The 55,804-nt window shown below is 43.1% G+C and carries 68 protein-coding genes and 1 pseudogene (2 of these 69 only partly in view); 11 read left to right on the top strand and 58 right to left on the bottom strand.

What is annotated here, in order from left to right:
- From ACPEGP_RS12220 to ACPEGP_RS12190, 7 genes are all read right to left on the bottom strand, one after another.
- Positions 1–332 carry the start of a hypothetical protein gene (locus tag ACPEGP_RS12220; protein ID WP_423813551.1) on the bottom strand. 835 nt of this gene lie to the left of the window's left edge, so the window shows 332 of its 1,167 coding nt (coding positions 1–332); its start codon is at positions 330–332; its stop codon lies beyond the left edge, outside the window.
- Positions 333–396: 64 nt separating this feature from the next.
- Entirely contained in the window at positions 397–897 is a 501-nt protein-coding gene (locus tag ACPEGP_RS12215) for a GyrI-like domain-containing protein (RefSeq protein WP_423813550.1), read from the bottom strand.
- Between the two features lie 66 nt (positions 898–963).
- Complete coding sequence (iscX, locus tag ACPEGP_RS12210) at positions 964–1,173, bottom strand: Fe-S cluster assembly protein IscX (RefSeq protein WP_144297698.1); 210 nt, start codon at positions 1,171–1,173, stop codon at positions 964–966.
- A gap of 182 nt (positions 1,174–1,355) precedes the next feature.
- Complete coding sequence (locus ACPEGP_RS12205) at positions 1,356–1,892, bottom strand: acyl-CoA thioesterase (protein ID WP_191692385.1); 537 nt, start codon at positions 1,890–1,892, stop codon at positions 1,356–1,358.
- Positions 1,893–2,026: 134 nt separating this feature from the next.
- Positions 2,027–3,427, bottom strand: coding sequence for an NAD(P)(+) transhydrogenase (Re/Si-specific) subunit beta (locus ACPEGP_RS12200; RefSeq protein WP_144297700.1), 1,401 nt, complete (start codon positions 3,425–3,427; stop codon positions 2,027–2,029).
- Positions 3,424–3,771 carry a proton-translocating transhydrogenase family protein gene (locus tag ACPEGP_RS12195; RefSeq protein ID WP_144297754.1) on the bottom strand — a complete coding sequence of 116 codons (348 nt, stop codon included), beginning with the start codon at positions 3,769–3,771 and terminating at the stop codon, positions 3,424–3,426. Before ACPEGP_RS12195 ends, ACPEGP_RS12200 begins: the two co-directional genes overlap by 4 nt.
- Before the next feature lie 114 nt (positions 3,772–3,885).
- Positions 3,886–5,043, bottom strand: coding sequence for a Re/Si-specific NAD(P)(+) transhydrogenase subunit alpha (locus ACPEGP_RS12190; RefSeq protein WP_423813549.1), 1,158 nt, complete (start codon positions 5,041–5,043; stop codon positions 3,886–3,888).
- Between the two features lie 501 nt (positions 5,044–5,544).
- Here ACPEGP_RS12190 and yaaA point away from each other — a divergent pair.
- Positions 5,545–6,345, top strand: a complete 801-nt coding sequence (gene yaaA / locus ACPEGP_RS12185) for a peroxide stress protein YaaA (protein WP_423813548.1) — start codon at positions 5,545–5,547, stop codon at positions 6,343–6,345.
- Positions 6,346–6,550: 205 nt separating this feature from the next.
- Here the strand turns inward: yaaA and groL are convergent, their stop codons facing one another.
- A complete protein-coding gene (groL, locus tag ACPEGP_RS12180) occupies positions 6,551–8,200 on the bottom strand; it encodes a chaperonin GroEL (RefSeq protein ID WP_191692388.1) in 1,650 nt (549 codons plus the stop codon).
- A gap of 141 nt (positions 8,201–8,341) precedes the next feature.
- On the bottom strand, positions 8,342–8,632 hold the full coding sequence (locus ACPEGP_RS12175; protein ID WP_144297704.1) for a co-chaperone GroES: 291 nt from the start codon (positions 8,630–8,632) through the stop codon (positions 8,342–8,344).
- Positions 8,633–9,233: 601 nt separating this feature from the next.
- Between ACPEGP_RS12175 and ACPEGP_RS12170 the strand changes: the two genes are divergently transcribed.
- Complete coding sequence (locus tag ACPEGP_RS12170) at positions 9,234–10,004, top strand: DUF3108 domain-containing protein (RefSeq protein ID WP_423813547.1); 771 nt, start codon at positions 9,234–9,236, stop codon at positions 10,002–10,004.
- A gap of 94 nt (positions 10,005–10,098) precedes the next feature.
- Here ACPEGP_RS12170 and ACPEGP_RS12165 read toward each other — a convergent pair whose 3' ends face one another.
- The gene (locus ACPEGP_RS12165) at positions 10,099–10,587 is read right to left on the bottom strand and encodes a hypothetical protein (protein ID WP_193031661.1); all 489 of its coding nucleotides are present in this window, start codon (positions 10,585–10,587) and stop codon (positions 10,099–10,101) included.
- 54 nt (positions 10,588–10,641) lie between these two features.
- Positions 10,642–11,259, bottom strand: coding sequence for an NAD(P)H:quinone oxidoreductase (wrbA, locus tag ACPEGP_RS12160; protein ID WP_423813546.1), 618 nt, complete (start codon positions 11,257–11,259; stop codon positions 10,642–10,644).
- Between the two features lie 282 nt (positions 11,260–11,541).
- On the opposite strand from wrbA, the gene ACPEGP_RS12155 reads away from it, so the two are divergent.
- From ACPEGP_RS12155 to ACPEGP_RS12145, 3 genes are all read left to right on the top strand, one after another.
- Complete coding sequence (locus ACPEGP_RS12155; RefSeq protein ID WP_306495482.1) at positions 11,542–13,095, top strand: YihY family inner membrane protein; 1,554 nt, start codon at positions 11,542–11,544, stop codon at positions 13,093–13,095.
- Between the two features lie 263 nt (positions 13,096–13,358).
- A complete protein-coding gene (locus tag ACPEGP_RS12150) occupies positions 13,359–14,951 on the top strand; it encodes a DUF2254 domain-containing protein (RefSeq protein WP_423814286.1) in 1,593 nt (530 codons plus the stop codon).
- A 144-nt stretch (positions 14,952–15,095) separates the two neighbouring features.
- A complete protein-coding gene (locus ACPEGP_RS12145) occupies positions 15,096–16,370 on the top strand; it encodes a cation:proton antiporter (RefSeq protein WP_423813545.1) in 1,275 nt (424 codons plus the stop codon).
- A 117-nt stretch (positions 16,371–16,487) separates the two neighbouring features.
- Here the strand turns inward: ACPEGP_RS12145 and ACPEGP_RS12140 are convergent, their stop codons facing one another.
- The 3 genes from ACPEGP_RS12140 to ACPEGP_RS12130 are packed head-to-tail and all read right to left on the bottom strand — an operon-like array spanning position 16,488 to position 19,383.
- On the bottom strand, positions 16,488–17,045 hold the full coding sequence (locus tag ACPEGP_RS12140; protein ID WP_102076797.1) for a DUF2127 domain-containing protein: 558 nt from the start codon (positions 17,043–17,045) through the stop codon (positions 16,488–16,490).
- The gene (locus tag ACPEGP_RS12135) at positions 17,038–18,249 is read right to left on the bottom strand and encodes a dihydroorotase (protein ID WP_423813544.1); all 1,212 of its coding nucleotides are present in this window, start codon (positions 18,247–18,249) and stop codon (positions 17,038–17,040) included. The genes ACPEGP_RS12140 and ACPEGP_RS12135 overlap by 8 nt, the downstream gene beginning before the upstream one ends.
- A 60-nt stretch (positions 18,250–18,309) precedes the next feature.
- Complete coding sequence (locus tag ACPEGP_RS12130; protein WP_068406823.1) at positions 18,310–19,383, bottom strand: aspartate carbamoyltransferase catalytic subunit; 1,074 nt, start codon at positions 19,381–19,383, stop codon at positions 18,310–18,312.
- 421 nt (positions 19,384–19,804) lie between these two features.
- On the opposite strand from ACPEGP_RS12130, the gene ACPEGP_RS12125 reads away from it, so the two are divergent.
- Together ACPEGP_RS12125 and ACPEGP_RS12120 are read left to right on the top strand one after the other, a co-directional pair.
- Positions 19,805–20,788, top strand: coding sequence for a class 1 fructose-bisphosphatase (locus tag ACPEGP_RS12125; protein ID WP_423813543.1), 984 nt, complete (start codon positions 19,805–19,807; stop codon positions 20,786–20,788).
- A gap of 98 nt (positions 20,789–20,886) precedes the next feature.
- Entirely contained in the window at positions 20,887–21,681 is a 795-nt protein-coding gene (locus tag ACPEGP_RS12120) for a TrmH family RNA methyltransferase (protein ID WP_423813542.1), read from the top strand.
- Positions 21,682–21,762: 81 nt separating this feature from the next.
- On the opposite strand, the gene ACPEGP_RS12115 is transcribed toward ACPEGP_RS12120, so the two are convergent.
- The 8 genes from ACPEGP_RS12115 to ACPEGP_RS12080 form a co-directional block, all read right to left on the bottom strand.
- Positions 21,763–22,695 (bottom strand): electron transfer flavoprotein subunit alpha/FixB family protein, encoded by a 933-nt coding sequence (locus ACPEGP_RS12115; protein WP_191691519.1) that lies wholly within the window; start codon positions 22,693–22,695, stop codon positions 21,763–21,765.
- Positions 22,696–22,843: 148 nt separating this feature from the next.
- A complete protein-coding gene (locus ACPEGP_RS12110) occupies positions 22,844–23,593 on the bottom strand; it encodes an electron transfer flavoprotein subunit beta/FixA family protein (protein WP_198328480.1) in 750 nt (249 codons plus the stop codon).
- Positions 23,594–24,100: 507 nt separating this feature from the next.
- The gene (locus tag ACPEGP_RS12105) at positions 24,101–24,676 is read right to left on the bottom strand and encodes a DUF421 domain-containing protein (RefSeq protein ID WP_423813541.1); all 576 of its coding nucleotides are present in this window, start codon (positions 24,674–24,676) and stop codon (positions 24,101–24,103) included.
- 293 nt (positions 24,677–24,969) lie between these two features.
- Complete coding sequence (locus ACPEGP_RS12100) at positions 24,970–25,182, bottom strand: cold-shock protein (protein ID WP_068408416.1); 213 nt, start codon at positions 25,180–25,182, stop codon at positions 24,970–24,972.
- A gap of 367 nt (positions 25,183–25,549) precedes the next feature.
- Complete coding sequence (locus ACPEGP_RS12095; RefSeq protein WP_068408418.1) at positions 25,550–25,975, bottom strand: hypothetical protein; 426 nt, start codon at positions 25,973–25,975, stop codon at positions 25,550–25,552.
- Between the two features lie 297 nt (positions 25,976–26,272).
- Positions 26,273–27,289 (bottom strand): ketol-acid reductoisomerase, encoded by a 1,017-nt coding sequence (gene ilvC / locus ACPEGP_RS12090; protein WP_068408420.1) that lies wholly within the window; start codon positions 27,287–27,289, stop codon positions 26,273–26,275.
- Positions 27,290–27,423: 134 nt separating this feature from the next.
- A complete protein-coding gene (ilvN, locus tag ACPEGP_RS12085) occupies positions 27,424–27,921 on the bottom strand; it encodes an acetolactate synthase small subunit (protein WP_068408422.1) in 498 nt (165 codons plus the stop codon).
- Entirely contained in the window at positions 27,921–29,753 is a 1,833-nt protein-coding gene (locus ACPEGP_RS12080; protein WP_423813540.1) for an acetolactate synthase 3 large subunit, read from the bottom strand. The genes ilvN and ACPEGP_RS12080 overlap by 1 nt, the downstream gene beginning before the upstream one ends.
- Before the next feature lie 841 nt (positions 29,754–30,594).
- On the opposite strand from ACPEGP_RS12080, the gene ACPEGP_RS12075 reads away from it, so the two are divergent.
- Positions 30,595–31,104: a DUF4124 domain-containing protein gene (locus tag ACPEGP_RS12075; protein ID WP_223808605.1), complete on the top strand. Its 510-nt coding sequence runs from the start codon at positions 30,595–30,597 to the stop codon at positions 31,102–31,104.
- A gap of 78 nt (positions 31,105–31,182) precedes the next feature.
- Here ACPEGP_RS12075 and ACPEGP_RS12070 read toward each other — a convergent pair whose 3' ends face one another.
- Entirely contained in the window at positions 31,183–32,964 is a 1,782-nt protein-coding gene (locus ACPEGP_RS12070; protein ID WP_423813539.1) for an NAD(P)H-hydrate dehydratase, read from the bottom strand.
- 194 nt (positions 32,965–33,158) lie between these two features.
- Here ACPEGP_RS12070 and queG point away from each other — a divergent pair, with 194 nt between their 5' ends.
- Positions 33,159–34,415, top strand: a complete 1,257-nt coding sequence (queG, locus tag ACPEGP_RS12065; RefSeq protein WP_369957946.1) for a tRNA epoxyqueuosine(34) reductase QueG — start codon at positions 33,159–33,161, stop codon at positions 34,413–34,415.
- A gap of 147 nt (positions 34,416–34,562) precedes the next feature.
- Here queG and lysM read toward each other — a convergent pair whose 3' ends face one another.
- The 6 genes from lysM to ACPEGP_RS12035 all read right to left on the bottom strand — a co-directional run bounded on the left by lysM (position 34,563) and on the right by ACPEGP_RS12035 (position 39,198).
- Positions 34,563–35,072, bottom strand: a complete 510-nt coding sequence (lysM, locus tag ACPEGP_RS12060) for a peptidoglycan-binding protein LysM (RefSeq protein WP_144297874.1) — start codon at positions 35,070–35,072, stop codon at positions 34,563–34,565.
- 402 nt (positions 35,073–35,474) lie between these two features.
- Positions 35,475–35,711 (bottom strand): acyl carrier protein, encoded by a 237-nt coding sequence (gene acpP, locus ACPEGP_RS12055; protein ID WP_068034635.1) that lies wholly within the window; start codon positions 35,709–35,711, stop codon positions 35,475–35,477.
- A gap of 307 nt (positions 35,712–36,018) precedes the next feature.
- On the bottom strand, positions 36,019–36,753 hold the full coding sequence (fabG, locus tag ACPEGP_RS12050) for a 3-oxoacyl-ACP reductase FabG (protein ID WP_223808606.1): 735 nt from the start codon (positions 36,751–36,753) through the stop codon (positions 36,019–36,021).
- Positions 36,744–37,712 (bottom strand): ACP S-malonyltransferase, encoded by a 969-nt coding sequence (gene fabD, locus ACPEGP_RS12045; protein ID WP_423813538.1) that lies wholly within the window; start codon positions 37,710–37,712, stop codon positions 36,744–36,746. Before fabD ends, fabG begins: the two co-directional genes overlap by 10 nt.
- A gap of 381 nt (positions 37,713–38,093) precedes the next feature.
- Positions 38,094–38,276 carry a 50S ribosomal protein L32 gene (rpmF, locus tag ACPEGP_RS12040; RefSeq protein WP_068408434.1) on the bottom strand — a complete coding sequence of 61 codons (183 nt, stop codon included), beginning with the start codon at positions 38,274–38,276 and terminating at the stop codon, positions 38,094–38,096.
- Between the two features lie 328 nt (positions 38,277–38,604).
- The gene (locus ACPEGP_RS12035) at positions 38,605–39,198 is read right to left on the bottom strand and encodes a YceD family protein (RefSeq protein ID WP_306495470.1); all 594 of its coding nucleotides are present in this window, start codon (positions 39,196–39,198) and stop codon (positions 38,605–38,607) included.
- Positions 39,199–39,378: 180 nt separating this feature from the next.
- Between ACPEGP_RS12035 and ACPEGP_RS12030 the strand changes: the two genes are divergently transcribed.
- Both ACPEGP_RS12030 and ACPEGP_RS12025 read left to right on the top strand, forming a co-directional pair.
- Positions 39,379–40,089, top strand: coding sequence for an elongation factor P hydroxylase (locus tag ACPEGP_RS12030; RefSeq protein ID WP_423814285.1), 711 nt, complete (start codon positions 39,379–39,381; stop codon positions 40,087–40,089).
- A 242-nt stretch (positions 40,090–40,331) separates the two neighbouring features.
- Positions 40,332–40,952, top strand: coding sequence for an L-threonylcarbamoyladenylate synthase (locus ACPEGP_RS12025; protein WP_093069565.1), 621 nt, complete (start codon positions 40,332–40,334; stop codon positions 40,950–40,952).
- A 78-nt stretch (positions 40,953–41,030) separates the two neighbouring features.
- Here the strand turns inward: ACPEGP_RS12025 and rplQ are convergent, their stop codons facing one another.
- The 29 genes and pseudogenes from rplQ to ACPEGP_RS11880 form a co-directional block, all read right to left on the bottom strand.
- A complete protein-coding gene (rplQ, locus tag ACPEGP_RS12020) occupies positions 41,031–41,390 on the bottom strand; it encodes a 50S ribosomal protein L17 (RefSeq protein WP_068408443.1) in 360 nt (119 codons plus the stop codon).
- Positions 41,391–41,409: 19 nt separating this feature from the next.
- Positions 41,410–42,417 carry a DNA-directed RNA polymerase subunit alpha gene (locus ACPEGP_RS12015; RefSeq protein WP_068408445.1) on the bottom strand — a complete coding sequence of 336 codons (1,008 nt, stop codon included), beginning with the start codon at positions 42,415–42,417 and terminating at the stop codon, positions 41,410–41,412.
- 81 nt (positions 42,418–42,498) lie between these two features.
- Positions 42,499–43,140: a 30S ribosomal protein S4 gene (gene rpsD / locus ACPEGP_RS12010; protein WP_068408447.1), complete on the bottom strand. Its 642-nt coding sequence runs from the start codon at positions 43,138–43,140 to the stop codon at positions 42,499–42,501.
- A 48-nt stretch (positions 43,141–43,188) separates the two neighbouring features.
- The gene (rpsK, locus tag ACPEGP_RS12005; RefSeq protein WP_058368279.1) at positions 43,189–43,578 is read right to left on the bottom strand and encodes a 30S ribosomal protein S11; all 390 of its coding nucleotides are present in this window, start codon (positions 43,576–43,578) and stop codon (positions 43,189–43,191) included.
- A 20-nt stretch (positions 43,579–43,598) separates the two neighbouring features.
- Entirely contained in the window at positions 43,599–43,955 is a 357-nt protein-coding gene (gene rpsM / locus ACPEGP_RS12000) for a 30S ribosomal protein S13 (RefSeq protein WP_058025564.1), read from the bottom strand.
- 254 nt (positions 43,956–44,209) lie between these two features.
- Positions 44,210–44,326, bottom strand: coding sequence for a 50S ribosomal protein L36 (rpmJ, locus tag ACPEGP_RS11995; protein WP_011279805.1), 117 nt, complete (start codon positions 44,324–44,326; stop codon positions 44,210–44,212).
- 32 nt (positions 44,327–44,358) lie between these two features.
- Entirely contained in the window at positions 44,359–45,690 is a 1,332-nt protein-coding gene (gene secY, locus ACPEGP_RS11990) for a preprotein translocase subunit SecY (RefSeq protein ID WP_180952577.1), read from the bottom strand.
- Between the two features lie 19 nt (positions 45,691–45,709).
- Positions 45,710–46,150 (bottom strand): 50S ribosomal protein L15, encoded by a 441-nt coding sequence (gene rplO / locus ACPEGP_RS11985; protein WP_068408451.1) that lies wholly within the window; start codon positions 46,148–46,150, stop codon positions 45,710–45,712.
- On the bottom strand, positions 46,150–46,329 hold the full coding sequence (rpmD, locus tag ACPEGP_RS11980) for a 50S ribosomal protein L30 (RefSeq protein ID WP_068408453.1): 180 nt from the start codon (positions 46,327–46,329) through the stop codon (positions 46,150–46,152). The genes rplO and rpmD overlap by 1 nt, the downstream gene beginning before the upstream one ends.
- Positions 46,330–46,351: 22 nt before the next feature.
- Positions 46,352–46,867, bottom strand: a complete 516-nt coding sequence (gene rpsE, locus ACPEGP_RS11975) for a 30S ribosomal protein S5 (RefSeq protein WP_068408455.1) — start codon at positions 46,865–46,867, stop codon at positions 46,352–46,354.
- A gap of 2 nt (positions 46,868–46,869) precedes the next feature.
- The gene (rplR, locus tag ACPEGP_RS11970) at positions 46,870–47,220 is read right to left on the bottom strand and encodes a 50S ribosomal protein L18 (protein WP_068408457.1); all 351 of its coding nucleotides are present in this window, start codon (positions 47,218–47,220) and stop codon (positions 46,870–46,872) included.
- Between the two features lie 11 nt (positions 47,221–47,231).
- Positions 47,232–47,765, bottom strand: a complete 534-nt coding sequence (rplF, locus tag ACPEGP_RS11965; protein ID WP_068408459.1) for a 50S ribosomal protein L6 — start codon at positions 47,763–47,765, stop codon at positions 47,232–47,234.
- 194 nt (positions 47,766–47,959) lie between these two features.
- Positions 47,960–48,358 (bottom strand): 30S ribosomal protein S8, encoded by a 399-nt coding sequence (gene rpsH, locus ACPEGP_RS11960; protein WP_068408460.1) that lies wholly within the window; start codon positions 48,356–48,358, stop codon positions 47,960–47,962.
- A gap of 11 nt (positions 48,359–48,369) precedes the next feature.
- Positions 48,370–48,675 carry a 30S ribosomal protein S14 gene (gene rpsN, locus ACPEGP_RS11955; protein ID WP_068408462.1) on the bottom strand — a complete coding sequence of 102 codons (306 nt, stop codon included), beginning with the start codon at positions 48,673–48,675 and terminating at the stop codon, positions 48,370–48,372.
- Positions 48,676–48,687: 12 nt separating this feature from the next.
- Positions 48,688–49,224: a 50S ribosomal protein L5 gene (rplE, locus tag ACPEGP_RS11950; RefSeq protein WP_068408463.1), complete on the bottom strand. Its 537-nt coding sequence runs from the start codon at positions 49,222–49,224 to the stop codon at positions 48,688–48,690.
- 21 nt (positions 49,225–49,245) lie between these two features.
- Positions 49,246–49,563 (bottom strand): 50S ribosomal protein L24, encoded by a 318-nt coding sequence (gene rplX / locus ACPEGP_RS11945; protein ID WP_068408465.1) that lies wholly within the window; start codon positions 49,561–49,563, stop codon positions 49,246–49,248.
- Between the two features lie 8 nt (positions 49,564–49,571).
- Complete coding sequence (rplN, locus tag ACPEGP_RS11940) at positions 49,572–49,940, bottom strand: 50S ribosomal protein L14 (RefSeq protein WP_010196702.1); 369 nt, start codon at positions 49,938–49,940, stop codon at positions 49,572–49,574.
- A 181-nt stretch (positions 49,941–50,121) separates the two neighbouring features.
- Complete coding sequence (rpsQ, locus tag ACPEGP_RS11935; protein ID WP_068408467.1) at positions 50,122–50,394, bottom strand: 30S ribosomal protein S17; 273 nt, start codon at positions 50,392–50,394, stop codon at positions 50,122–50,124.
- Positions 50,391–50,588 (bottom strand): 50S ribosomal protein L29, encoded by a 198-nt coding sequence (gene rpmC, locus ACPEGP_RS11930; RefSeq protein ID WP_068408469.1) that lies wholly within the window; start codon positions 50,586–50,588, stop codon positions 50,391–50,393. Before rpmC ends, rpsQ begins: the two co-directional genes overlap by 4 nt.
- Positions 50,588–51,001, bottom strand: a complete 414-nt coding sequence (gene rplP, locus ACPEGP_RS11925; protein WP_068034608.1) for a 50S ribosomal protein L16 — start codon at positions 50,999–51,001, stop codon at positions 50,588–50,590. Before rplP ends, rpmC begins: the two co-directional genes overlap by 1 nt.
- Positions 50,899–51,733: pseudogene (gene rpsC / locus ACPEGP_RS11920) on the bottom strand (30S ribosomal protein S3). The gene rplP and the pseudogene rpsC overlap by 103 nt, the downstream one beginning before the upstream one ends.
- Positions 51,734–51,736: 3 nt before the next feature.
- Entirely contained in the window at positions 51,737–52,066 is a 330-nt protein-coding gene (rplV, locus tag ACPEGP_RS11915; RefSeq protein ID WP_068408473.1) for a 50S ribosomal protein L22, read from the bottom strand.
- Positions 52,067–52,076: 10 nt separating this feature from the next.
- Positions 52,077–52,352, bottom strand: a complete 276-nt coding sequence (gene rpsS, locus ACPEGP_RS11910) for a 30S ribosomal protein S19 (protein ID WP_010196682.1) — start codon at positions 52,350–52,352, stop codon at positions 52,077–52,079.
- 12 nt (positions 52,353–52,364) lie between these two features.
- Positions 52,365–53,192, bottom strand: coding sequence for a 50S ribosomal protein L2 (gene rplB / locus ACPEGP_RS11905; protein WP_068408475.1), 828 nt, complete (start codon positions 53,190–53,192; stop codon positions 52,365–52,367).
- An 11-nt stretch (positions 53,193–53,203) separates the two neighbouring features.
- Positions 53,204–53,554, bottom strand: coding sequence for a 50S ribosomal protein L23 (gene rplW / locus ACPEGP_RS11900; RefSeq protein ID WP_068408477.1), 351 nt, complete (start codon positions 53,552–53,554; stop codon positions 53,204–53,206).
- Positions 53,551–54,153, bottom strand: a complete 603-nt coding sequence (rplD, locus tag ACPEGP_RS11895; protein WP_068408479.1) for a 50S ribosomal protein L4 — start codon at positions 54,151–54,153, stop codon at positions 53,551–53,553. The genes rplW and rplD overlap by 4 nt, the downstream gene beginning before the upstream one ends.
- 14 nt (positions 54,154–54,167) lie before the next feature.
- Positions 54,168–54,806: a 50S ribosomal protein L3 gene (gene rplC, locus ACPEGP_RS11890; protein WP_068408481.1), complete on the bottom strand. Its 639-nt coding sequence runs from the start codon at positions 54,804–54,806 to the stop codon at positions 54,168–54,170.
- A gap of 47 nt (positions 54,807–54,853) precedes the next feature.
- Positions 54,854–55,165, bottom strand: a complete 312-nt coding sequence (gene rpsJ, locus ACPEGP_RS11885; RefSeq protein WP_010196670.1) for a 30S ribosomal protein S10 — start codon at positions 55,163–55,165, stop codon at positions 54,854–54,856.
- 428 nt (positions 55,166–55,593) lie between these two features.
- Positions 55,594–55,804, bottom strand: the 3' portion of a protein-coding gene (locus ACPEGP_RS11880; protein ID WP_423813537.1) for an Rne/Rng family ribonuclease. It continues 1,382 nt past the right edge of the window; only the last 211 of its 1,593 coding nucleotides appear in the window; its start codon lies beyond the right edge, outside the window; it ends in the stop codon at positions 55,594–55,596.

The raw sequence follows: 55,804 nt of genomic DNA, 5'->3' as shown, positions 1-55,804 counted from the left end.
AAAGTCAATCCACCCCACAAAAATGTCGCATCCCAGTTGGGCCAAATTGACTCTTGTTTAATAAGCCCTCTAAACTGCGTTGGCGCTTGCCCAGTAAACTCCATTTGATGAGTTATAAATTCAACACCAATAATATTTAAGTTTAATTTACTCAATGAACCATATAATGCACCAAAAGTATCAATTTTAATTTGACACACTTGTCCATTAGTAGTCAGAGGCCACAATCTAACCCGATCAGTCTGGATTTCACTTGTGGCTAAGATACCACCAGCTATATGTACAAATCTGCTACAAGCTGGCCAATCTTCTTTTATGGGCCTTCCAACCATTTAAGAACCTTAAGAGTATTTAATAGAAAGTCAGGCAATATGCTTTTTCAAAATATATTATATGCTACTCAATCCCTATATAAACATCCACTTGCCCATACTCTAAATTACCATCAATATAGTGCTCAAAATCGACATTATAACTACGAGTATACTCACAGCTTGGGTCGTTGAAGTACTCCCAAGCCTTCTCCCACGCATTCATGACGGTATTAGGCATATTACCTGTTTCAGAAAATACCAAATATTTCCCTGCAGGAATGGCTATTGTTACAAGGCTACTTGTATTGGCGACCGCAGCATGATCCGGCTGCGCCTGCTCATTGTCCACTTCCCAACCAGCGACGACATCAAACGCCCCTACTAAATCAGCACTTTCATAATTGTGGTAGATACCATAAATATCCTGACCTTCAGGCAAGTCTCCCATATAGTTTTGATAAAACTTTTGCCATAAGCGGCCTAATTTTGCCGTTTCGTGGCTGATTTCAGCGTGATTGGTGGTACGTACGCTGATACCCTTACAAGCTATTGCTTCGGGTAGCTCTTTAATTTGTGACGTCATGATGCTGCCTGCCCTGTTGTGCTGTGTGATTTTTATTTGATGTGCGATTAAATGAGCAAAACTGCCTTAATCCGCTTCATCAATCCAATTCATTTGAATGGCTTCTAAGATACCCTCGTTTGATTTTTGCGGGTCATCATCAAAACCTTCTAGCTCCGTCACCCAGCGGTGTAAATCAGTAAAGCGAATATACTGCGGATCGGTCTCAGGGAATTTTTCATAAAGCTCAATAGCGATATCTAAGCTGTCTGTCCATTTTAGTTTTTGCGGGCTCATGGTAGCTCCTTAACTGTTATTTATTTTATAGCTTGTATCGAACTGCTGGTCAGTTTGACTGGTTACGCGTCTAACCATTTACTTGCTCACTTACTAACCCCCTATCCTATCAAAATTCGCCAACTGATTATAGACAAGTTCGTTATACCGCCTTTGTTGCTTTAACTTTTTGCTTTATCTTTTTATTTTGTTTCTGCAGATTTAATCGCTACTTGATGCTGATTCCAAGAAACAATGACTTCATTTGTCTGCTCACCTGTCATATCCAATATCTCTGGTGCGCATTTGCCTTTTTTATCGTTTAAGACAAACTTAGTCATACCAACACCCATGAGCTGATTTTTTACCAAAAAGCGCGTTTCAAAATAGACGTATTTTTTATCCCAGCCGACAAGCGTACTATTTACCGTCATTTTATTCAGGAATTTAATTTCTTTGAGATAGACCATTTCTTGCATGGCAATAATCCAGCCAAGATTTTTAATCCCCTTTTGATGACAGCAGGCCATCAGCCATTTAGTGATGTTTAACTCGATAAAAGACAAGTAGCGATAATTGGGCAGATGGTCGCGAAAACCCATGTCGTGTGGCAATACGCGATAGTGGCGCACAATTGGTTTGGTTAATGTCTCGACACTTAGGTGTTCATTAGCCGTTTGCTGTTTAAGCTGCTGCTTTAATAAGCTGACCATAATAAAAAAACGTATCAACATGTTCATAAAGGAAATCTCTGCACGGTTATTCTGTATTAATTATGAGTAAATATAGCTTTGATAAATGCTGCCTACCTTAACGCAAAAAAAGCCACCTCAGTGACTTTTTCGTAAAAATATTATTAGTAGATGATGAGCAATTAATGACCGCCGCCATTGATACTACGTACCATCTCTTCAACCATTTTCTTGGCATCACCAAAGATCATCATGGTTTTGTCCATATAGAACAAGCTGTTATCAAGACCTGCATAGCCTGTGCTCATTGAACGTTTAATAACCATGACCGTCTGCGCTTTATTGACTTCTAAAATTGGCATACCAAAGATTGGGGATGATGGATCATCTTTTGCCGACGGATTGACGACGTCGTTGGCACCAATCACTAAGACCACATCGGTACTGGCAAAGTCGGAGTTAATCTCATCCATCTCAAGAATGTCATCATAGGGCACGTCAGCTTCCGCCAATAGCACGTTCATATGGCCTGGCATACGACCAGCGACTGGATGAATCGCAAAGCGCACATTGACGCCTTCCTCTTTTAATAGCTCATACAATTCTTTGACCGCGTTTTGAGCACGGCCCTGCGCCATACCGTAGCCCGGTACAATCACCACACTGCTGGCATTAGACATGAGGAAACCTGCGTCTTCTGCCGAACCTGCTTTGTAGTTTTTAGGTGCGCCATCATCTGCGCCTGTAGCGGCAGCTGCCGTACCCATACCACCAAATAAAACGTTTAGTAATGAGCGGTTCATGGCTTTACACATGATGTAAGATAAAATCGCGCCTGACGAACCAACGAGCGAACCTGCGATAATCAGCATCGAGTTGCCAAGGGTAAAACCGATACCCGCTGCTGCCCAACCTGAAAATGAGTTCAATAGCGACACAACCACGGGCATATCACCGCCACCGATTGGCGCAATCCACATCCAACCAAATATTACGGCTAATACTGCCATCGCATAGAAAGCTGGCAATGAATCGGTCATAAAGTAGACGATACCAAAACCAATCATAGCAATAAATAGAATCGCTTGTACCGGTTTTACCCAGCCGCCTACTAGGGTTTTTGCCCAACTTTTTGCGGCTAATTTACCAAAGGCAAAAACAGACGCTGAGAAAGTAATCGCACCAATAAAACAACCAATAAACAGTTCAGCACGGGCGACTGCGCCATGCTGTTGCTCAGTATGCAGTACGGTCGCTAAGGCAATCGCCACTGCTGCCAAGCCTACGAATGAATGCATCAAAGCAACGGTTTCTGGCATCTGGGTCATAGCAACCGTTTTTGCTTTCCACATGCCGACGACTGCACCCAATACCATGGCACCGATGATTAACCACAGCACAGGGCCTTCGGCTAAGAAAAAGGTCGTTGCAACTGCAATTGCCATCGCTACCATACCAAAGCGGTTGCCACGAATGGCGGTTTTTGGACTAGAAAGACCACGCAACGTTAAGACAAAAAGGATAGCACCGATTAAGTAAAACCAATCCGCATTTGCTGCAATCATATTTGTTAAATCGCTCATGCATCGCCTCCGCTTTCAGTCGTCGCAGTTTCAAGCGCTGGCGCTTTTTTTGCTTTTGGTTTAAACATTGCCAGCATACGCTCAGTCACCGCAAAACCACCAAAGATATTGATACTGGCTAAAAATACGGCAAAAGCACCGAGCAAGCTGGTTGGGGTAAACATCGCGCCGTCAATGGTGACGGTTTGTAGCATCGCGCCGACGATAACGATACTTGATAAGGCATTTGTTACTGCCATTAGTGGCGTGTGCAGTGCTGGCGTGACGCCCCAAACGACGTAATATCCGACGAAAATAGCGAGCACGAATACCGTGAAAATCGCTACAAACGGTGTGCTACTCATGGCCGCACCCGCTGGCGCTGCCGCTAAAATAGTGGCAATCATCTAATCCTCCTAAAAATTTGTTCGTGTCTGGCAAATGTAAGGTAATGAAATTCGAGACTGGATATTTAAGGCTTAGCGTTTAGCAAGACGTACTTGGTTGTCATGCGTCACCGCTAACGCCCCTTGAATCTCATCATTCATGTCTAAATTCAGTGCCAGTGTTTTCGCTGAAGCGTCGTCTTTAGCTGCAGGAGCCATCAAAGTAGTGATAAAATTAACAAGGTTATTGGCATATAAATCTGAAGACTGCGCCGCCAGTTGTGATGGAATATTGGCTGCCCCGACGATACGCACACCGTTTGGCGTAGTAATGGTTTCATCAGGTACACTGCCTTCGACGTTGCCACCTGTACCAGCGGCCATATCAATCAGTACTGAACCAGCTTTCATTTTGGCAAGCGTTGCCCCGTGCACCAAGCGCGGCGCCTTACGTCCAGGAATCTGCGCGGTGGTAATGACGATATCTGCGTTGCTCAAGGCTTTATCTACGACAGCAGCCTGATCTTTGATATATTGCTCAGAGGGCGTCCATGCATAACCGCCCGTGGCTTTGGCTTTTTGCGCTTCGTCTTCGCTCATTGGCACGTCAAGCCATTTACCACCAAGCGATTCCACTTGTTCTTTAGCAGCAGGGCGCAAATCACTGGCTTCAACGACAGCACCTAAACGCTTCGCCGTCGCAATCGCCTGCAAACCTGCAACCCCGACACCTAAGATGACCACTTTGGCAGGTTTCACCGTACCCGCTGAGGTCATAAACATCGGAAATGGACGCGAGTATTCATTAGCAGCAAGCAAGACCGCTTTATAACCGGCAAGGTTGGCTTGTGACGATAAGACGTCCATATTTTGCGCACGTGACAAAGTACGTGGCAATAACTCCATGGCAAAGACGGTTGCACCTTTGGCCGCATAAGTATCTAGCTGGCTATTGCGATATGGGTCAAGCATACCAATGACCACTTGACCGGCTGTTAAATGCTCAGTCACCGCTGCTGGCAAATCATTGACGGTAGTAATAATTTGCGCTTGGTTGACGACCTCGGTACTACTATTGGCAATATCAGCACCCGCTGCCTGATACAACTCATCAGCGTAATATGCCGCTTGACCTGCACCTGACTGAATGACGACTTCAAACCCTAGTTTACGTAATTTTTTTACCGCGTCTGGGGTTAGCGCTACCCGTTTTTCACTCGCGCTATCTGCACTAATAACACCAATCTTCATACCGTCTCCTTACTTACGTCAAATGACTATACTCACGTTTAATGACTATCTTTTAACACCCGCAACGCATCTTTAAAAAGCACAGGGGACAAAAAAATCTTTGGTCACGGTTGGTTAAGAACTTAAGACCAAAGATTATCAATTTAATAAATGATAGCTCCTTTGCCATCATGCCTTTTTATTATAGAGATAACATCTGCAAACTTTCATTGTCTAATGATGACCCACAAGTAAAATAAAAAGTTAGGCATTTACACCATCATCATAACTTTTATTGTTATATTAAAAACTTTTATTTTTTCCAAAAGCGCGCAAAGCCTGTAAGCTATTAGCTCACGACAAATATAAAAACTGGCTTAAGGTTTGACATATGTCTACGATGTCGCTTAAAAATACAAAACCGCTACGACTAAGTCAAGATAAAATACGGCCTAACGTATAATAAGAAAACTTGACAGCTCAATGGAACACCAACTCATTCACTATAAATAAGGAATAACCATGTATTTTTTACTCTCCCCTGCCAAATCGCTTAATGAGAAAGATGCCGTGCCAGTCAATCTCGGCAACTACTATAGTCAGCCTGAGCTGATTGAGCATGCGCAGGTGCTCATGAAAGACCTAAAAGCCAAAGAGCCGATTGGTTTACAAGAGCTGATGAGTATCTCTGACGATTTGGCGCAGCTTAATGCCAAACGTAATCAAGACTGGGCTTGGAGTACAAATAGTCCCTTTACAGGCGACAACGCCAAACCAGCGGGTTATTTATTTGACGGGGATGTTTATAGCGGGCTTGATATGTATCAGATGGACAAAGATACTGCTATTTACGTTAACGAACACTTGGGTATTTTGTCAGGTCTTTATGGCGTGCTTAAACCGTTAGATTTAATACAGCCGTATCGTCTAGAGATGGGCACCAAGCTAAAAAATGAGCGCGGGGATAATCTTTACGAGTTTTGGGGCGAAGAAGTGACTAAAACAATCAATGCGCGCATGGCAGATAGTGAGGACAAGGTTTTAATTAACCTTGCTTCTAATGAATATTTTAAGGTAATAAAAAAGAAAGCACTAAATGCGGTGATTATCACGCCAAGATTTGAAGACGAGAAAAATGGTCACTATAAAGTGATTAGTTTTTATGCCAAAAAAGCCCGCGGACTGATGGTGAAATACGCAGCTGACAATAAGCTGACCAATGCAGAGCAGCTAAAGCAGTTTGATTTAGCAGGCTATTATTATGTCGATGAACTGTCTGACGATAAAACGTGGACGTTTCGTCGGGATAAAGCGAGTCAGTAGTCTTTAAACAAATATCTAATTTGCATAAAAAACCCCGATAAGCTTAGCCAATCGGGGTTTTGTTTGAACTAGGTTTAACAAGTAGGTTATGACAAAGTCATACTTCTAGCGAAAAGCGATTTGTCGAGGAAGACGCGCGAAAATAGTACTTATCGTACATTGAGCGCGGCTAACAAAGAAAAATCGCTTTGTAGCAGAAGTAAAATTACATCATACCGCCCATGCCACCCATACCGCCCATTCCACCGGCAGCGCCCATGCCAGCCATAGCATCATCACCTTGCGGTAAGTCAGTAATCATGACTTCAGTTGTAAGCATGAGGCCTGCAACAGAAGCCGCATTTTCTAGTGCTGAACGTGATACTTTTGCTGGATCAAGGATACCCATCTCTAGCATATCGCCGTATTCGCCAGAAGCTGCGTTGTAACCGTAGTTACCGCTACCGCTCTTGACTTCATTAACCACCACTGACGCTTCTTCGCCTGAGTTGGTCACGATTTGACGTAAAGGTGCTTCCATCGCACGGCGTAGGATTCTAATACCCGCATTTTGGTCGTCGTTATCGCCACGTAGTTCAGACAAGGCATTCATCGCACGAACGAGGGCAACGCCGCCGCCAGGGACAACGCCTTCTTCAACCGCTGCACGAGTCGCATGTAGTGCATCATCAACGCGGTCTTTCTTCTCTTTCATTTCAGTTTCAGTTGCCGCGCCTACTTTGATAACGGCAACGCCGCCAGCAAGTTTTGCCATACGCTCTTGTAGCTTCTCTTTATCGTAGTCAGACGTTGATTCTTCAACTTGACGTTTGATAGATTCAACGCGGTTTTCGATGTCAGCGGTGTTACCCGCGCCATCAACAATCACAGTGTTTTCTTTACCGACAGTGACTTTTTTCGCCGTACCTAATTGCTCTAAAGTAGCAGTCTCTAAGCTCAGACCAATCTCTTCAGAAATCACCGTACCGCCAGTTAACGTTGCGATATCTTCTAGCATAGCTTTACGGCGATCGCCAAAACCTGGTGCTTTAACAGCACAAGTTTTTAAGCCGCCACGCATGTTGTTTACAACTAGTGTTGCCAATGCTTCGTTTTCTACGTCTTCAGCAATGATTAGCAACGGTTTGCTTTGCTGCATGACTTGCTCAAGTAATGGCACGATCTCGCGGATATTGCTAATTTTTTTATCAACAAGCAAGATGTAAGGATTTTCGAATTCAGCGGTTAAGCTGTCTTGCTTATTGGCAAAGTACGGGCTGATATAACCACGGTCAAACTGCATACCTTCAACCACTTCCAAGGTATCTTCAAAGCTTGAACCTTCTTCAACGGTGATGACGCCTTGCTTACCAACTTTTTCCATCGCTTGGGCAATCAGCTCACCAATTTTGGTATCTGAGTTGGCAGAGATAGAACCTACTTGCGCAATCGCTTTTGAATCGTCAGCTGGGGTTGATAACTCATGGATTTGCTCAACCGCAGCACGTACGGCTTTATCGATACCGCGCTTAAGATCCATTGGGTTCATGCCTGCAGCAACTGATTTCATGCCCTCAACCAAGATTGATTGTGCCAATACAGTCGCAGTCGTTGTACCATCACCAGCAACATCGTTGGTACGGCTAGCCACTTCACGTACCAGTTGTGCGCCCATGTTTTCAAATTTGTTTTCAAGCTCGATTTCTTTGGCAACCGATACACCATCTTTAGTGATGGTAGGTGCGCCAAATGATTTATCGATAACCACGTTACGACCTTTCGGGCCAAGCGTGACTTTTACCGCATTTGCTAGAACGTTTACACCGTCCATCATTTGTTTACGGGCATCAATGCCGAATTTTACGTCTTTTGCCATGTTAAATTACTCCACTAATATAAGTATGAGAATGCAATGAAAGGTTTTAATGATATTTTTTTATAAATGTTATTGGGTATAACTGTTGTTGGCTAAAAATCGTTAGCCAAAAAATGTTAGCCAAAATTTCCTTATTGGCAATTAGCCTTCTAGTACACCCAATACGTCTGCTTCTTTCATAATCAATAGCTCTTCGCCGTCAACTTTTACCGTTTGACCCGCATATTGACCGAACAAGACTTTATCGCCAACTTTTACATCTAACGCGCGAGTTTCACCGTTGTCACGAATCTGACCGTTACCGGTTGCTAGCACTTCACCTTGAGACGGTTTTTCTTGAGCTGAACCAGGAAGCAAGATACCACCAGCCGTTTTTGTTTCTTCTTCGATACGGCGGACGACAATACGGTCATGTAAAGGACGAATATTCATCGATACGACTCCAAAATTTGGTTAGTTAACATAAAGGTTTATTTGAATGAATGATCTCAATACCAAGATCTAGCAGAATGTCTGCTTAAAAACAGCATTCTTTAGATAAGCTTTGAGCTTGTATCAGAAAGTGGGGGCAAGGCAAGTTTGCTTCAAGTGTAAAGCCCAAAAATTTACAAGATTTTTGCACATCATTGCCTATGTAAGCAGTAGTGCGAGTGATAAATATTCCATTGATTAAATTGCACGCTATTAAAGGCTTTGGCATTGCTTTAAAACAACAAGCCTTCCATCAAATAATAAGAGAGAAAATGAGCGATTATAAATGAAGCTTTTAGCGGTATCAGCCAATTAACTTCCACATTTCTTACCAAGCTTACAGCAAGTTACTGCCCGTGCTCGCTTTAGCTAAACCAGCAACATCGACTACAATAGCCTAACGCTTCACTGTGCCCCTGCCCTTGAAAATGTAACAGAGTATGACAATATATAGGAGTGAGCACATAACAAGCCCTATAAATAAAAGCTAACAGTCAAACAAAAGATAATATCTATAAATAAAAGCTGATAACACAGCCTGAAACCAAATTAAGGAATATCCATGAGTTTTTTATCACAAAATAAACAATCCCTATCAATCCATTCTAATAACCCGAAACGCAGCCCTTCTAAAATTTTAAGCGCCTTAACCACTGGAGCAAGCATTGCTGCGATTGGAGCTTTAAGTATGACCGCACCTACCCTTGCCAGCGCCAAAAGCGTTGAGCCCTCAAGCGCGAACTATAGTTTCACCATTGAAGATAAATATAAAGGTACAGCTACCCGTACGTTGAATAAATCTGGTAATACCTGGAAATACAATGTCAATGCTCGCGTTGCTGGGGTCGCCACCGCCGCGCAAAATAGTACCTTTACTATTAACGGTAATAATGTGGTGCCAACTCAGGCCAGCACCACTTATAAACTATTGGGCGTTGGTCGTACGCATAAGTTGGACTTTAATCCAAGCAGTAAAAAGGTAGTAAGTAACTATCGCGGCAAATCGACGACTTTAAATATGGCACAGCAAGCCTTTGATGATTTGAGCCTTGAGGTGCAAATTCGCCAAGATTTATTAAACGGTAAATTCTCTGGCAACTATTACATGGCGAAAAAAGACAAAATTGAGAAAACGCCTTTTAAAAAATCAGGCAATACTAAAATCACCGTACCAGCAGGTACGTTTGATACCGTGCGTGTCGACCGCGTGCACGATGACAATAGCCGCTCGACCAGTTTTTGGTTGGCGCCAAGCTTAGATTATCTGCCAGTTAAAGTCAGTCAAATTAACGATGGTAAAAAGATGGATTTAGAATTAACCAAAGTCAATTAAGCCCTTATCTTTGTATAAATGGTTAACGTAAAGAAGCGGCGCTCTAAATGAAGCGCCGCTTTTTTTTATCCGTATAAAACTTTCTATGAGAATTTTAGCGAGAACGTGGCTGTTTAACGACATTGTTCATTGACGGTAGACGTTTTAACAAGATAAATAACCAGACGTTGATGGTAAGTAACAACACAAAATCAAGCAGATAGACCATTATCTCAGCCCAACTACTGCCATAAACACGGGTAAATAGCACCACCCCACTCGCGCCAAGATAAACCAAGGTAAACATACTGTCTATCAATAGCGCATAAGGCGAACGCCCGCGTAATATCGATGGCGTTAAGACCAGCGCCGGTAGCAACCATAACGCTTGCCAAGCGATACCGCCAACGATATCGGGACGACTAGGATTAAAGACGCTGATTAAAATCGGCAATGCCAATAATCTAAACGCTAGCCAAACCAACCACGTCACCATCAAACGCTGACGTATAGGCGCTATCGGCTTTTGCGCATTAACTATCTCAGGCGTTTTTGCTGCGGGCGTGTCGATATTACTGTCCTGCTTGGATTGGTTAGTGACCATGAGAGATATGTATTTCCTAATTGATAACAGCAAGCGGCAATATATAAGGGTTAATTAACGCTGCCAATTGGCTTGCGCTAAGGCAGACGCGGTAATTGCCAAACGCCGACCTTGGGCAATCGCCAGCTCGCGCTCATCTGCCGATACTGGTTGGTCATGTAACGCGCCGCTGACATGACTTGCGCCATAAGGCGAGCCGCCACGCTGCGTTCTATTTAACGCAGGCTCAGCATAAGGGACGCCCACAATCATCATGCCATGATGCAATAGCGGCATCATCATCGTCAGCAAGGTCGTTTCTTGTCCGCCGTGCATCGAACCGGTAGCCGTAAATACTGCAGCTGGCTTGTTTTGCAGATTGCCTGCCAGCCATAGGGTGACGGTATTGTCCCAAAAATACTTCATCGGTGCGGCCATATTACCAAAGTGCGTCGGACTACCAAGCGCAAGCCCGCTACAATCTTTTAAATCATCCATGGTGCAATAAAGGTCGCCTTCATCAGGAATGGCAGGCTTAGTTGCGGTGGTTTCAGGCGCGACAGTCGGCACCGTACGAATACGCGCCGTCATGCCAGCGTCTTCAACACCCTGAGCAATGGCATATGCTAATATCTTCGTCGTACCATAATTTGAATAATAAAGCACCAAAACATAAGGGGCGGTCTGACTCATTAGCAAAACATCCTTAAAAAGTCGTGAAAGTGAATGGTTAAAGGCGCGTCAACCACACTATAAATGACCCGCATGAATAATAGATGTGCATATTATGCCCGAGTCATGCATTGACAGCAAACAAAGCACATCAACCTCATTCAAAAGTGCCGTTTTGTAGATGGTGTAGACAAGCATTTAAACCAACGCTGACTTAGTGCATTTTGACACAATTCAGTGGCAGATTCTGCACGCTTACTTTTGTTACACTATTCGCACTCTTATTGCCGTTAAATGGTTGTCATGGAAAATTTACTAAAAAAAATCCCTTTTTTACACCAACGTTGGTTTCAGTTTCTACGTTTTTTGACGCGGCACTTTTTTGAAGACAACTGCCAACAAAAAGCTGCCTCGCTAACGTATACGACGCTATTATCGATTGTGCCTATCTTAACAGTACTATTGATGATTTTGTCGTCAGTGCCAGCGCTTGCGTCGGTCAGAGCGCAGATTTATGAAGTGATATATAGCAACTTGTTGCCGCAATCGAGTTTGCAAGTCAGCAAATATATCAATAACTTCGCTGAAAAGTCATCTAATCTGACCATCATCGGTTCGATGGTATTGTTTTTTACCACCATCATGACCCTGACGACCATTGAGCGCGCCTTTAACCAAATCTGGCGAGTAGAGAATCGTTCAGGCGGTATGAAAAGTATTCTGCGCTACTGGACGATTGTGACATTAGGACCGCTGATTTTAGGCACGGCATTTATCGTCTCAAGTACGGTGCAAAGCTTAAGTTTCTTAAATCGACAAATCGCCGGCTACGGTATCGACTGGTCGTTTTGGATTCAAATCGTTTCTATTGCGGTCACGGTAGCGGGCTTTATTAGTATGTACTGGTTTATACCCAAAGCGCGTGTCCCGGCAAAAAATGCGGCGATTGCTGGTGTCTTTGTGGCGATTATTTTTGAGTTAATGAAGAACCTTTTTGGTACGGTCATGGCGAATTTTACCAGCTATGAGGCCATTTATGGGGCGTTTGCCGCGCTGCCAATATTTTTATTATGGATCTATCTGTCGTGGAATTTGATTTTGCTCGGCGTTGAGATTAGTTATACCTTGACCATTTTTGAGACCGAAGAGGTTTATCCGCGCCACCCGCTCCTAAGTTTGCTCGATATGTTAAATCTCGTTTATACCCATCATTTAAAAGGCGAAGCGGTGAGCGAGCAAGCGCTGCGTAATGTCTTAGGACGTAAAGAGCTGCCAAAATGGTATACCTACATTAACTATCTGCAAGACAGTAATCTTATCACCATGACCGAAGAAGAAGATTATGTGCTGAAAAAAGATTTGAGCAAAATGACCTTGTGGGATTTTTATCGTACTCTGCCTTACCCTTTGCCTATCAAAGATGAGCTTGATGAGATGAGCATTGAGGACCAAAAACCTTGGCTGAGCTTATTGGTTGATCGCTTTGAAAATACAGAAGCTTATGCCAAACAGCAATTGGCTTTACCATTGAATATGATTTTCGCTCATAGCGAACCCCGTAAAAAATCTGAGGAAAATACAGCAAATTCAACTAAAAACACTCGCTCTAAACTCTTTAGAAAATCTAACGAGGCAACCCCTAACTACCTATCTAAAAAAGATAAAGATAGGGATAACGTCACGCCGGACTTTGATCCTATCGCTTATGATAAGGACAGCGACGTAGAATGCGATGAGAATAACAATGAAATTCTCATTCCTAAAGATATTGGCGACAATAAACCTTCTACACTTCACCACAGAATTGGGAAGAGAGACGATATTATTACAGAAGCGGATAAGCCTATAATAAAGTAAGCTTATGTTAAGTAAGCTAACTATCATTTTTTATCTTCGTTACAACATATAAATAAGCTCCTATCATAGGGGCTTTTTTTACTAAATTTTTAAACGATCCTATTTATATGGTAAGGTAATTCCTTTTAAGCCTCGTCATCTAGTGAGGCAATAGCACGGCTTTTTTCAATAAAACTTGTTTAATTTTTAGGTCATTTTTGGAGCGCATTCTATTGGACAAATACCCTAAAAATGGCTGGCTTAAGTCGCTATTGCTCACCCTTATGCACAGGTTAAAGCAATTTGCCCAGCTGTGGTCGCTACAGACGCTATTGGATCTCCCCGATCGCCTAAAAAATCTGTGGCAGCAGCTGATTGGTTCTTATTGGTTTATTCCTAGCGCTTGTGTGTTAGCGGGCATTCTCCTCGCGCCCATATTGGTCACCATTGATGAACATTTTGACCGCGAGACGGTTAGAGAGCTAAGTTTTGCTTTTACCGGCGATGATGAGGCCGCTCGCGCTATCATGACCACCATTGCTGGTGCCGTACTTGGTGTCGCGGGGACTACTTTTTCGATTACCATTGCCGTGTTATCAATGGCGTCTTCGCAATTTGGCCCCAGATTGCTGCGTAATTTTTTGACCGATACGCCCAATCAGTTTGTTTTAGGCGCGTTTATTGGCACCTTTAGCTATAGTTTATTGGTGTTAAAAGCGATTCATAAATACGATGTTGCCTTTGGTGTACCGCAATTGGCGGTGACCTTTGGCATTATCATGGCAATTATTTGCGCGTTATTATTGGTGTATTTTGTGCAGCATATGGTGCATGCGATTCAGGCATCGCATGTGATCGAAGGCGCCAGTAATGAGGCGATTAAAAATATTCACTACTGGTATAAAGACCGCTGTGATATCAATCATCAACGTAACGTTGTGCATCAGGATATCGAACAATTTCACACTTGGTCTGCAACGCCGATTTATGCGCCAAGCTCGGGGTATTTGCAGCAAATCTATCTTAAATCACTGGTAACTCTGAGCCAAGATTATGCAGGCGTGGTGCAAATCAAAGCCAATCTTGGTGATTTTGTCACTGATAGAAATATTATCGGCTATTTTTATCAGCGCCCAGCCAACCATCCAGACAATCGACAGCAGACCAACACACCAAAACTTGCTATTGTGCCGCGCCCCCCAGATAGCTTGTTTTGGCAGCGCTTTGCTGGTTGTATCCGTATTGAGCAGCGCCTAAGCCATTCTAACGATATCGCTTATAGTTTAGGACAAATGACCGAAATTGCGGTACGCGCTCTTTCTCCAGGAATTAACGATCCCAAAACTGCGGTCAATTGCGTACAGTCTTTGACCAGCTGCCTTAGCATCATGATGCGTCGTCAGCCGCCAAGCCCCTATCATTTTTATATAAAAAATCCAGACAAGTCGATGCCAGATAAAACAACATCTGATAATAGCATTATTGAAAAAGTAAGCCATAAACCACGCGACGCCATATTAGCCGTCGTGACTCATACCCCTAAAATATCCGACTTTATCGATACATCGCTTGGCGAGATACGGCGTTACGCGACCGCAGACTTGATGGTATTAAAGGCGCTTTGTCAGGCAATGGTAGACCTTAATTATGCCAAAGTTAATAATGCTCAGCAGCAAACGCTCTTACATGAGCTGACGTTGATTGAACGTGCGGGACAAGACAATCTTAGCTATCAGGCCTTGGTCGATGACTTAAGCACCATGTGTGCGCAAGCCAAGCAGTTTATTCTCAGCGACAATGACCAACACCAATATTTTGCTTATGTCGCTAAGTTCGATGCTCATATTCATCAAGCTCTACAAACACAATCAAGATAGCGTTTAAAACGATCTTTATTACTAAAAATAAGTTTGCCACTCATAACTGGTAAGCCAGCACAAAAATAACTAAAATAAAACCCCGTTAATCCTCCTAAGTCCTAAAATTGGGGCGAATTTTTATCATTACTTGAGACCCTTTTTATGGCTCCTACCAGCAGCTTGAGCGTACTAGAAATCAGCGCTATTTTTTTATCGATTACTGCCTTATTAACTTATGTCAATCATCGCTTTATCGGCTTACCAACGACTATCGGCGTGATGGTAATCTCCATTTTATTATCTATCGGCGCGATATTTTTGGGCTTTTTAGGTTTTGATCAGCTCATTGATTACGAAGTGAGCTTATTAGAACAGCTTGATTTTACCGAAGTCTTATTGGACGGCATGCTGTCTATGTTGCTCTTTGCGGGCGCGCTACACGTCAATATTGGCGATTTAAAACGTTATAAACTGCCCATTGGTATCCTTGCTTTTATTGGCACCATCGTATCGGCGTTACTCATTGCCGCTGCCCTTTATTTTATGCTGCCGCTATTTGGTTTTGGCCTGCCGTTTTTGTGGTGTTTATTATTTGGCGCTTTGATATCGCCGACCGACCCAATCGCCGTGATGGGTATTTTGGCCTCAGCTGGCGCACCAAAAAGTATTGAAACGGTCATCGCTGGTGAATCACTATTTAATGATGGTATCGGCGTGGTTATTTTCGTGCTGCTGCTCGGTATTTTATCCAGTGGCGATATCCCAACGGCCAATTATGTTGCCCATACCTTAGCCGTTGAAGCTGGTGGCGGTATAGTCTTTGGTTTAGTGCTCGGCGCAGTTTTGTACTACATGCTTAAAAGCATCGACAGCTACCAAGAAGAGGTGTTATTAACGCTGGCGGGCGTCATAGGCGGCTATGCACTCGCCAGCCATTGGCATTTATCAGGGCCACTTGCGATGGTGATGATGGGCTTAATGGTAGGTAATCGTGGACGCGCGCTAGCGATGAGTGATAAAACGCGCCATTATATTGATTTGTTTTGGGAATTAATTGATGAAATTCTTAACGCGATTTTATTTGTCTTGATTGGTTTAGAGGTGGTGATGATTGCTTATTCGGGCAATTTATTTATCGCTGCTGGTTTGACCATTGTTATTGCCCTACTTGCACGCTTTATCGTCGTCGGCATGACCACTAAAACCTTTCATCGTCAGCTTGATTTGCCAAAAGGCGCGTGGAAAGTACTGACATGGGGCGGATTGCGCGGTGGGATTTCGGTTGCTTTGGTGTTGCAGTTGCCAGCGGGTAGCGAGCGCGATATTTTATTGGCGCTGACTTACGCGGTGGTGATATTCTCTATTTTGGTACAAGGTTTGAGCGTTGGTAAAGTCGCCAAAAGCATTCGCACTGATGAGAAAGTCGCAGAGATATAAGCTTTACATAGTTTTTATTTAGCCGTTTTAATCAAAGAAAAGCCAGTATAAGAGGATAGCTTATACTGGCTTTTTTAGGTCTCTTAAACCCGTTTATTGGTTTGTATCACAGCCTAGTTATATCAAACCTTTGCGCTTCATATTGCGATAAACCACGATAACAATAATAATATTTGATATTAAGATGGCAAGCTTAAACCAGTCAAATGGGCTAGCAAACAAATAATAAATCTCAATAGGAATAAATATCCCGTAGCCTAACACCCCAAACCAATATGCCCAAGTTTTATCTTGCCACAAACCATAAGCTTCAAGAAAGCGCAAACTGGCATAAGCAAAAATGAGCAATAAAAATACTGGCCAATTTTTGCTTGCCTGCTGCGCTATGCGTACCGCACTATCAACTTGCGGTGCTAGCAGTTGCCCAAAGACTTGCTGCCAAGACGCAGTCGCTGTCGTTAGCCAATGCTCAAGGTCACTATGCCAGGACCATAAAGCCCCCGCCCCTAATAGCGCACCAACGCCTTTGACCACTTCATAGATTGCCACCGCTTTGATCGATTCGCTAGAGGTACTAGCGCCACTGCGCGGTGTATGCGGCTGACTGGTTAAATCTTGGTTATTATCCTTCGAGGATGGTAGCAGACTGTCATCCTGTCTGGGCAAATTAGGCAAAGAAAGTCTCCACCACACGACCCTGCAACTGCTCATTAAAGAACGGCGTGTTTTTCCCATTTGACAGCATGGTTTCTGTGGTTACTTGCCACTCAAGATTGGGATCGACCAACACCGCGCCGCCGATACTTTCATACTGCTCACTAATGCCCGCAATTTTTGCTGGATTAAGGCATATTTTATCGACCAACTGTTCAAGCGTTAATACCTGATCACGTACCAATTGACAGGCCAGCGCCATAAAGGTATCAAAATTTGAGATACCAGGCGTACTCTCAGCAAACGGTGCTTTTTTGGCGGTACTGTTTAGCGGCTCATGGTGACTGCAAATCGCATCAATCGTGCCGTCTTTTAGCCCGCGGCGAATGGCTTGCTGATCGGTATTACTACGCAGCGGCGGTAGTACATAGGCTTGGGCATTAAAGCCTTTTAAATTATCATCGGTTAAATACAGCTGATGCATCGCCACATCACAAGTCACCGGCAGACCTTTGTCTTTCGCCCAACGCATCAGCTCAATCGAAGACTTACAAGATAGTTGACTGAAATGTGCGGCAATACCCGTTTCTTCTACCATCAATAACTGTGTCGATAAAGCAACCGTTTCCGCAATCCAAGGAATCCCTTGCAAACCATGATACGAGGCGATATAACCTTCATGTGCCACGCCATCACCAGACAAACTTGGCTCGTCAGGATAAAAGAATACTTTCATGCCAAAAGTCGCCGCATACTCTAAAGTACGCAGTAACACCAAGTCATTACGAAAAGGTCGACGCGCATTAGAAACCGCGATACAGCCACCTTTTTTCAGACCAGCGATATTTGATGGTTGCTCGCCTTCTAAGCCTGCGGTCAACGCCCCTAAAACATGCAAATAAATACCGCCATCACTCAGCGCCCGCTCACGCAAACCTTTTAATAGCGAGCCATTTTCTAAAATGGGGTTGGTATCAGGTGGAATCACCACATGCAAAAAGCCATTGCCACGGGCCGCACGCCCTTCTGACTCTAACGTACCGTGTTGTTGTTGACCCGGTTCGCGTAAACGGGCGCATAAATCAACCAAGGGAGGCAGTAGCCACATTTCGCGCTCTGACTCAAGAGAAGCCAGCTTATCGGTTACTGTGCTTGGTAGCGCGTCTTTAAATGCTTGAGGAAGATGGTTAATTATCGGTGTATCCGTATTTAACGTAGTAGACATGAGCGTTATTACCGTATCAATAAAATGAGATAAATAAATATAAAACAGTGCAGCAGAGTATTATTGACTCGCAGCTTGATGCGCGCGCTGACCTTCCATTGCCAGTGACAATACTGCCATGCGGATCGCAATGCCATTGTTTACCTGCTTCAAAATCACAGACTGGTCACCATCGGCAACGCTTGAGGCAATCTCAACCCCGCGATTCATTGGTCCTGGATGCATCACCAACGCATCGGGTTTAGCCAGTGCTAGGCGTTCAGGCGTAATACCATAGTGTTTATAATATTCACTCGACGACGCCAGCAGCGGCGAGCCGATACGCTCATTTTGTATTCTTAATCCCATAATGACATCACAGTCGGTGACGCATTCGTTCATATCTTCATAAACTTGCACGCCAAAACGCTCAATACCTTTGGGTAATAAGGTACGCGGCGCACAGACACGAATATCTTTGACGCCTAAGGTTTGCAGCGCACTGATATCTGAGCGCGCGACCCGTGAATGCTTAATATCGCCGATGATGGCTACGGACAATTCTTCAAACGGGCGCGGTGCTTCACGGTGAATGGTGAGCATATCGAGCATACCTTGCGTCGGATGCGCATGCCAGCCATCACCGCCATTAATAATAGCAATATCAGGCGTCACTTCGGTTGCCATAAAATGCGCCGCCCCTGACGCTGAATGCCGTACCACAAAAATATCCGCTGTCATCGCTTGTAGATTCCACAGGGTATCGCGCAAGCTCTCGCCTTTTTTGGTACTAGAGCGCTCAATATCGATATTGAGCACATTGGCACCAAGACGCTTTTCGGCGACTTCAAAAGTGGTGCGCGTGCGCGTTGACGGTTCAAAAAACAAATTCATCACCGTATAGCCTTCAAGCTCAGGGCGGTTAATCAGTTGCCCATTATCATCAAAAAATGTCTCTGCTTTGGCAATAATTGCCTGCAGTTGCGCTTTACTTAAACCCTCTACCCCTAAGAAATGGCGAATACTGCCATCGTTATTGAGCTGCGGACGACTGAGCGAGGCGTTGAGCTTTTGATGAATAGTCTCAGGATCAAACTTGGCATAATCAGTCGGCGAAACGGTTGGTGTTGAGCGACTATCGATAGAATTTGACATAATGGCACATCTTTATTGTTAGGTGATATGAGGTGATTATCATTATTTAGGCGTTTTACGCTCGTTAAGCACACAGACAAGGACATTTTGGCGCTTATTTGCTACAATTTAGCGCAATGACAAACAACCTTAAAAGATAGCTTTTGGCGTCTTAGTGAGCAATGGCTCTAGACATATAGCAAACCTTATCAAAAGCCACTTATTAACACCATAAATAAATAATCATAGCGCTAGTGTAGCTGATTTTGTGGTCAGGACAAAGACGCCTTGCTGGGTATTTAAAAATTTGCCAAATTTAGGCAAATTAAAGGTGATCTAACCGTCTCTCAAACTTCTATTTAATTTTTATTCTCATTGGTCTTATTTTTAAAAGTACTTATTTTAATACTATCTATTTTAACCGTCTTTATCAGGAAACCTTATGACAACCTTAGCAAATTATCTAAACGCTGATGCCAGTAACCCGGCACTTAATGACGTAATTACCACTGTGACTAATGTTGGTAAAACCATCTCGCAGTTATTAAGAAAAGGGGCGTTAGCAGATATCTTAGGCGAAGCAGGTAATCAAAATGTCCAAGGTGAAGAGCAGAAAAAACTCGACGTCTTAGCTAACGATTTATTATTAGAGGCGTTGGCAAACAACGCGCATTGTGCAGGTGTTGCCTCAGAAGAGCTCGACGATGCTACCCCTGCCAACGCTGATGGTAGTTTATTGGTATTGTTCGATCCGCTTGATGGCTCATCAAATATCGATATTAATATGGCCGTCGGTACCATCTTCTCTATCCTACCGTACCAACGCCAAGGTCAAGTCAGTGCAAATAGCGATTTTTTACAAGCGGGTAATCAACAGCTAGCCGCCGGTTATTTGCTATATGGCACCTCTACGGTACTGGCATTAACCATCGCTGATAATGTCGTGATGTTTAGCCTAGACCCTGATAGCAATGACTATGTACTGATAGAAGAGGATGTTCAGATTGATGCGGATACTAGTGAATACGCTATCAACGCTTCAAACTATCGCTACTGGCAAGCGCCTATGCAGCAATATATCGACGAGCTCATCGCTGGCAAGACTGGCGTACGCGGCCGTGACTTTAACACGCGTTGGGTGGCGGCGATGGTCGGCGATGTGCATCGAATTTTATGTCGTGGCGGTTTATTCACCTATCCATTTGACACTAAAGATGCCAATAAAGCCGGCAAGTTACGCTTGATGTATGAAGCCAATCCGATGAGCTTATTGATTGAGCGCGCAGGCGGTGCTGCTACTGACGCGGTGCAGCGTATCTTGGATATAGAACCAACGGATATTCATCAACGTGTTCCTGTGGTACTTGGTAGTAAAAACGAAGTCGCTTACGTTAAAAATTTACATTTAAAACATGCTGATAAATAAATCATTTGTACCCAATTTGATAATCATCAGCGTACAGCGATATGAAAAATCGACTTTACGCTGATGATTCAAACTCTTTATATTTTAAGCGATCCATTATGGTAGCAAATCCCACCGAGCTGATTACCTCAGATAAAAATACGACTGTTAAACTTATCAAAGGGCTATTGACGCAAGCGCGCCAGCGTAAGAAACAAGGGCAAACCGTCATTGAAGGCGTGCACCTTATCGATGCCGCTCTGCGTAGCGATTACCCATTTGTGCAGATATTACTGTCTGAATCGGCGCACCAGCATCCTGAAGTTCAGCAGCTTTTGACGCGCCTGCCGACTTATACGCCTATTTTGACTTTAGCAGATAGCCTGTACGAAGGTATTCGTAGCTTAGGGACTGGCATCGATATCATGGCGCTGATTAACATTCCAGCGCCTAGCCTTAAACCCATCAATGATGACTGCTTGATTCTTAATGATGTCCAGGACAGCGGCAATGTCGGTACGCTACTGCGTACGGCGGCGGCAGTTGGCATTAAAAACATACTTTGTACCAGTGCAACAGCGCAAGCATGGTCACCAAAGACGCTCAGAGCAGGTATGGGCGCGCAGCTTGCCCTCAGCATTTACGAGGGGTTAAGTGTGCAAGATATTTTAGATTTCGTACAAACGCCGCTATTTGCCACCAGCTCACATACCGATACGGTCATTTATCAACATGACTTAAGAAAGCCAATCGCTTGGATTATGGGGCATGAAGGCCAAGGTGTTTGCGACGAGCTAATGCAGTGTGCCACCCCTATCGCCTTGCCGCAGCCTAACGGACAAGAAAGCCTGAATGTCGCCATTGCAGGCTCATTATGCTTGTATGAGACATTGCGTCAGAGAAGTTATGCTTAGAATCATTTAGAGAAAACACGAAAAACCCGCTATAAAAATAGCGGGTTTTTTCTGCTTAATTACTTATGCAAGAGGTAACAATTAAATCTTGCTAGTCAGCTCAGGCAATGCCTCAAACAAATCGGCTTCTAAGAAGTAATCAGCAACGCTCGCGATTGGTGATTCTGGATCATTGTTGATAGCAACGATGACTTTAGAATCTTTCATACCTGCTAAATGCTGAATCGCGCCTGAGATACCCGCTGCGATATAAAGGTCTGGGGCAACGATTTTACCTGTTTGACCAACTTGCATATCGTTTGGTACATAGCCTGCATCAACAGCAGCCCGTGATGCGCCAACCGCAGCGCCAAGCTTATCCGCTAGCGGCTCGATATATTTAGTGAAGTTTTCACCATTCGCTAATGCACGACCACCAGAAACCACGATGCTTGCAGAAGTCAATTCAGGACGGTCAGATTTTGCCATCTCTTCATTGACGAAGCTTGATTTACCCAAATCTTGAACATTATCGAGTGTCTCAACAGACGCTGAACCGCCTTCGCTTGCCACAGGATCAAAAGCAGTGGTACGGACTGTTAAAACCACTTTATCTTCTGAGGTCTTAACTGTTGCCGTGGCGTTACCTGCATAGATAGGACGCTCAAAGGTGTTTGCGTCTACGACCGCAGAGATTTCTGACAACATGCTCACGTCAAGTAAAGCGGCGACACGTGGCATAAAGTTTTTGCCAGTAGTGGTAGCAGCAGCGATGATATGGCTATAATCACTAGCGATGTCAGCAATCAATAGGGCGATATTGCCTGCCAATTGATGTTCATAAGCGGCGTTATCGGCTAATAGTACTTTAGTCACGCCTTCAGCTTTAGCGGCTGCATCAGCTGCTGCCTGCGCGCCGCTACCAGCGACCAATACATGGACGTCATCGCCTATTTGCTTAGCAGCAGCGATCGTGTTCAAAGTTGCCTTTTTTAGACTGGCATTGTCATGTTCTGCATATACCAAAATTGCCATTGTTTTTATCCTTTATTTATTCGTATCATCTATTCATGCGGTTGTTTGTGTACAAAACGATTTATCAAATCAGCTTAAATATGAAACCTTTTAGATAACATCATTTTGCACAAGATATGCCGTAGCAAAATATTAAAAGACTCACGCCTTAGATAACTTTTGCTTCATTTTTTAGCTTATCGACCAACTCGTCAACTGAACCTACCTTGATACCAGCTTTACGCTCAGAAGGTGGCACGACTTTGATAATTTCTTGCTTAGAAGTCATATCGACACCGAAATCAGCAGGCGTTTTTTCATCAAGTGGTTTTTTCTTCGCTTTCATGATGTTAGGCAATTTTGCATAACGTGGCTCATTTAAGCGTAAGTCAGTGGTGATAACCGCTGGTAGCTCAAGTGCTAGGGTTTGCAGACCACCGTCGATTTCACGCGTGACGTTGACTTTGCTGCCTTCAACTTTTACTTCTGACGCAAAAGTACCCTGACCGATACCCATCAATGCTGCTAGCATCTGGCCGGTTTGGTTGTTGTCGTCATCGATGGCTTGTTTGCCCAATAAGATAATATCCGTAGACTCAGTTTCAGCGATATTCTTAAGGATTTTAGCAACTTGTAATGGATAAGGTTTTTCGTCAGATATGACCAAAATCCCACGGTCAGCACCCAAGGCTAAAGCTGCACGAATTTGCTCTTGTGATTCTTTTGGACCGATTGAGGCGACGATGACTTCATCAATCACGCCCGCTTCTTTTAGACGAACGGCTTCTTCAACAGCAATTTCATCAAAAGGGTTGATTGACATTTTAGTGTTAGATAAATCTACGCCCGAATTATCAGCTTTTACACGAACTTTTACGTTGTAATCAATGACACGCTTGACCGCTACTAATGCTTTCATACGTTCCTCGTTTATTAATGTTATGAATTAAAAGTTACCAATTAAGAACCAAAGGTTCATTTTTTTCAAACTATGCTGCAAATTGTCGTTCAAAATACTACTAAAGGTTTTTACCACATTAACATAGATTTAAACATAAATATGTATAAGCCGCCCACCCAAGATATCGCGGCATCATATTTATTATTCGCTAGTCGTGATTTATTATTGGTATTTACTTGTATAAGTATTTACCAATAACAAAAGTATACCAGTAAACGATTAAATCCTGCTAAAGCTAAGCCAACCGTTATTATCAGACCCGTCTATCTTGCGTGAGCTCAGGACTAAGGTCAAGACAACGCCGTGAATAATGCGTCATAAATTTGTCACCATTGTTGCAAAAACTGTCTATAAGAGCCTAAATAGAGAGTTAATTTGCTCGAATACGCTAACTCGACCGTCCTTTATAACAGAGGCAGCTTTGTAATTATTGCCTACTTTACTATGATTTCATCTTCCGACTTTTTATTGTCTAGGCGGGTTATCAAGTTTATTGTTAGAGTTAATTAGCAAATGGCTGTCACGAATGTCGTCGAACAGCGACCAGTCAGGCGCGGTACTATCCTGCTTAATGACACTCATATCGCCAGTCGTTTCCATAATAACAGCGAATACTTCGCTTTTTGATTTCAATCCATTCCTACGCAATACTTCTTTCACGTCACTTTTGGTCAGATTGGCTTCTTTTAAATTATCGCAAAAATACTCTCCGTGCGCCATTAAGATAATTGCTTGATTATCAATCAGTGATTTTAGAGGTTTAGACTTACGCCTGATGACAGAGATGGTACCTTGAATAAGAAACAATACCGCAACGGCGACTAAGCCTTGTGACAAAGATGGACTGTCAGATAAGATGGTTGACGCCAGTATGCTACCGATAGCAACAGTCATGGCAAAATCATAGCTTGAAAGCTTGGAAAAACTGCGTAACCCCATCAACCGCGTAAACAAAATGAGTCCCAAGTATAATCCAAGCGCCGATAGTGAAATGCCAACTATTTGCGGCCATTCAATCGCAAACCATTTTTCCCACTGCATACACTCGCCTTTTTTATTTGGTTTTAACGTCTAAAAACTTTTTTAAACTAATCCTCTATTAAGATAACAGCATTATTGTCAACAATAAATAATCACACTTTGTCCAAACTTACAGAATTTAAGTCATTTTCTTAAAAAAATATCATAAAAAAAGCAACCTGATGAATGGTTGCTTTTTTTTAACGTCTAAACAGTATTTTTATTGTTTTAACAAACAAAGGAATCAATACTTATCGATCATCTTTATGGTATCAAGCTGGCTGATAAATCAGTTTACTCAATAACCACTAAGATTAGATAGCTTCGATTTGCTCAGCTTGTGGGCCTTTCTTGCCATCACCTAAGATGAAAGACACTTTTTGGCCTTCGGCTAGAGTTTTGAAACCGTTACCTTGGATAGCGCTGTAGTGAGCGAATACGTCTTGTCCGCCATTGTCTTGAGCGATAAAACCAAAACCTTTAGCTTCATTAAACCACTTTACAGTGCCTTCAACTTTCTCTGACATAAATTTTCCTAACTCTTTAACTGTTGGCGAGACGTGTGTCATCACCGATTAATTGATATATACTCAAGTGTTTTTTGCTAAGCGCATCGGCTTAAACCCTTGATTTATCTAGAAGATAACCTCAAGCTCTTGCCTAAAATCCTATGAGTACAAGCTGATTATAGCAGCTTTTCTAAACTGCAACAGGTTAAATTATTTTTTTTTGTAAAAAACCGCGGCCTTCTGTCAGCTTTATCATTAAATAAATATTTATTATTTAAATAATTGATTTTAATGGTTATTTTATAGTATCTAAGCTAAAAAAATTAATTTACGATACTCTTAATAGCACAACAACCAAAAATACCATCTAAACGCTAAAACATTGTTATGCAGGTAGCGGTAACCAGGGCGATAATAAAACCAGTAGACACAAGGCAAAAAATATCAAAGAAAAGGATTGGCTATAGGCGATATATTTAGCTGGCACCACCAAATCCTTCGGTGAGTCTGGTATGCCTTTGCGCTTGAGCAGACGCGTACCATATATCCAGCCGTAGATGGTATAGATGCTATAAGCGACTGGCACGGCAATGGCCAACGGCGCCAAATCAATGACGTACAACGCCAGAGTAGAGACAAAGAACCAAGCGGTATCAAGTAAAGAGCTGATGCGAAAGAACTTAGATTGCGGCAGCTTACCTTGGTTGCGCTTGAGCATCTCGCCTTCTATCCAAATCAATACTGCTACCACAGCGCTCAGAGTAATGTAGATAAATTGCGGCGTCAGCCAGTTAGGACTTGGTATTTGCACAACAGACAACCTGTAATCAAGAAAGAATAAGAATAAAAAATCAAGCGCTCAGATCATTCTTTAGCGTTTGGTTTTAGTATTTTTTTAAATAAAATAAGCAAGTCTGCTTATATGAGGCAGTAATAAAGAGTTTTCAACCACTAACAAGTGATTACGGTGGCAACTTTCTCTAGATTATTGAATTGCTAGCCATTAAAAAACCCATGCTATCGAGTGATAACATGGGTTTTGATTTTTAGATAACTAAAATGATAGAGATTTGATTATTGCTTAATTGCTTAACCATTCACTAATAAATTAGTTTTTGTCTTTATCGATGATTTTATTGCCACCAATCCAAGGCATCATGCCGCGCAATTTCGCACCAGTCACTTCGATTTGGTGCTCAGCGTTGTTACGACGACGGGCAGTCATTGAAGGATAGTTGGTTGCGCCTTCACTGATGAACATTTTTGCGTATTCACCAGATTGGATGCGTTTTAGCGCATTACGCATCGCTTCACGTGACTGTTCGTTGATCACTTCTGGACCAGTCACGTATTCGCCGTACTCAGCGTTGTTGCTGATTGAATAGTTCATATCAGCGATACCGCCTTCATACATGAGGTCAACGATAAGCTTTAGCTCATGTAAGCACTCAAAGTAAGCCATTTCAGGAGCATAGCCGGCTTCAGTTAGGGTTTCAAAGCCCATTTTTACCAGCTCAACCGCGCCGCCACAAAGTACCGCTTGCTCACCAAATAGGTCGGTTTCGGTTTCATCTTTAAAGGTCGTTTCGATGATGCCTGAACGACCACCACCAACACCAGCAGCATAAGACAAGGCTAACTGCTTAGCTTGACCAGACGCATCTTGATAGATAGCGATTAAATCTGGGATACCGCCACCTTTGGTAAATTCTGAACGTACGGTATGACCTGGTGCCTTAGGCGCCACCATAATAACGTCAAGGTCGCTACGTGGCTCTACTTGGTTGTAATGGATCGCAAAACCATGAGCAAAAGCAAGGGTTGCACCTTCTTTGATGTTTGGCTCAATCACATCGCTATAAAGCTGTTTTTGGAACTCATCAGGGGTCAAAATCATCACGACGTCAGCCGCTTTTACCGCTTCTTCTACTTCAGCAACTTTAAGGCCCGCGTTTTCCGCTTTTTTCCATGAGCTAGAATTGGCACGTAGACCAACGGTGACATCGACGTCTGAGTCTTGTAAATTCAACGCGTGTGCATGGCCTTGTGAACCGTAACCAATAATGGCAACTTTTTTGCCTTGGATGATTGATAGATCACAGTCTTTGTCATAATAAACGTTCATAAATAGAGTCCTTTTCCTAAAACATGGCTGGCCATGGATAATAAGCGCTTCTGCTCTAACCGAAACTCTAAAGTATTGGCTAAAATGAGCGCGCTGTTGATAATAAATTAAGGTTTTTAATAACGATTATAAAATTATAAGCTTAGGGTTTTTTCGCCGCGTGCAATACCAATGACACCCGAACGCACCACTTCCATAATGCGCTCGCGACCAATCACATCGATAAAGCCGTCAAGCTTGGCTTTATCACCAACGATTTGAATGGTGTATAGGTTAGAATTGACATCAACGATTTGAGCGCGGAAAATATCAGCACTGCGTTTAATCTCTTCACGTACACCGCCCGACGCTCGTACTTTAATAAGCATGAGCTCACGCTCGACGTGCACATTGTCTGTTAGATTGAGCACTTTAACCACTTCAATCAATTTATGCAATTGCTTGGTGATTTGCTCGATTCTTTCAGGCGAGGTAATGGTAGTGACCGTCAGACGTGAGATACTTGGATCATCAGTAGGGGCGACGTTTAGCGTCTCGATGTTATAGCCGCGTTGGGAGAACAAGCCGACTAACCGCGACAACGAACCCGCTTCGTTTTCCATCAATACCGAAATCAGATGTTGTTGTTGCATTAGGTACGCTCCCCTTTTGTTAACCACATATCACGCATCGCTTGCCCAGCGACTTGCATCGGATAAACATGCTCATTACGATCGACATAAACGTCGATAAATACCAATTTATCAGTCATAGCCATAGCTTCAGCCAATTGTGCTTCCATAGTCGCAGGATCGGTAATCTTAATACCGACATGACCATAGCTTTCAGCCAATTTGACAAAGTCTGGTAGTGAGTTCATATAAGACTGCGCATGACGGCCTTCATACAGCATGTCTTGCCATTGTTTAACCATACCCAACTGTGCATTGTTTAGGTTCAAAATCTTGACTGGCAAGTTATATTGTAGGCAAGTCGATAGCTCTTGAATATTCATCTGAATAGAGCCTTCACCGGTAATACACACCACGTCACGCTCAGGATTGGCAAGTTTTGCCGCCATCGCATAAGGCAAGCCTACACCCATGGTGCCCAAACCGCCGGAGTTCAACCATTGACCAGGCTCATTATAAGTATAATAAAGCGCGCCAAACATCTGATGCTGACCGACGTCACTGGTGATAATGGCGTTACTATTGGTTACTTTATCCAAAGCCTGCACCACCGCTTGTGGCTTAATACCATTATCAGTATTAGTGTCATAACGTAGGCCATGACGCGTACGCCATTCATTAATTTGTGACCACCAATCTAACAAGGCATGTTGCTCAAGCTCTTTATCATCACCGATGATCTCTAACATATCGGTCAAAACCGCTTTAACATCGCCAACGATTGGAATATGGGCATTAATGGTTTTTGAAATGGATGCCGGATCAATATCGATATGAATAATCGTGGCATTCGGACAGAATTTTTTGACATTATTGGTCACGCGGTCATCAAAACGTGCACCGATTGCCAAGATGACATCAGCGTGATGCATACTCATATTGGCTTCATAGGTGCCATGCATCCCAAGCATGCCTAAGAACTGACTATCAGAACCTGGGAAAGTACCCAAACCCATTAAGGTATTGGTAACTGGTAAGTTTAAGCGATGAGCAAGCTCAGTCAACTCTTTACTGGCTTTACTCCAAATGACCCCGCCGCCTGCATAAATAACAGGACGCTGTGCTGACAATAAAGTTTCAACGGCCTTTTTAATTTGACCGCTATGACCTTTTAGTGAGGGCTGATACGAGCGGATAAACACGTCTTTTGGATATTCATAAGCAAATTTTTCACTTGGCGCTGTCATATCTTTTGGTACGTCAATGACTACTGGGCCTGGACGTCCAGACTGAGCGATATGAAAGGCTTTTTTGACAATCATAGGGATTTCGCTAGCATGGCGCACTTGGAAGCTATGCTTGACGATAGGACGTGATACACCGACCATATCGGTTTCTTGGAAGGCATCTTCACCGATTAGGCTACTAGGTACCTGACCTGAAATAACCACCATCGGCACCGAATCCATAAACGCGGTGGCGATTGCCGTCACGGTATTGGTCGCACCTGGACCTGAGGTCGCTAAGACCACCCCTGTCTGACCTGTGACTCGCGAATAAGCATCTGCCATGTGGCCGGCTGCTTGTTCATGACGCACTAAAATATGCTCAATACTTTCTTGTTGAAACAAGGCATCATAGATATGTAGAACGGCGCCGCCTGGATAGCCAAAAATATATTTGACCCCTTCATCGGTCAATGCTTGCACCAACATCTCAGCGCCAGATAGCATCACAGGCTGCTCGCTACCCTCTGCAAGGCGTTGTTGCTTTTCTTCAAAATTTTTGGCGGCATTACCCGTTTGGGTATGTCCAGTCATATTCGGACTTTGCGTGGTTTGCGTCACTGTCATCACCTTTTTTTGTGGTAAGAATGGTCGCTCATTTATAAAAGAAAACACCGTTTTTACAAGGTTATTGGTCTTATAAAGAAGACTTGGGATTCTTATCCATATCAAGAATGTGTGCCTACTATATTCAAGTAACACTGTTATATAGAACAGCATGGCCCTCAAACACAGCAATATATGTAGGGTCAGCTTTGTGGCAGGATTTTATCGACAGACAGTGACAAGATGCGAATGCACCTATAAAAGAGGCTTATTATTTTGAGAATACCAAGTTACGACAGTGATAAATAAATAGAGGCAGGATATAAAACGACTCTCAATAATATTGACACGCTATAGGATCGCTAAATCTTATAACTTATTTAATGAGTTGTTGTTAAAACTACACATTGCGCCCTATTTTTTATTACAGCCAAATCTTACGAACCACAGTAATAATAAGTTTATCTTAGTCATTGTAGACAGATAAGTCCGCAGACAATAAATATAGCTTTGAATACGCATTAGGATAATGGCATTTTATTCCATATCATTGTCACAAAGAAAATAAAACTGAGCAAGCTACTGATAAGCAACCCGTAGTCCTTATTTTCAAGTGCCACGGCAATTTTATAAAAGCCGCTCACTGACCAATCAACTGCTATTATATTCGATGGTTTGGGCACCTTTGTCAAGAAAAACTTCTAAACCCTATGCCTAACTATTAGTTATTAAATAATGTACATTTATAAGTATTATTTGCTAAAATCAAACGCTAGTGTATTTATATTGTTATCAAGACGATTAAATATTATCCTTATCTGATAAATACGTCCGTTTCTTACCTATTAAGAGGATTGTCATTATGGCAATTGTTACCATGGCATCTGCGTTTCGTGTGAACACCGCTACCAAACTGCTTCTAAGTATCAGCACGGCGTGTATGCTCATGCTGCCAATCAATGCCAGTCATGCCATTCAGGTTTATAAATCTATCGGCGCGCATGGCGAGGTGAAGTACAGCCAACACGCCCCGCAAAACGGTAGAAATATTGAAGTGATAGAGTTTCGTAGTGACGGCAGACAAAGTAACGCCGGACAATTGGCAGGGAAAACCGAAGCCAATCAAGCGGCTCCGCAAAGTGCTGAAGAACAGCGCGTGGCTCAGCTAGAGGCGCGCATTAAAGAACAAGAAGCACAGGCGAATGCTCAGCGTTGCCAGTCATTACGCAATAATTTAACCAACCTAAATGTTGGTGGGCGTATCTACGAGATGGATGCCAATGGTAAACGTCAATATTTAGATGGCCGTGAAATTGAGCTAAAACGCGAGCGTGTACAGCAAGCCATCAATCAATATTGTAATGGTACCTAAACTCGGTCTTTATATACCTTTGAATAATACCATCACTGCTCTATTCAACGTTAGTCATTGATACTGATAACTGATGATTCAGTCAGTTATCAGGTGCATAATATGGCGAATAGCAGCGGGCATATCTTGCGCTTGTAAGCCTCGTTGGCCGATCAATAATGAGCGAGTATTATGAGCATGGCTAAGACTTTCTAAATTTTCTGTCTGTCCCGCTAAGCAGTCGCCTGCCAGACCATGAAGCAGAACCGCTTGGTGCAAACTACGCGCTTCTTCGGTTAAATCCTTTTGCGCTAGTAGACCTGCAATGACGCCTGATAACACATCGCCCATGCCAGCGCTTGCCATCCCCGCATTGCCGACGCCACAAACGTAAATTTGTCTTTCCTCAGCCTTTTGCTCTAGCACTAACGACCCTGCACCTTTTAACACCCAATCTCCGCCATAGATTTTGGCGCACTGCTTTATTGCTACCAATCTATCAGCTTCTACTTCACTGACCTCTTTATTCAACAGTCTTGCCGCTTCACCACTATGCGGTGTTAGGCAAACTTGATGTTCGCTACTATGTGTTTTTAGCTGTGTAACCAGTTTATGCTGCTCTGCCTGCAATGTTGCCAAATGATATAGACCATCAGCATCAATCACTATTGGTTTGCTGTTTTCTATCGCCGTTTGGATATAACTTATAAACAACGCTTTTGCTTTGTCATCACGGCCAAGTCCCATGCCGATAGCAATAACACTGGCTTCTTTGATAAGATTTTTTACGCCATCGGTATCATGTAAATTGATGGTCATCGCATCGGGCAGTGAGGTTAATAGCGCTCCATGAAATGCTTCATGACAGGCGACGGTAATTTTCCCCGCACCAGTCGCCATCGTACTTGAAGCCGAGAGGATAGCGGCACCGCCCATGCCCTGCGAGCCATCAACGCGATTACCGCCAATCACCAATACGTGCCCGTAACTGCCTTTATAACTGTTTTGACGGCGTGGATTTAATGGATAAGCTGCTGTCAGTAGCTTGGCAATTGGTTTAAATTCTTTACGATTCGTTTGATAAGGGATGAGCGGAATGTCAATCACTTGTCCGCTATAATCCATACCATCATTAGTATGTAAACCAAATTTTCGCGCAATCAAACATAACGTCGCATCAGCGTGTACAGCTACTTGGTCGAATACTTGCCCAGTAGAAGCAACCAAGCCACTGGGCACATCAACCGCAACGATCAAAGCGCCATTATGCTGCGCGGCATCGTTAAGACTATTAATCGCCTCTTTATAAATACCATCAGGCGCGCGATCTAAACCTATACCAAATAACGCATCGACGTAGACGTCTACTTGTAGCTGCTCACTTACGTTTTGCTTGTCATCAGAACTGATGTCTTCAAAGCGTAAATAATCACAGTTAGCAGACAGCGCTATTTGTAGAGCTTGGTTGGCATCAGATAAAGAAGCTTCTTTGTTAGATGACTGCGTTGTCTCAGCTATCGCAAAAACTTGTTTATCAAAGCCAACCGTGATGATTTGTACTTGCCAGCCTATTTGCTGCAAATAATAAGCAATCAACCAACCATCACCGCCATTATTACCCTTTCCAACCCAAATACTTACTCGAGGCGAACAATTATTGCGATTATCAGTGTTAGTAAGTGCTGAGGAATAAGAATTAAGCATTTTTTGCTCATAAAGCACCACAATATAATGTGCCATCTGCCATGCAGCCTGCTGCATTAATCCAAAACTATCATGACCTGCGCCAAACCATGCCTGCTCCATAGCATAAATCTGCTGACTACTATACAACGCTACTGGTATGGTCGTTTTTGTGGATACATCGGTTGCTACTGGCATGGTTCATCCTCGCTTATTTTTATTGGCTGGTTTTATTATTTTAATCATAAGATAATGTATGGGTGGTATCAGCTCTATCAAATTTTACGAGAGCTTACAGCTTGGTATAAATACAGATTTATTGGTTTTGCTACTTGCGCTCGTCGCTCACTGGCTTATCATACTGCTATTCACATTATCATTTATAGCGCATTATGAATACCAAAGCCCAACCTACCCACCTTCAATCAACACAGTCAGGCGCACAGACCTCAGATGCTCACAATTTAGCAGCGCAGACATCTGCGCCTAATCATGCAGAGCAAGCAAGAATTGCCGTTCATAATGCGTCAGAATTTGCTACACCGGCAGACGTCAAACAATGGATTAAAACCCAAGCGCAAGGCCTAGGATTTGCTGACTGTGGTTTTTTATCGGTGCATCATCCTTTATTTATCGAGCAAACAGAACATCTAAAGCAATGGCTGGCAAAAGGGTATGAGGGGCAATTGCAGTTTATGCATCATAACCATCATCTGCGGGCCCAACCTGAACAATTGGTAGAAGGCGCGAAAACCATCATCAGCGTGCGCATGGATTATTTAACCCAAACTCCCACGCCGCGCGCAGTCACTGATAACGCTTATCCCAATCAAGGTATCATCGCCCGTTATGCTAGGGGGCGTGATTATCATAAGACCATGCGCAGTCGCTTAAAGCAATTGGCATTAAAAATTGAAGCCATGCTACCTGAATGGCAGCATCTTAATATTGGCTCAGAGCAGGATTTTATTTTTCGCCCCTTTAGCGATTCTGCGCCTATCTTTGAGCGTCCTATTGCCGATGCGTCCGGTCTTGGTTGGACGGGCAAACATACCCTGCTCATAAACAAGCAAGCTGGCTCGTTTTTTGTATTAGGCGAGCTATTTATGAGTCTTGAGCTGCCTGATGACGAACCGGTCAAGGAGCATTGCGGCAGTTGTAGCGCCTGTATTGACGTCTGCCCTACGCAAGCAATTATTGCGCCCTATGAGCTTAAAGCCTCTGCTTGTATCTCTTACCTTACCATCGAACACGACGGCATTATTGACAGCAAATATCGCCGTGCCATCGGTAATCGCATCTTTGGCTGTGATGACTGTCAGCTTATTTGTCCGTGGAATCGCTATGCCAATATCACCCCAGTAGAAGATTTTTCCCCAAGGCATAATCTTGATAACAGCAGTTTACTTGAGCTATGGCAATGGCAAGAAGCGGAGTTTATGAAAAAAACCGAAGGCAGTCCGCTTAGACGCACCGGTTACGTGAATTTTTTACGCAATATCGCCATTGGTCTTGGCAATGCAGATGGTAGTACGGAAATAATTACTCAGCTGCAAGCAAAATTAGGCGTTCATAATGCCATGCTAGACGATCATATCCATTGGGCAATTAAAGAACAACAGGAAAAATTAGAAAATTTAAAACCGTAAATTCTATGCAAAATAAAGACCAAAAAAAATGCCTCTAATTATATTAAGAGGCATTTTTATTAGCACATAACTTTAAATATCTGTGTTTAAGCGCTTATGTTTAAATACTTATATTTAAACGCTTAGCTTTAAGCACTTAACAGCCTATTACGGCTTAGGAATACGTAGAACTTGACCTGGATAAATCTTATCGGGATCAGAAAGCATTGGTTTGTTGGCTTCAAATATTTTCATATAATCGCCAGTTGAACCATACACTTCTTTGGCAATTTTAGATAAGCTATCACCAGATTTTACTGTGTACATGGTAGATTCAGGCGCATCTTCTTCAATATCGATATTATCAATAACTTTAGCGACGTTTTGCACGTTACCGATAGCGATAATAGCTTTTTCGCGATCCGCTTGGGTTTTGGCCTTACCACTGATTTCTGCAGTATCTGTAGAACCATTATATTTCACTTTTAGATTACTGATATTCAGATTTTGCTGCTGAATACGGCGTAGTAAAATATTGGCAACTGACTGAGCAGAAGGCTCTGTGCTTTGAACTGGAGTATTAGCATCCGCTTTGGTTTCTGCTTTAGCGTCATGCTTGGCATCGTCACGGTTAAAAATCTTTTCACCGATGTCTTTTGCGAAACTGAACATACCCATAAAATTGCTCCTTAAAATATTGTTATCTATTATTTATCATTATTGTTTTAATAGGCAATGTATTTAACGTTTGTCACTCTCGCATCGCCTACATATGAACATAACTTTTATCTCTAAACAGTGGTTTTAATCGATATAACAAATATCACCTTATTACTGCTTACCATTCTTAGTATAGACAATGGCAAATACCGTCTCTAGTAATAGTATGTTGAGTAATGTTGATTTGGCGTAGCTTATGTAACTTTATTATTAATAGCTACCATTCAAATATGGCAGTGAATTGAGCAAATATAAGCAGTAAAACAGAGAAATAATCACTACCTCTAAAAAATAGCGTTAAAAAAACCGCTTATCAATAAAGATAAACGGTCATAGCACACTTACTAAGCAAAGGATTAATTACAATTGCGCTTGTACGTAATCAATGGCTTTTTGAACAGTCGTTAGTTCTGCTGAATCTTCATCAGGGATAGTGATGCCGAAATCGCTTTCGAATGACATAACCAGTTCAACTAGGTCTAATGAATCAGCGCCTAAGTCTTCCATGAATGAAGCATCATTATTGATATCTTCAACGTTCATACCTAATTGTTCCGCTACCGCAGATTTAACTCTTAGCTCGGTATCATTACTCATGTAGATTTCTCCTTTTTGATCTATTATTTCGACAAATTGCCATAGTCTTATGATAAAGCACTATGGCAGTATATATAAAATGGGCTGGTCAAATTATCACGGCTGTCTGGAAGACAGATAACCAATTATACGTTTTGACTAATGTCTGCTAAAACCTAGCTATCATACAGGGCTTTGACAAAAAAGTATCCGCTATTATAGCACCCTTTATTATAGTTTACACTCGTTCACAGAGTTTTTTATTATAACTATGTAACGCACCGTTATAATAATAAATAACGCTAAATTAGAATAATAACTTCTAACCCTACATGTACATACCGCCATTGACAGGAATAACCGCGCCAGTAATATAGCTGGCTTCATCACCTGCTAAGAAAAATACGGCGGCGGCAATATCTTCTGGCTGACCAAGACGGCTGATTGGAACCGCATCAAGCATTGAGTTAAGTAGGCGCTCGTCAAGCTCATCGGTCATATCGGTTTCAATAAGACCCGGTGCCACACAGTTAATCGTCACTTGGCGTGAGCCGATTTCGCGCGCTAGCGTTCGGCTAAAGCCTTCGACGCCGGCTTTAGTGGCCGCATAGTTAGATTGACCCGCATTGCCCATTTGTGCAACCACAGAAGTAATATTGATGATACGACCACGACGCGCTTTCATCATTCCGCGTACTGCCCGCTTACTCATACGATAAACCGAAGTCAGATTGGTATCGACAACATTGTCCCAATCTTCATCTTTCATACGCATCAATAAACCATCTTGAGTAATACCGGCATTATTAACCAGCACTTGTACGGCACCGTAAACACTTTCGATTTCTTCAAATAACTTATCAATCTGCGCCGTATCGCGCACGTCTAGCACGCGCCCGATACCACCACTATCGTTTAAGTATTCTTCGATAAGTGCTGCGCCTTTTTCGGTGGTCGCGGTGCCAATGACAAAGTGTCCTTCTTTGGCAAAACGTTTGGCAACGGCTTTACCGATACCGCGGCTTGCGCCTGTCACTAATGTAATCGTACGGCTCATGATAATACCTCCATCAACTTATCTAAACGGGCAGGCTTGTCGGTAGGATAACTCACAATAGGATGTGCTTGACGCTTGGCCAAATTACTTAAAACATTACCACTGCCACATTCGATTAAAATATTAATTTGCTTGTCGGCCAATTCCTGCATGGTTTTTGACCATAAGACTGGTTCACTGAGCTGCTCGGTCAATGCTTGCTTGATAGCGACTGCATTGCTTTCAACGCGCGCATGGCGGTTTTGAATCACTGGAATGGCCGCTTGATCAAATTGAATGGCTGCCAACTCTTGCGCCAAAGCGCTAGTCGCAGGCTCCATAAGCGCACAATGCGACGGCACACTAACCTTTAATGGGATGGCTTTTTTACCGGTATTTTGAACTTTATCAATCACGGCATTGACACCAGGGGCGTTACCTGAAACCACCACTTGACCTGGACTATTAAAGTTTGCGGCGCCAACAATGGCATCATCAACGTGCTCGGTCGCTTGTTCGCATAAGTTTTCGACGCGGTGGTCTTCAAGACCCAGTACCGCTGCCATCGCTGTATCGACCCCTGCCACCGCCTCTTGCATCAATTGACCGCGTTTATGCACCAGTTTGACCGCATCAGCTAAGGATATTACGCCAGCAGCACATAAGGCGCTATATTCACCCAAGGAATGGCCCGCTAGGTAACAAGGCTTATCTTCTATTTTTTGTTGTAAGATGCGCCAAATAGCGATACTAGCAGTCAATAAAGCCGGCTGAGTATATTGGGTTTGGTTCAGTTTGTCTTCGTCCTGACAAATTGCCCATAAGTCTTCACCAAGCGCTGTACTGGCTTCGGTAAAGGTATCACGAATTTCAGGATAGGTTTCAGCAAGCTCGCTCAGCATACCGACCACTTGTGAACCTTGTCCAGGGAATAGCACAGCTATACGGGTGGGTTGTTTTTTTACCATATCGGGTACAGAGGCCATAACCAATATTCCTTATTTAATTGGAAATACCCCTAAATGAATGGGGTTTATTATAGAATTAGAGACTAATAAAAAGATTCGCTGTACAAAGCACCGCTATCATTATTCCTTTAAGACAGCTGACTGCTATTAAACTATACACTGACGCAGACAATAAGCATAGCTATCAAAGACTGAACGCTTAAAATGTGTTATCTCTATAATCACTACTTGATAAAAAATAGATAACAAAAAGCCAAGATATCTGACTTCATAATATATGATAGTGAGATAACTTGGCTCTTGTTTGCTTAAACTGCTTGCACCATAACAACTGTGTAAAATCATCGATAGTCATTAGAACTACCAGCATTTTGCATCAACCATCAGCGCGCAAATAAATTAAGCGTCTTGACTAACTTTGAAAAGCTGGCGACCACGATAGAAACCATCTTTAGTCATGTGATGACGACGATGTTTTTCACCAGTAGTAGCGTCGATGCTTAATTCAGCCACTTCCATACGATGATGTGAACGGCGCATGTCACGACGAGAACGACTTTTACGACTTTTTTGAACAGCCATGATATAGCTCCTATACTTAAAAGGGTTAAGCTTGAAATTCAGCTTTAATCGATACCGACAGAGGCTATATAATCACAACAACCTAAGTCTTACGCATCATTAGTTAAATAGATTGCCACACGTATTAAAGCGCTGATTACGTCTAAAATCTATAGTTCGTTTGCAAGGCTAGCTTCTCTCTGCCAGCGGCAGGTTGCTAGAATGCAATAAACGGGACATTATACGCATGTTTCGCCAATTAATAAAGCCTTGCTTTTCACTCTTGGGCAAAAAGCTGATAAAAGGTAGAAAGTAATGTTTTATCGACGTTATACTGCCAGTTACGCGGCTATAACTTGCCCTTTAACGATGCTAACGCTGCAAAAGGATTCTCATTTTCCTCTTCTTCTGGAATGTCGCCAAACTGCTCAACGCTCATCTCGCAATCATCGTGCTTTGGTGCCATAGGCGCTTTTAGCAAAATTTCATCTTCGATCAATTTTTTAAACGGCAATAAACGCTCAGGCGCAGGCTCAGTGATAATTTCATCGAGCAGCAAGTAATCCTGCTCTTCACCGACCAAACGCACTTGGCTTTCGTTATCTAATAATGCAATATCATAGTCATCAGTCAAATCAATAGCAATCGGTTGCAAACAACGCTGACAAGTCAACCATATCTCACCTGTGAGAGTAAAAGACAAATGCAACACATTATTATGGCGATATAGATTGGCTTTAAGCTCAAGGTTTGATTGCTCGTGCTCAGTTGACAAGATGGCATTTAGGCGCTCAAACGAACGCGGCGCAACTTGCCCTGACCATTCAAAGCCACTGTCTTCCCATTTGCTTAAAGAGATATCCTCTGGCAAGTTGCTCGACATCGTAGCTGCTGTTTTGTCAGCCTGAAGCGCTGACGGCTTGTTTATTGGAGTGCTTGACATGCGCGGCCTCATTCATCAAAAACGGTGTATAATATTGCCTGCCATACTAACGGAAAGCGCTGATGAGCGCTAGGGCTAGTATGTTAAGATTTTTGGTAAGTGCTTTCGTATTAAGTTTGCATTTACCTTGGCTTGCTCGCGTTGCAAATCACGCGCTCTACCTTTTTATTTGGTTAATATATTCATATGATATCGCCTGCTGTGGATCCTGACTTTTCTATTTTGCTTTCTGTTTCTGACGCAAAACGCTTGCTACATCGTTTAAATACTTTAGAAACCAAAAAGCCACCTGAGTCTTTGAGCGCTATTTCAGAGATGCAGTTAAACGCACTGTCAGAACAATGGCAGAAAATTATCCATGCTGAAAATATCAACACTGTTGATGAGAATGAAAAAACAACGACCGATTGGCTGATAAGTCTCTTTAATACGTTATTTGCCCACCAGCACGTTATCCTAGTACGTGGCGCTGGCGAACCAGAGTACTTTCCTGCCAAAGACAATCAGCCAGCACGTATTGAATTTGCCCATGGTTTCTTTCAAAGCGCATTGCATGAGCTAAGCCATTTTTTTATTGCAGGTGAGCGTCGTAGACAGCTCTCTGACTTTGGCTACTGGTATGCTCCCGATGGGCGCACAGAGGCTCAACAACAAGCGTTTGAGCGTGTAGAAATCAAGCCCCAAGCGTTAGAGTGTTTATTTACTTTAGCGTGCAGACGTCCTTTTCAAGTCTCGCAAGACAATCTGTTTGCCACCTTTGATACCAGTACCAGCACCTTTGCGCAGGACGTCTATCAGCAGGCCAAAGCATATATCGCTGAACCTCACGTCATACCACGTGATGCCAAAATATTATTGCAAGCATTATTGACGCTTTGCACTATTGATTAGCAACACAAAATTGTTCTCTGTATATGTATTTCCTATCGAAAGTAATCCGTGGCGGTAGTGTTAACGTTTCCCTACTCACCGTAACGCCTTGCTAATAAACTTATATTTACTTTGCGTTATACTGATTGAATAGTAGTTCTATCTTTTGATGCTGTCAGAGAGATATGCTAAAAAACAAAAAAAAATTCATTTTTTAAAAACTACCTACGAAGCACTCTATAATTAAAAAATAAGGAAAAATCATGCAAGTATTTTACATTCATCCGGACAACCCACAACCGCGGCTTATCGAACAAGCAGCGGATTTATTACGTAATGATCAATTAGTTATCTATCCTACCGATACCAGTTATGCGTTTGGCTGCCGCTTAGGCGCTAAAGACGCGCTAGAAAAATTAAAACATATCCGTGAGCTTGATGATAAGCATCAATTTACCTTGTTATGTCGCGATTTAAGTGAAATTGCCAACTATGCCACGGTAGACAATGTGCAATTTAAACAGCTAAAAGCCCATACACCGGCACCGATTACCTTTATCTTAAACGCCACCAAAGATGTACCTAAGAAGTTGGCGCATCCTAAGAAAAAAACCATTGGTATTCGCGTGCCAAGCAATCCTATTGCGCAAGCATTGCTAGCAGCGATGGATGAACCTATATTGACCAGTTCACTCATATTGCCGCATCGAGATGAGATATTGGATGATCCATTTGAGATTGAAGAGTTACTCGGTAATCAAATAGATGGTCTCATTAATGCGGGTATAAAGACGACCAAACTGACTACTATCGTCGATATGACCACTAATCAGCCCGAAATCATCAGACAAGGTGCTGCTGACGTCAGCTCACTCGTACCATAAAAAAATTTAATAAATAAAAAGCATAAAAAAAGCTCCAATAATTTGGAGCTTTTTTTATTATACAATGAGCGTATAAAATTAGTCACGATCAACCAATTCTACATAAGCCATTGGCGCATTGTCACCATCACGGTAACCGCATTTTACGATACGCAAATAACCACCTGGACGAGTTTGGTAACGAGGACCTAACGTGCCAAATAATTTGCCTACCATAGTTTTGCTACGCATACGGCTAAATGCCAAACGGCGATTAGCAACGCTGTCTTCTTTAGCCAAAGTGATTAATGGCTCAGCAACACGGCGCAATTCTTTTGCTTTTGGTAAAGTTGTTTTGATCAGTTCATGCTCAAATAATGAGTTGGTCATGTTCTGAAACATTGCCTTACGATGACTGCCGGTACGACCCAGCTTGACTCCACTCTTACGATGGCGCATAGTCAAAAATCCTTAAAGTTTAACGGCTACGATAAGAAAAGCGATCATCGACACGAAGGTCAGCTGGTGGCCAATTGTCTAGGCGCATACCGAGCTCTAAATCTTTAGACGCTAATACGTCTTTGATTTCGGTCAATGATTTCTTACCAAGATTTGGGGTTTTTAGTAGTTCAGTCTCTGAACGCTGTACCAAATCACCGATATAGTAAATGTTTTCAGCTTTCAAGCAGTTGGCTGAGCGAACCGTTAGTTCAAGATCGTCCACAGGGCGTAATAGCACCGGATCAACCTCTTCTTTTTCTTTCACAGGCTCAGGCGCTTCTTCAGCTTCTAGGTCAACAAAGATAGAAATCTGCTGTTGTAAAATAGTGGCTGCTTTACGAATTGCTTCTTCTGGATCGATAGTGCCATTAGTTTCAAGCTCGATGATAAGACGATCAAGATCGGTACGTTGTTCTACACGTGCGTTCTCAACCTGATAAGCAACACGCAGTACTGGACTAAAACTTGCATCAAGCTTTAAGCGTCCAATCGCTTTAGTGTCACCATCTTCACGGCGCTGGTTTGCTGGCTCATATCCACGACCCATTACCACACGCAAACGCATCTTAAGATGACCACGGTCGCTTAATGTACCTAATACCAATTCTGGATTGATAATGTCGACATTATGCGGCAACGTGATGTCTGCAGCAGTAATAGTGCCTGGACCTTGTTTATCCAAGGTCAAGAATACTTCATTTTGGTCATGAAGGGTGATTGCCAAGCCTTTTAAGTTCAAAAGCAAGTCAAGCACGTCTTCTTGTAGTCCTTCAAGCGTTGAATATTCATGGTCAACACCATCAATCTCAGCTTCAATGACTGCAGCACCAGGTAATGAAGATAACAAGATGCGACGTAAGGCATTACCTAAAGTATGCCCAAAGCCGCGTTCTAACGGTTCGAGCGTGACTTTCGCAATTGTTTCATTAACCGTATCCACGTTAATGGCGTTCGGCGTTAGAAACTCAGTTGCACTTAGCATCATGATGTCACCTCGATTTATTAAACTGGTTTAATTAACGTCAATTGCTCAATGCTATTATTATAACATCGAGCAGTACGTTACTTACTTAGAGTATAGCTCAACGATCAAGCTTTCGTTGATTTCAGCAGGTAGATCAATGCGATCAGGCGCTTGTTTAAACGTGCCCTGTAGCTTGCTGTGGTCAACATCTAGCCATTCTGGAATACCACGTTGTGTCGCTAGTTCAATAGCGTTTTTAATACGTAGTTGTTCGCGAGACTTCTCACGGATAGCGACGACATCACCATCTTGCAACTGAATTGATGGAATGTTCACACGAACAAACTCATCGCGGCCAGCTTTTTTTACCATCACAGTGCGATGGCTAACTAGCTGACGTGCTTCAGCACGAGTTGAGCCAAAGCCCATGCGATAAACGACGTTATCAAGGCGACTCTCAAGCATTGCTAGTAGGTTTTCACCAGTAGCGCCACGCTTACGAGCAGCTTCTTTATAGTAGTTAGCAAACTGACGCTCTAGTACACCGTAGATACGCTTAACTTTTTGTTTTTCACGTAACTGTAGAGAGTACTCTGAGCTCTTATTACGGCTGACACCATGTTGACCAGGTGGACGAGCCGCTTTTTTCGTTTTTACGTCATATGGTTTAACACCAGACTTAAGGCCTAAGTCTGTACCTTCACGACGTGATAATTTGAGTTTTGGTCCAATATAACGGGCCATTGTTATGTCTCCTATAAGCTCTTATGATAAAAAGCTTCGTCTTTAATATTAGACGCGGCGCTTTTTCGGCGCACGGCAACCATTGTGTGGGATTGGGGTCACATCAGAGATGCTGTTAACTTTATAACCCAATGCACCAAGTGCTCTTACCGCAGACTCACGACCCGGTCCTGGTCCTTTGACCAAAACGTCGATATTCTTAACACCGTATTCTTGAGCCGCTTTACCAGCGACTTCAGCTGCAACCTGAGCTGCAAATGGTGTAGATTTACGTGAACCACGGAAGCCTTGTCCACCTGAAGTGGCCCAAGCCAGTGCATTACCTTGACGATCGGTAATCGTAACAATGGTGTTATTAAAAGACGCATGGATATGGGCAACGCCCTCCGATACTGAACGACGAGTCACTTTTTTGCGACTACGAGTGTCTTTAGCCATCTTTTAGCTTCCTAAGTTAATTATCTTTTGAGAGGGCGTGTCGGACCCTTACGAGTACGAGCGTTGTTCTTGGTGTTCTGACCTCTAACTGGTAGGTTACGGCGATGGCGGATGCCACGGTAACAACCAAGATCAACCAAGCGCTTGATATTCATTGACACTTCACGACGAAGATCACCTTCAGTCATGTAATTTGCAACTTGTGCACGGATAGCATCTAACTGTGTATCATCTAACTGGCTAACTTTAGTAGTAGGGGCAATGCCAACTGCTTCTAAGATTTTCTGAGCAGTGGTACGACCTATACCAAAGATATAAGTTAGTGAAATAACAGCATGCTTATTATCCGGAATGTTTACGCCGGCAATACGAGCCATTGATTTCTCTCCATTAAAGAAAAATAAGCTTTATTCATTAATAAAGCGTTATTTTTCAGATTTGTTGCTGTCAATACTAAAGCTTTTATAATTATTATCGCTGCTTCAACTTGATAACAAGTCTCTTCATTGACCATTTTATAAAAGATTTTGCATAAACTACGGCAAGTGGCGGATGATATCGCATCCGCCGTTATTTTTCAAGTATTAATTTTATAAAACCCATAAGCGTGACGCTTTATGTCTTTAAAACATTAACCTTGACGTTGCTTGTGGCGAGGTTCTGCGGTACAAATAACATGTACACGGCCTTTACGGCGCACAACTTTACAGCTACCACAAATCTTCTTAACTGATGCTTGAACTTTCATAGCATACTCCTTTGAGATATCGTACCGCTCATTTAAGGTTGAGTGGGCGATTGAATTAACGTCTGATCATGATATTGATGGGTCATCAAATGCGCTTGGATTTGCGAAATGAAGTCCATTACCACAACCACCATAATCAGTAATGACGTACCACCAAGTTGAAACGGCACACCAAACGATGACTGCACGACCATTGGCATTAAACAAATAACCGTCATATACATCGCGCCAATAAAGGTCAGTCGGTTTAATACATGATCAAGGTAACGCTGAGTTTGTTGTCCGGGGCGAATACCTGGGATATACGCACCACTACGTTTAAGGTTTTCAGCAACTTCACGCGGACTAAATACCAATGCCGTGTAAAAGTAACAGAAGAAAATAATCATTGCGCCAAACAGAACCAAATACAGCGGCTGCCCTGGAGACAACACCAATGCCATATTTTGTAATATCTTTTGTGTAAAAGTAGGATCAGCCGATTGACCAACCCATTGTCCTAAACTTGCTGGAAACAACAATAACGAGCTGGCAAAAATAGCGGGAATAACCCCTGCCATATTTAGCTTAAGCGGCAAATGCGACTGCTGCTGAGCATAAATTTTGCGACCTTGTTGTTGCTTCTGCGCATAGTTTACTGGGACACGGCGCTGCGCTCGTTCAATATAAACGATACCGGCAGTCACCGCGATGCCTAGCAATACAAAGATAAAAAGTACAATCAAGTTCATCTGCCCTTGATTGACCTGTTCGATAGACTGCGAAATCATACCTGGCGTACCAGCCACAATACTCGCAAAGATGAGCATTGAGATACCATTACCCACGCCGCGTTCTGTAATTTGCTCACCAAGCCACATTAAGAACATAGCGCCTGCTACCAATGAGGTAACCGCTGGAATATAAAAAGTCAAACCAGTAGATAAGGTAAGATTCTGACTGATAAGGCCAGCACACATTCCTAATGACTGTACTAGTGCTAATCCAAGTGTCCCTTGACGGGTGTACTTGTTTAGCTTACGTCGTCCCGCTTCGCCTTCTTTTTTGAGGGCTTCAAGCGATGGCAATACCGCCGACATCATCTGAACGATAATAGATGCTGAAATATATGGCATGATGCCAAGTGCCATGATGGACATACGTTCTAGTGCACCACCTGAGAACATGTTAAACATGCTCAAAATGGTATTTTCGTTGCGCGAAAACAGATCAGCCAAGTTAACCGGGTTGATACCCGGTACAGGGATATGTGACCCTAAACGATAAACAATCAATGCGCCGATTAAGAATAATAAACGCGTCCATAATTCATCATACTTACGTATAAAGGCAAATGGATTGAGCGGTATACCAGTCGATGACATTGATTGTTTTGACACGTTACTACTCCTCGATGCTACCACCAGCAGCTTCGATTGCTTGCTTGGCGCCTTTAGTCACTTTGATACCTTTAAAAGTATAAGCTTTAGTGACTTCGCCTGACAACATAATACGAACGCGTTTCATGTCATGACGGATAACGTTAGCAGCTTTTAATGTTTCAATGCTAACCACATCGCCTTCGACTTTGTTCAGTTCAGACAGACGAACTTCAGCAGTCGTCATTGCCATTTTACTGGTAAAGCCAAATTTTGGTAGGCGACGATATAAAGGCATTTGACCGCCTTCAAATCCTGAGCGAATGCTAGAACCTGAACGAGATTTCTGACCTTTTACACCGCGACCACCAGTTTTGCCAAGACCTGAACCGATACCACGACCACGACGTTGGGCAGTTTTTTTCGCGCCAACACCTGGTGATAATTCATTTAATCTAAGTCCCATTACGCTTCCTCCACTTTTACCATGTAGTTGACGCGATTGACCATACCACGGGTTGAAGGAGTATCTTCTACTTCAACTGTATGACCAATACGGCGTAAACCCAATCCTTTCAAGCTCGCTTTGTGGCTCTTGAGGCGATGGGCACCCGATTTAAATTGAGTGACTTTCATTTTTTTCATCGTAACTCACCTAGTTTCTAAGTTAACCCAAGATTTCGTCTACAGATTTACCACGTTTTGCTGCCATCTTTTCTGGAGTTGACATATCACGTAAACCGTTAAATGTTGCACGTACAACGTTTGCCGTGTTGGTAGAACCATGAGATTTCGTTAAAACGTCTTTAACACCAGCAACTTCTAATACTGCACGCATTGCGCCACCAGCGATTACACCAGTACCTTCAGATGCAGGCTGCATGTAGACTTTACTAGCACCATGACGTGCTTTGATCGGATGGAACAATGTTGCACCATCAAGCTCAACAGTAATCATGTTGCGCTTAGCAGCTTCAAGTGCTTTTTGAATAGCGGCTGGTACTTCACGTGCTTTACCACGACCAAAACCAACACGGCCATTGCCATCACCCACTACGGTTAGCGCAGTAAATGAGAAAATACGACCACCTTTAACCACTTTTGCAACGCGATCAACGGTAACTAAGCGTTCTACTAGACCGTCAGTCTGTTCATTTTTATCATTTTTATCATTTCTAGCCATGATTAAAACTCCAATCCGTTTTCGCGAGCAGCTTCAGCTAAAGCTTTTACTCGACCATGATATTTAAAACCACTACGGTCAAAGGCAACTTTAGTAATACCAGCTGCTTTTGCGCGTTCTGCGATCAATTGGCCCACAGACGTCGCTGCATCAACGTTACCAGTTGCACCTGAACGTAAGCTGCTGTCTAAGGTAGATGCCTGAGCAATCACTTCACCACCGTTTGGAGAGATAATTTGGGCATAAATATGTCTTGGGGTGCGATTAACCGTTAAGCGATTTACGCCTAAAAAACGGATATGTGCACGGGTTTTCTTTGCTCGACGTAGACGAGCTGCTTTTTTATCAAACATTTCAACTCACCTTATTTTTTCTTGGCTTCTTTGCGAATCACATGCTCGTCACTATAACGAATACCTTTACCTTTATAAGGCTCTGGTGGGCGGAAACCGCGGATATTAGCCGCTGCTTGACCAAGCTGCTGCTTATCGTTTGATTTTAAAACGATTTCAGTTTGCGTTGGGGTTTCAGCTGATACACCTTCAGGTAGCGTATATTCTACTGGATGTGAGTAACCAACGTTTAGCGTTACTTTATTACCAGTAGCTTGAGCGCGATAACCAACACCAATAAGTTGAAGGCGTCTTTCAAAACCTTCATTTACGCCTATTACTAAATTGTTTAGTAAAGAGCGCATGGTGCCAGTATGCATCATGGCTTCTTTTGAATCGGCTGCAGGTGAGAGAAGAATTGCATCATCTTCCTGTTTTAGCTCGACCAATTCATGCAGGCGTAAAGACATATTGCCATTTTTGCCTTTAACTTCGACCTGCCGATCGTTCAAAGTAACACTTACGCCGCTAGGCAGTGCTACTGGGGCTTTAGCCACACGAGACATAGGAATATTCCTTAAAAAAATTAACTTACTTTTATTAGCGAAAAAACTAACAGGCTAAAAAGCGTGTTAGTTTAGCATAATTGACTGCATTAGGCACCTATCAATGTTAAAAAATATGTATGATAAAATTGATAAGTGCCCAACGAAGATCAAGTAGACTTTATCGTCTCGTTACCGATAGCAATGATTGCTAATTAAGCAACGAATGCAACGATTTCACCACCGATACCAGCAGCGCGTGCAGCACGATCGCTCATGATACCTTGGCTGGTTGATACGATAGCAACACCCATACCTTGTTTAACAGTAGGGATAGCGTCTTTACCGCGATGCTGGCGTAGGCCAGGACGGCTATAACGTTGGATCGTTTCAATAACCGCTTTGCCTTCGAAGTATTTTAACTCGATGGTCAAAGTTGCTTTGTTATTTTCTTGCTCAGTCACAACAGCGCTGGCTACATAACCTTCGCTTACTAATAAGTCAGCGATTGATTTACGTAGTTTAGAGCTCGGCATTGCTACCGATACTTTATTAGCCATTTGTGCGTTACGAATACGGGTTAGCATATCCCCAACGGTATCTTGCATACTCATATCGTTACTCCTTACCAGCTTGCTTTACGAACACCAGGCACATCGCCTTGCATGACACGCTCACGCAGCATATTGCGTGATAAGCCAAACTTGCGGAAGTAACCGTGAGGACGACCAGTGATAGCACAACGGTTGCGTAGACGTACTGGTGATGCGTTGCGTGGTAGGGCTTGTAGCTCTAGCATCGCTTCCATACGCTCTTCGTCTGATGCGTTGATATCACTGATAGTTTCTTTTAGCTTAATACGCTTTTCAGCATATTTAGCAACCATTTTTTCGCGTTTTAATTCGCGGTTAATCATGCTCTTCTTTGCCATAACGTCTTTACCTTATTTAAATGGGAAGCCGAATGCTTTAAGCAACGCACGACCTTCTTCATCATTACCAGCTGACGTGGTGATGGTCACATCCATACCGCGGATACGATCAATCTTGTCAAAGTCTACTTCTGGGAATACGATTTGTTCTTTGATACCCAATGAGTAGTTACCACGTCCGTCAAAGGCTTTAGGTGAAAAACCGCGGAAATCACGAATACGAGGAATTGCAATGGCAATGAGACGATCTAAAAATTCGTACATTTGCTCACCGCGCAGCGTTACTTTACAGCCAATTGGCCATTCTTCACGAATTTTAAAGCCAGCAACTGATTTGCGCGCTTTGGTGACGACAGGTTTTTGACCAGCGATAGCGGTCATGTCAGCTACAGCACCTTCAAGCAATTTTTTGTCTTGAGACGCGCCGCCTACACCCATATTAAGCGTGATTTTAGTGATTTTAGGCACTTGCATCACGTTCGCCAAACCAAGCTCTTCTTTGATTTGTTGCTTTAATTCTTCGTTATATAAAGATTTTAATCTTGCCATTACCATTACACCCTTAGTGTCTTACGCAGTCGCCACTACTTCACCGTTCGAACGATAGACGCGTTGTTTCTTGCCGTCTTCACCGAACTGATAAGTAATACGATCAGCTTTTTGGGTTTGCGCATTTAAAATTGCGACATTTGAGATATGCAAAAAAGCTTCTTGCTTAACGATGCCACCTTCAGTACCAGTTGCCTGATTTGGCTTCTGATGTTTGGTGACAATGTTGATGCCTTCAACTTTAATACGATCGTTTTTTACAGCTTGTACAGTACCTTGCTTGCCTTTGTCTTTCCCAGCAATCACGATAACTGTATCGCCTTTACGTAATTTTGACATGGATTACCTCACAATACTTCTGGTGCTAGTGATACAATTTTCATAAACTGATCACCACGTAGTTCACGAGTTACCGGTCCAAAAATACGAGTTGCTATCGGTGCTTTGTTTTGGTTCAACAATACCGCAGCATTGTCATCAAAACGCAGAACTGAACCATCAGGACGACGAACGCCTTTTTTGGTACGTACAACTACAGCATTCATCACGTCGCCTTTTTTAACACGACCACGCGGAATGGCTTCTTTAACCGTTACTTTAATAATGTCGCCAACTGATGCATAACGACGATGAGAGCCACCCAGTACTTTAATGCACTGAACTCGTCTTGCACCGCTATTGTCTGCAACTTCCAGCATCGATTCAACCTGAATCATAGCGTTACTCCACACGTATGAGCAATAAAAACCAGTTGCTGCCGCTAGCACAGAATGAGTAGTCGGCATTTTAATATTAATAACCGCTGCTACTCTTAATGTGAGTGATATACGCTCGGCGCAATCAGCATCCTTAAAAAGGCGGCTATTTTAACAGCTTCTGGCTTTTAATGCAATTTACTTAGATTTTTTCTACTTTTTCAACCACTTCAACCAAAGTCCAAGACTTGGTTTTTGAGATTGGACGCGTTTCTTTGATGCGGACAAGGTCGCCTTGTTGACAAACGTTATCTTCATCATGAGCCTTGATTTTTGTAGAACGACGAAGCTGTTTGCCATACAAAGGATGACGAACCAGACGCTCAATCAAAACTGTGATGGATTTGTCCATCTTGTCGCTGACAACTCGTCCTGTCAATACGCTAGCATTAGCTGTTTGATTGTTATCGCTCATGAGTCGCCTCGTTGTTTCTCGTTAATCAAAGTCTGAATCTGAGCAATCGTGCGACGATTGCTTCTGACTTCATGGGTGTTACCCAACTGACCCGTTGCTTTAGCCATACGAATACGGAAAGCATCAAGTTGCTTTTCATCAAGTAACTGAGTCAGTTCTTCTAATGATTTATCACGTAATTCACTGATCTTCATTACATTATCGTCCGCTTAACAATGGTAGTTTTAAAGGGCAGTTTTGCTGCAGCAAGCGTTAACGCTTCGCGAGCAAGTTCTTCTGAAACCCCTTCGAGTTCATATAGCACTTTACCAGGTTTGATTTCGCATACCCAATACTCGACTGGACCTTTACCTTTACCCATACGTACTTCTAGTGGTTTGTTGGTAATAGGTTTGTCTGGGAATACACGAATCCAAATCTTACCGCCACGCTTGATTTTACGAGTGATGGTACGACGTGCTGCTTCAATTTGACGGGCAGTCATACGACCACGAGTCAACGATTTTAGACCAATTTGTCCGAATGCAACGGTGCTTCCACGGTGAGCAAGACCTGTGTTACGACCTTTGTGCATTTTACGAAACTTGGTACGTTTTGGCTGTAACATAGTTTAACCTCTGTCTGTGTTTCGACGGTTTCCGTTTCCACGACCACGGCGTTTTGGCGCACGAGTCTGCTCTTCTTTGACGGGATTATATACGCTGTTCATACCGTCAAGGATTTCGCCACGGAAAATCCAAACTTTTACACCGATAGTGCCGTATGTGGTTTCTGCACGAATTGACGCGTAGTCAATATCAGCGCGGAGTGTATGCAATGGCACACGACCTTCACGGTACCATTCAGTACGAGCAATCTCAGCACCGCCAAGACGGCCAGACAGCTCAACTTTAATACCTTTAGCACCAGAACGCATGCTGTTCTGTACGGCGCGTTTCATCGCACGACGGAACATAACACGGCGCTCAAGCTGGCTGCCGATACCGTCTGCTACCAAACGTGCATCAAGATCAGGTGATGTGATTTCTTCAATGTTGACCTGAGCAGGTACGCCCATAATTTTGGTCAATTCTTTTTGAAGTCTTTCGATATCTTCGCCTTTTTTACCGATAACAATACCAGGACGCGCAGTGGCGATGGTAATCTTAGCAGCACCAGTAGGACGCTCAATCATAATGTTGCTGATCATAGCGTTGTCTAGTTTTTTGCGTAGATACTCACGAACTTGAATGTCGTTGATGAGGTATTCTGAGTATTGTTTAGGGTTAGCATACCAGTTTGCGTTATGCTTTTTGACAACACCAAGACGAATTCCGATTGGATGTACTTTTTGACCCATAACTTATTCTCCTACCTTTATAGTGATGTGACAAGTACGCTTACTGATACGATCAGCGCGACCTTTAGCACGTGGTAGGATACGTTTTAGCGTAATGCCTTCATCAACGTAGATGGTTGATACTTTAAGAGTATCGATATCTAAACCGTTGTTGTGTTCGGCATTGGCGATGGCTGAGTCAAGACATTTCTTAACGAAAACAGCGCCTTTTTTATTACTATACGTTAGGATATCCAAAGCACGCTCGATAGATTTGCCACGAACTTCATCAGCAACGAGTCTAACTTTTTGTGCCGATATGGCGGCACCGCGTAATTTTGCAGTTACTTCCATGGTAAGCACCTTATCTCTTAGCTTTCTTGTCAATGCCATGACCACGATATGTACGAGTCGGGGCAAATTCACCTAGTTTATGACCAACCATCTGCTCGCTTACGATAACCGGTACGTGAGTACGGCCGTTGTGAACAGATAAGGTTAGGCCAACCATTTGTGGCAAAATCATCGAGCGGCGCGACCAAGTTTTAATTGGTTTGCGTGAGTTGGTGTCTAATGCATTCTCAACTTTAGCAAATAAGTGCGCGTCTATGAATGGACCTTTTTTCAATGAACGAGGCATGAAATTCTTCCTTTATTTCTTCTTGGCGCGGCGGCGGATGATCATACTGTCAGTACGCTTATTATGACGCGTTTTAAGTCCTTTAGACTTCTGACCCCAAGGGCTGGTTGGATGGCGACCTTTGTTACGACCTTCACCACCACCGTGTGGGTGATCAACCGGGTTCATAGCGACACCACGAACAGAAGGACGAACACCGCGCCAACGTGAAGCACCGGCTTTACCAAGTGATTTCAAGTTATTTTCAGTGTTAGAAACTTCACCAATAACAGCACGGCAATTCACGTGTACGCGGCGAGTTTCACCTGAGCGTAGACGTAGAATAGCATAAATACCGTCACGACCTAGTAGCTGAACGCTGGCACCCGCAGAACGAGCTAGCTGTGCACCTTTACCGATTTTAAGTTCGATATTGTGTATCACAGTACCCAATGGGATGTTTTTCAGTGGTAAGCAGTTACCTGGACGGATTGGAGAGTTCTCTCCTGACATGACGGTATCGCCAACTGCTTGTTTTTTAGCAGCAATGATATAGCGACGTTCGCCGTCAGCGTACTTAAGTAAAGCAATGTGTGCAGTACGGTTAGGATCGTATTCGATACGCTCAACCACAGCTGGGATATTGTCTTTAGTACGTTTAAAATCGATAATACGATAATGCTGCTTATGACCACCACCAACGTGACGAGTCGTGATGCGACCATTATTGTTACGACCACCTGACTTACTTTTTGATTCGAGAAGCGCTGCAAAAGGACGACCTTTGTAAAGGTGTGGATGCACCACTTTTTCAACAAAACGACGGCCTGGTGATGTTGGCTTTGCTTTTACGATAGGCATGAGTGTAATCCTTATTCGTTGTTCGCTGTTTCACTAGTAGAAGCAGTCGTGTTTGCGACTTCTTCACCAGCATCAGCCATTTGTACATCTTGACCAGCTTTTAAGGTAACGTAGGCTTTTTTATAGTCATTACGACGGCCGATATTTTTACCAAAACGCTTTGTCTTACCTTTAACATTCAAAGTGTTTACTTTTAAAACTTCAACGCCTTCGAACATCATCTCAACCGCTTTTTTGACTTCAAGCTTAGTAGCATTAGAGTCAACTTTAAATACCTGTACACCAAGTGAGTCGCCAAGCATTTGAGATTTTTCTGAGAATACAGGCCCTCTTAAGACCTGATAAAGTCTTGCGTTATTCATGCTAGTGCTTCCTCAAATTGTTTCGCAGCTTCAACTGACATGATTACTTTATCAAAAGCAATCAAGCTCACTGGATCCACTTCGTTTGTACCAAGTACATTGACGTGTGGGATGTTGCGCGCAGCTAAGTATAGATTTTCGTCAACTTCTTTGGTGACGATTAGTGCACGAGGTGCGCCCAAATCATTTAACTTTGCAATCAGCTCTTTGGTCTTAGGACCAGAAACGCTTAGCTCTTCAACCAAAATCAAACGCTCTTGGCGAATCAATTCGGCTAGGATGCACTGCATAGCACCGCGATACATTTTGCGGTTAACTTTCTGTGACCAATCTTGTGGTTTGGCTGCGAATGCACGACCACCTGAACGCCAGATTGGGCTACGAATAGAACCTGCACGAGCGCGACCAGTACCTTTTTGGCGCCATGGCTTGATGCCACCACCAGAAACTTCGGCACGGGTTTTCTGAGCGCGTGTACCTTGACGAGCACCAGCAAGATATGCGGTGACGACCTGATGCACTAATGCTTCGTTGAATTCACGACCGAAAGCCGTATCAGAAAGCTCAACTGCCGCCCCTGTAACTGTTTTTAAATCCACGTTAATCCCCTTGCTTAGGCTTTGACTGACGGACGTACGATGACATCGCCACCGGTGGCACCTGGGATAGCACCCTTGATGACAAGTAACCCTTTTTCAACATCAACCGATATCACTTCTAGGCCCTGAACGGTAACGCGTTTGTTACCCATTTGACCTGGCATTTTTTTGCCTTTGAAGACTTTACCTGGTGACTGGTTTTGACCAGTTGAACCAAGGACACGGTGAGACACTGAGTTACCATGAGTGGCATCTTGCATGCTAAAGTTGTGACGCTTTACGCCGCCTTGAAAGCCTTTACCTTTACTCTGTCCTGTGACATCTACAATCTGACCTTGTTCGAACAAGTCAGCTAGGATCTCACCACCAATTTCACGACCTTCAAGATCGCTGTCATTGGCACGAAATTCCCATACACCACGGCCAGCTGCAACGCCAGCTTTAGCGAAGTGACCTTTCTGTGCAGCAGTTACGCGGCTGTCACGACGAGTACCTGTGGTAACTTGAATGGCTTGATAGCCATCTACATCAGTATTTTTTACTTGAGTAATGCGGTTAGCATGGACCTCAACCACTGTAACAGGAATAGATTCGCCTGCTTCAGTGAAGATACGGGTCATGCCGCATTTTTTACCGACTAAACCGATCGCCATTTTAGACCTCTTTATATCTTATATTAATGGGTTGGGTGTGTTTTGCATTAACCCAAAGCAATTTGAACGTCAACACCCGCCGCTAAGTCTAACTTCATTAGCGCATCCACAGTTTTGTCGGTAGGCTGAACGATATCAACCATACGCTTGTGAGTACGGATTTCGTACTGGTCACGAGCGTCTTTATTAACGTGTGGTGAGGTTAGAACGTTGAAGCGCTCAATGCGAGTCGGCAACGGTACAGGACCACAAACTTGCGCACCGGTGCGCTTTGCAGTATCAACGATCTCTTGTGCAGATTGATCAATCAGACGATGATCAAAAGACTTAAGACGGATACGGATTCTCTGGTTAGCCATGCCAGCAAGCTCCTAATATGTGCTTTTGTCATTCTTGCTTTGCAAAGATATGAGCAAAAGCCGTTTGGTTAAATATTCACTTTAAGCGGCCTTCTGTTCTTAACCAGAATGAGTTCGTTACCGGAACTTATAGCGTGCCAAAAGCAAAATAGTTTAAAGCCCCGCCGACCCTTCCATTATAGGATGTCAGCAAAGGCATAATGAAATAGTGCTAGAAACGATGCTCTAGCTGTCATAGCGCCAGCTGTTTAATTGGCTGCGCATATATAATTCAGTGGTGTGTATTATACATAGTATTTCGCTCATTGCAAGAGTAATATCGGCGGTGTTTTGAGATATCCCCCTTTATAAACAAGCGCTTTTATCAATAATTTTCTTATCAAAACCTCAATTAAGATACTTTATAATGGTATAAATTTACTCTATCATTAATCTAAAACGATGTCATATTGCTCTTGGGTATAGAGATTTTCGACCTCAAAGGTAATCACTCTACCTAATAGATACTCTAAATCTGCGACGGTGTCTGATTCGGTGGTCAATAGTAAGTCAATGACGGCAGCATGGGCAACCACAGTGAATTTCTTGGGCGAGTTATAAGTTCGCGCACAGCGCATAATCTCGCGAAATATCTCAAAG

The organism is Psychrobacter sp. 219-2-C (genome assembly GCF_049560815.1).
Taxonomy (GTDB): Bacteria; Pseudomonadota; Gammaproteobacteria; order Pseudomonadales; family Moraxellaceae; genus Psychrobacter; species Psychrobacter faecalis.
The sequence above is the reverse complement of the archived record's forward strand: the minus strand, read 5'-3'. Positions and strand labels throughout refer to the sequence as shown.

What these genes read in the sequence shown, in the direction of transcription:
- iscX (WP_144297698.1), bottom strand. Translation starts at nt 1,173, where the DNA reads ATGAGCCCGCAAAAACTAAAATGGACAGACAGCTTAGATATCGCTATT.
- ACPEGP_RS12075 (WP_223808605.1), top strand. Translation starts at nt 30,595, where the DNA reads ATGGCAATTGTTACCATGGCATCTGCGTTTCGTGTGAACACCGCTACC.
- rpsQ (WP_068408467.1), bottom strand. Translation starts at nt 50,394, where the DNA reads ATGAGCGATAACAATCAAACAGCTAATGCTAGCGTATTGACAGGACGA.
- ACPEGP_RS12080 (WP_423813540.1), bottom strand. Translation starts at nt 29,753, where the DNA reads ATGACAGTGACGCAAACCACGCAAAGTCCGAATATGACTGGACATACC.
- rpsJ (WP_010196670.1), bottom strand. Translation starts at nt 55,165, where the DNA reads ATGGCTAACCAGAGAATCCGTATCCGTCTTAAGTCTTTTGATCATCGT.
- ACPEGP_RS12015 (WP_068408445.1), bottom strand. Translation starts at nt 42,417, where the DNA reads ATGATGCTAAGTGCAACTGAGTTTCTAACGCCGAACGCCATTAACGTG.
- rpsE (WP_068408455.1), bottom strand. Translation starts at nt 46,867, where the DNA reads ATGGCTAGAAATGATAAAAATGATAAAAATGAACAGACTGACGGTCTA.
- ACPEGP_RS12100 (WP_068408416.1), bottom strand. Translation starts at nt 25,182, where the DNA reads ATGTCAGAGAAAGTTGAAGGCACTGTAAAGTGGTTTAATGAAGCTAAA.
- rpmJ (WP_011279805.1), bottom strand. Translation starts at nt 44,326, where the DNA reads ATGAAAGTTCAAGCATCAGTTAAGAAGATTTGTGGTAGCTGTAAAGTT.
- ACPEGP_RS12205 (WP_191692385.1), bottom strand. Translation starts at nt 1,892, where the DNA reads ATGAACATGTTGATACGTTTTTTTATTATGGTCAGCTTATTAAAGCAG.
- rplE (WP_068408463.1), bottom strand. Translation starts at nt 49,224, where the DNA reads ATGGCAAGATTAAAATCTTTATATAACGAAGAATTAAAGCAACAAATC.
- ACPEGP_RS12125 (WP_423813543.1), top strand. Translation starts at nt 19,805, where the DNA reads ATGACAACCTTAGCAAATTATCTAAACGCTGATGCCAGTAACCCGGCA.
- secY (WP_180952577.1), bottom strand. Translation starts at nt 45,690, where the DNA reads ATGTCATCGACTGGTATACCGCTCAATCCATTTGCCTTTATACGTAAG.
- rpsS (WP_010196682.1), bottom strand. Translation starts at nt 52,352, where the DNA reads ATGCCTCGTTCATTGAAAAAAGGTCCATTCATAGACGCGCACTTATTT.
- ACPEGP_RS12190 (WP_423813549.1), bottom strand. Translation starts at nt 5,043, where the DNA reads ATGAAGATTGGTGTTATTAGTGCAGATAGCGCGAGTGAAAAACGGGTA.
- queG (WP_369957946.1), top strand. Translation starts at nt 33,159, where the DNA reads ATGAATACCAAAGCCCAACCTACCCACCTTCAATCAACACAGTCAGGC.
- ilvC (WP_068408420.1), bottom strand. Translation starts at nt 27,289, where the DNA reads ATGAACGTTTATTATGACAAAGACTGTGATCTATCAATCATCCAAGGC.
- rpmC (WP_068408469.1), bottom strand. Translation starts at nt 50,588, where the DNA reads ATGAAGATCAGTGAATTACGTGATAAATCATTAGAAGAACTGACTCAG.
- rplV (WP_068408473.1), bottom strand. Translation starts at nt 52,066, where the DNA reads ATGGAAGTAACTGCAAAATTACGCGGTGCCGCCATATCGGCACAAAAA.
- rpsD (WP_068408447.1), bottom strand. Translation starts at nt 43,140, where the DNA reads ATGGCCCGTTATATTGGACCAAAACTCAAATTATCACGTCGTGAAGGT.
- ACPEGP_RS12175 (WP_144297704.1), bottom strand. Translation starts at nt 8,632, where the DNA reads ATGAATATTCGTCCTTTACATGACCGTATTGTCGTCCGCCGTATCGAA.
- groL (WP_191692388.1), bottom strand. Translation starts at nt 8,200, where the DNA reads ATGGCAAAAGACGTAAAATTCGGCATTGATGCCCGTAAACAAATGATG.
- ACPEGP_RS12130 (WP_068406823.1), bottom strand. Translation starts at nt 19,383, where the DNA reads ATGTCAAATTCTATCGATAGTCGCTCAACACCAACCGTTTCGCCGACT.
- rplP (WP_068034608.1), bottom strand. Translation starts at nt 51,001, where the DNA reads ATGTTACAGCCAAAACGTACCAAGTTTCGTAAAATGCACAAAGGTCGT.
- rplO (WP_068408451.1), bottom strand. Translation starts at nt 46,150, where the DNA reads ATGGGACTTAGATTAAATGAATTATCACCAGGTGTTGGCGCGAAAAAA.
- rpsM (WP_058025564.1), bottom strand. Translation starts at nt 43,955, where the DNA reads ATGGCTCGTATTGCCGGCGTAAACATTCCGGATAATAAGCATGCTGTT.
- ACPEGP_RS12035 (WP_306495470.1), bottom strand. Translation starts at nt 39,198, where the DNA reads ATGTCAAGCACTCCAATAAACAAGCCGTCAGCGCTTCAGGCTGACAAA.
- lysM (WP_144297874.1), bottom strand. Translation starts at nt 35,072, where the DNA reads ATGGGTATGTTCAGTTTCGCAAAAGACATCGGTGAAAAGATTTTTAAC.
- rplW (WP_068408477.1), bottom strand. Translation starts at nt 53,554, where the DNA reads ATGAATAACGCAAGACTTTATCAGGTCTTAAGAGGGCCTGTATTCTCA.
- rpsK (WP_058368279.1), bottom strand. Translation starts at nt 43,578, where the DNA reads ATGGCTAAAGACACTCGTAGTCGCAAAAAAGTGACTCGTCGTTCAGTA.
- yaaA (WP_423813548.1), top strand. Translation starts at nt 5,545, where the DNA reads ATGTATTTTTTACTCTCCCCTGCCAAATCGCTTAATGAGAAAGATGCC.
- rplR (WP_068408457.1), bottom strand. Translation starts at nt 47,220, where the DNA reads ATGTTTGATAAAAAAGCAGCTCGTCTACGTCGAGCAAAGAAAACCCGT.
- ACPEGP_RS12155 (WP_306495482.1), top strand. Translation starts at nt 11,542, where the DNA reads ATGGAAAATTTACTAAAAAAAATCCCTTTTTTACACCAACGTTGGTTT.
- fabD (WP_423813538.1), bottom strand. Translation starts at nt 37,712, where the DNA reads ATGGCCTCTGTACCCGATATGGTAAAAAAACAACCCACCCGTATAGCT.
- ACPEGP_RS12145 (WP_423813545.1), top strand. Translation starts at nt 15,096, where the DNA reads ATGGCTCCTACCAGCAGCTTGAGCGTACTAGAAATCAGCGCTATTTTT.
- ACPEGP_RS12025 (WP_093069565.1), top strand. Translation starts at nt 40,332, where the DNA reads ATGCAAGTATTTTACATTCATCCGGACAACCCACAACCGCGGCTTATC.
- ACPEGP_RS12165 (WP_193031661.1), bottom strand. Translation starts at nt 10,587, where the DNA reads ATGGTCACTAACCAATCCAAGCAGGACAGTAATATCGACACGCCCGCA.
- ACPEGP_RS12070 (WP_423813539.1), bottom strand. Translation starts at nt 32,964, where the DNA reads ATGCCAGTAGCAACCGATGTATCCACAAAAACGACCATACCAGTAGCG.
- acpP (WP_068034635.1), bottom strand. Translation starts at nt 35,711, where the DNA reads ATGAGTAATGATACCGAGCTAAGAGTTAAATCTGCGGTAGCGGAACAA.
- ACPEGP_RS12105 (WP_423813541.1), bottom strand. Translation starts at nt 24,676, where the DNA reads ATGCAGTGGGAAAAATGGTTTGCGATTGAATGGCCGCAAATAGTTGGC.
- ACPEGP_RS12135 (WP_423813544.1), bottom strand. Translation starts at nt 18,249, where the DNA reads ATGTCTACTACGTTAAATACGGATACACCGATAATTAACCATCTTCCT.
- ACPEGP_RS12110 (WP_198328480.1), bottom strand. Translation starts at nt 23,593, where the DNA reads ATGAAAGCATTAGTAGCGGTCAAGCGTGTCATTGATTACAACGTAAAA.
- ACPEGP_RS12170 (WP_423813547.1), top strand. Translation starts at nt 9,234, where the DNA reads ATGAGTTTTTTATCACAAAATAAACAATCCCTATCAATCCATTCTAAT.
- rpsH (WP_068408460.1), bottom strand. Translation starts at nt 48,358, where the DNA reads ATGAGTATGCAAGATACCGTTGGGGATATGCTAACCCGTATTCGTAAC.
- rplC (WP_068408481.1), bottom strand. Translation starts at nt 54,806, where the DNA reads ATGGCGATCGGTTTAGTCGGTAAAAAATGCGGCATGACCCGTATCTTC.
- rplB (WP_068408475.1), bottom strand. Translation starts at nt 53,192, where the DNA reads ATGCCTATCGTAAAAGCAAAGCCAACATCACCAGGCCGTCGTTTTGTT.
- rplN (WP_010196702.1), bottom strand. Translation starts at nt 49,940, where the DNA reads ATGATTCAGGTTGAATCGATGCTGGAAGTTGCAGACAATAGCGGTGCA.
- wrbA (WP_423813546.1), bottom strand. Translation starts at nt 11,259, where the DNA reads ATGAGTCAGACCGCCCCTTATGTTTTGGTGCTTTATTATTCAAATTAT.
- rplF (WP_068408459.1), bottom strand. Translation starts at nt 47,765, where the DNA reads ATGTCTCGTGTGGCTAAAGCCCCAGTAGCACTGCCTAGCGGCGTAAGT.
- rpmD (WP_068408453.1), bottom strand. Translation starts at nt 46,329, where the DNA reads ATGAAAAAAATGAAAGTCACTCAATTTAAATCGGGTGCCCATCGCCTC.
- ACPEGP_RS12195 (WP_144297754.1), bottom strand. Translation starts at nt 3,771, where the DNA reads ATGAGTAGCACACCGTTTGTAGCGATTTTCACGGTATTCGTGCTCGCT.
- rplQ (WP_068408443.1), bottom strand. Translation starts at nt 41,390, where the DNA reads ATGCGCCATCGTAAGAGTGGAGTCAAGCTGGGTCGTACCGGCAGTCAT.
- ilvN (WP_068408422.1), bottom strand. Translation starts at nt 27,921, where the DNA reads ATGCAACAACAACATCTGATTTCGGTATTGATGGAAAACGAAGCGGGT.
- rpsN (WP_068408462.1), bottom strand. Translation starts at nt 48,675, where the DNA reads ATGGCAAAGAAGAGCATGATTAACCGCGAATTAAAACGCGAAAAAATG.
- ACPEGP_RS12215 (WP_423813550.1), bottom strand. Translation starts at nt 897, where the DNA reads ATGACGTCACAAATTAAAGAGCTACCCGAAGCAATAGCTTGTAAGGGT.
- rplX (WP_068408465.1), bottom strand. Translation starts at nt 49,563, where the DNA reads ATGTCAAAATTACGTAAAGGCGATACAGTTATCGTGATTGCTGGGAAA.
- rpmF (WP_068408434.1), bottom strand. Translation starts at nt 38,276, where the DNA reads ATGGCTGTTCAAAAAAGTCGTAAAAGTCGTTCTCGTCGTGACATGCGC.
- ACPEGP_RS12120 (WP_423813542.1), top strand. Translation starts at nt 20,887, where the DNA reads ATGGTAGCAAATCCCACCGAGCTGATTACCTCAGATAAAAATACGACT.
- ACPEGP_RS12200 (WP_144297700.1), bottom strand. Translation starts at nt 3,427, where the DNA reads ATGAGCGATTTAACAAATATGATTGCAGCAAATGCGGATTGGTTTTAC.
- ACPEGP_RS12115 (WP_191691519.1), bottom strand. Translation starts at nt 22,695, where the DNA reads ATGGCAATTTTGGTATATGCAGAACATGACAATGCCAGTCTAAAAAAG.
- ACPEGP_RS12150 (WP_423814286.1), top strand. Translation starts at nt 13,359, where the DNA reads ATGCACAGGTTAAAGCAATTTGCCCAGCTGTGGTCGCTACAGACGCTA.